Annotated in this window: 56 protein-coding genes and 1 pseudogene (2 of these 57 only partly in view); 30 read left to right on the top strand and 27 right to left on the bottom strand. The window is 74.2% G+C overall.

From position 1 onward, the window contains the following. Window positions 1–607 carry the 3' portion of a GDSL-type esterase/lipase family protein gene (locus ACIP5O_RS15495; RefSeq protein WP_401293222.1) on the top strand. 86 nt of this gene lie to the left of the window's left edge, so the window shows 607 of its 693 coding nt (coding positions 87–693); its start codon lies off the left edge, out of view; its stop codon occupies window positions 605–607. Window positions 608–710: 103 nt separating this feature from the next. Here the strand turns inward: ACIP5O_RS15495 and ACIP5O_RS15490 are convergent, their stop codons facing one another. Then, the gene (locus tag ACIP5O_RS15490) at window positions 711–1,700 is read right to left on the bottom strand and encodes an aldo/keto reductase (protein ID WP_401293220.1); all 990 of its coding nucleotides are present in this window, start codon (window positions 1,698–1,700) and stop codon (window positions 711–713) included. A 114-nt stretch (window positions 1,701–1,814) separates the two neighbouring features. On the opposite strand from ACIP5O_RS15490, the pseudogene ACIP5O_RS15485 reads away from it, so the two are divergent. Continuing rightward, window positions 1,815–2,109: pseudogene (locus tag ACIP5O_RS15485) on the top strand (N-acetyltransferase); the annotation flags it as partial. Between the two features lie 145 nt (window positions 2,110–2,254). Here ACIP5O_RS15485 and thpR read toward each other — a convergent pair. Continuing rightward, window positions 2,255–2,827 carry an RNA 2',3'-cyclic phosphodiesterase gene (gene thpR / locus ACIP5O_RS15480; protein WP_401293217.1) on the bottom strand — a complete coding sequence of 191 codons (573 nt, stop codon included), beginning with the start codon at window positions 2,825–2,827 and terminating at the stop codon, window positions 2,255–2,257. Window positions 2,828–2,875: 48 nt separating this feature from the next. Here thpR and ACIP5O_RS15475 point away from each other — a divergent pair, with 48 nt between their 5' ends. After that, window positions 2,876–3,376 (top strand): GNAT family N-acetyltransferase, encoded by a 501-nt coding sequence (locus ACIP5O_RS15475; RefSeq protein ID WP_401293213.1) that lies wholly within the window; start codon window positions 2,876–2,878, stop codon window positions 3,374–3,376. Between the two features lie 185 nt (window positions 3,377–3,561). On the opposite strand, the gene ACIP5O_RS15470 is transcribed toward ACIP5O_RS15475, so the two are convergent. Both ACIP5O_RS15470 and ACIP5O_RS15465 read right to left on the bottom strand, forming a co-directional pair. Beyond that, window positions 3,562–4,899, bottom strand: a complete 1,338-nt coding sequence (locus ACIP5O_RS15470) for an MFS transporter (RefSeq protein ID WP_401293211.1) — start codon at window positions 4,897–4,899, stop codon at window positions 3,562–3,564. Between the two features lie 26 nt (window positions 4,900–4,925). Further along, entirely contained in the window at window positions 4,926–5,369 is a 444-nt protein-coding gene (locus ACIP5O_RS15465; protein WP_356543218.1) for a MarR family transcriptional regulator, read from the bottom strand. A gap of 295 nt (window positions 5,370–5,664) precedes the next feature. Here ACIP5O_RS15465 and ACIP5O_RS15460 point away from each other — a divergent pair, with 295 nt between their 5' ends. Further along, the gene (locus ACIP5O_RS15460) at window positions 5,665–5,919 is read left to right on the top strand and encodes a hypothetical protein (RefSeq protein ID WP_401293208.1); all 255 of its coding nucleotides are present in this window, start codon (window positions 5,665–5,667) and stop codon (window positions 5,917–5,919) included. On the opposite strand, the gene ACIP5O_RS15455 is transcribed toward ACIP5O_RS15460, so the two are convergent. Beyond that, on the bottom strand, window positions 5,889–7,340 hold the full coding sequence (locus ACIP5O_RS15455; protein WP_388661808.1) for an NCS2 family permease: 1,452 nt from the start codon (window positions 7,338–7,340) through the stop codon (window positions 5,889–5,891). The two genes, ACIP5O_RS15460 and ACIP5O_RS15455, sit on opposite strands and share 31 nt — an antisense overlap. A 155-nt stretch (window positions 7,341–7,495) precedes the next feature. Here ACIP5O_RS15455 and ACIP5O_RS15450 point away from each other — a divergent pair, with 155 nt between their 5' ends. The 6 genes from ACIP5O_RS15450 to ACIP5O_RS15425 all read left to right on the top strand — a co-directional run bounded on the left by ACIP5O_RS15450 (window position 7,496) and on the right by ACIP5O_RS15425 (window position 13,467). After that, window positions 7,496–7,774 (top strand): DUF2530 domain-containing protein, encoded by a 279-nt coding sequence (locus ACIP5O_RS15450; protein WP_401293205.1) that lies wholly within the window; start codon window positions 7,496–7,498, stop codon window positions 7,772–7,774. A gap of 50 nt (window positions 7,775–7,824) precedes the next feature. Beyond that, window positions 7,825–10,236, top strand: coding sequence for an HAD-IC family P-type ATPase (locus ACIP5O_RS15445; protein ID WP_401293202.1), 2,412 nt, complete (start codon window positions 7,825–7,827; stop codon window positions 10,234–10,236). Window positions 10,237–10,447: 211 nt separating this feature from the next. Further along, a complete protein-coding gene (locus tag ACIP5O_RS15440; protein WP_401293199.1) occupies window positions 10,448–10,705 on the top strand; it encodes a hypothetical protein in 258 nt (85 codons plus the stop codon). A 10-nt stretch (window positions 10,706–10,715) separates the two neighbouring features. Next, the gene (locus ACIP5O_RS15435; RefSeq protein WP_401293196.1) at window positions 10,716–11,522 is read left to right on the top strand and encodes an ATP-binding cassette domain-containing protein; all 807 of its coding nucleotides are present in this window, start codon (window positions 10,716–10,718) and stop codon (window positions 11,520–11,522) included. Then, entirely contained in the window at window positions 11,519–12,862 is a 1,344-nt protein-coding gene (locus tag ACIP5O_RS15430) for a hypothetical protein (RefSeq protein ID WP_401293193.1), read from the top strand. The genes ACIP5O_RS15435 and ACIP5O_RS15430 overlap by 4 nt, the downstream gene beginning before the upstream one ends. Then, window positions 12,859–13,467: a hypothetical protein gene (locus ACIP5O_RS15425; protein ID WP_401293191.1), complete on the top strand. Its 609-nt coding sequence runs from the start codon at window positions 12,859–12,861 to the stop codon at window positions 13,465–13,467. The genes ACIP5O_RS15430 and ACIP5O_RS15425 overlap by 4 nt, the downstream gene beginning before the upstream one ends. Window positions 13,468–13,535: 68 nt before the next feature. Here the strand turns inward: ACIP5O_RS15425 and ACIP5O_RS15420 are convergent, their stop codons facing one another. Both ACIP5O_RS15420 and ACIP5O_RS15415 read right to left on the bottom strand, forming a co-directional pair. Next, window positions 13,536–16,727: a sacsin N-terminal ATP-binding-like domain-containing protein gene (locus ACIP5O_RS15420; protein WP_401293188.1), complete on the bottom strand. Its 3,192-nt coding sequence runs from the start codon at window positions 16,725–16,727 to the stop codon at window positions 13,536–13,538. A 107-nt stretch (window positions 16,728–16,834) separates the two neighbouring features. Beyond that, window positions 16,835–17,764, bottom strand: a complete 930-nt coding sequence (locus ACIP5O_RS15415; protein ID WP_401293186.1) for a DUF3027 domain-containing protein — start codon at window positions 17,762–17,764, stop codon at window positions 16,835–16,837. A gap of 449 nt (window positions 17,765–18,213) precedes the next feature. Between ACIP5O_RS15415 and ACIP5O_RS15410 the strand changes: the two genes are divergently transcribed. The 4 genes from ACIP5O_RS15410 (at window position 18,214) to ACIP5O_RS15395 (ending at window position 21,943) form a co-directional block, all read left to right on the top strand. After that, on the top strand, window positions 18,214–19,593 hold the full coding sequence (locus tag ACIP5O_RS15410; protein WP_401293184.1) for an MFS transporter: 1,380 nt from the start codon (window positions 18,214–18,216) through the stop codon (window positions 19,591–19,593). Between the two features lie 184 nt (window positions 19,594–19,777). Further along, entirely contained in the window at window positions 19,778–20,260 is a 483-nt protein-coding gene (locus tag ACIP5O_RS15405; RefSeq protein WP_401293181.1) for a DUF2771 domain-containing protein, read from the top strand. A 7-nt stretch (window positions 20,261–20,267) separates the two neighbouring features. Beyond that, the gene (locus ACIP5O_RS15400; protein WP_401293179.1) at window positions 20,268–21,101 is read left to right on the top strand and encodes a futalosine hydrolase; all 834 of its coding nucleotides are present in this window, start codon (window positions 20,268–20,270) and stop codon (window positions 21,099–21,101) included. Beyond that, window positions 21,092–21,943: a 1,4-dihydroxy-6-naphthoate synthase gene (locus ACIP5O_RS15395; protein ID WP_356543200.1), complete on the top strand. Its 852-nt coding sequence runs from the start codon at window positions 21,092–21,094 to the stop codon at window positions 21,941–21,943. Before ACIP5O_RS15400 ends, ACIP5O_RS15395 begins: the two co-directional genes overlap by 10 nt. Before the next feature lie 18 nt (window positions 21,944–21,961). On the opposite strand, the gene ACIP5O_RS15390 is transcribed toward ACIP5O_RS15395, so the two are convergent. After that, a complete protein-coding gene (locus ACIP5O_RS15390) occupies window positions 21,962–22,345 on the bottom strand; it encodes a cold-shock protein (RefSeq protein WP_356543198.1) in 384 nt (127 codons plus the stop codon). Between the two features lie 135 nt (window positions 22,346–22,480). Here ACIP5O_RS15390 and ACIP5O_RS15385 point away from each other — a divergent pair, with 135 nt between their 5' ends. Further along, window positions 22,481–22,759, top strand: coding sequence for a hypothetical protein (locus tag ACIP5O_RS15385; protein ID WP_401293175.1), 279 nt, complete (start codon window positions 22,481–22,483; stop codon window positions 22,757–22,759). On the opposite strand, the gene ACIP5O_RS15380 is transcribed toward ACIP5O_RS15385, so the two are convergent. Further along, entirely contained in the window at window positions 22,747–23,367 is a 621-nt protein-coding gene (locus ACIP5O_RS15380) for an HAD family hydrolase (RefSeq protein ID WP_401293173.1), read from the bottom strand. The two genes, ACIP5O_RS15385 and ACIP5O_RS15380, sit on opposite strands and share 13 nt — an antisense overlap. A gap of 99 nt (window positions 23,368–23,466) precedes the next feature. After that, window positions 23,467–24,756, bottom strand: coding sequence for a hypothetical protein (locus ACIP5O_RS15375; protein ID WP_401293171.1), 1,290 nt, complete (start codon window positions 24,754–24,756; stop codon window positions 23,467–23,469). Between the two features lie 72 nt (window positions 24,757–24,828). On the opposite strand from ACIP5O_RS15375, the gene ACIP5O_RS15370 reads away from it, so the two are divergent. Continuing rightward, the gene (locus ACIP5O_RS15370; RefSeq protein WP_401293169.1) at window positions 24,829–27,384 is read left to right on the top strand and encodes a helicase-associated domain-containing protein; all 2,556 of its coding nucleotides are present in this window, start codon (window positions 24,829–24,831) and stop codon (window positions 27,382–27,384) included. 9 nt (window positions 27,385–27,393) lie between these two features. On the opposite strand, the gene ACIP5O_RS15365 is transcribed toward ACIP5O_RS15370, so the two are convergent. Beyond that, entirely contained in the window at window positions 27,394–27,762 is a 369-nt protein-coding gene (locus tag ACIP5O_RS15365; RefSeq protein ID WP_401293167.1) for a hypothetical protein, read from the bottom strand. Between the two features lie 184 nt (window positions 27,763–27,946). On the opposite strand from ACIP5O_RS15365, the gene ACIP5O_RS15360 reads away from it, so the two are divergent. Next, window positions 27,947–29,587, top strand: coding sequence for a DNA repair helicase XPB (locus tag ACIP5O_RS15360; protein WP_125661304.1), 1,641 nt, complete (start codon window positions 27,947–27,949; stop codon window positions 29,585–29,587). A gap of 50 nt (window positions 29,588–29,637) precedes the next feature. Here the strand turns inward: ACIP5O_RS15360 and ACIP5O_RS15355 are convergent, their stop codons facing one another. Continuing rightward, window positions 29,638–30,297 (bottom strand): TetR/AcrR family transcriptional regulator, encoded by a 660-nt coding sequence (locus tag ACIP5O_RS15355; RefSeq protein WP_401293164.1) that lies wholly within the window; start codon window positions 30,295–30,297, stop codon window positions 29,638–29,640. A gap of 174 nt (window positions 30,298–30,471) precedes the next feature. On the opposite strand from ACIP5O_RS15355, the gene ACIP5O_RS15350 reads away from it, so the two are divergent. Continuing rightward, window positions 30,472–31,617 (top strand): FAD-dependent oxidoreductase, encoded by a 1,146-nt coding sequence (locus tag ACIP5O_RS15350; protein ID WP_401293161.1) that lies wholly within the window; start codon window positions 30,472–30,474, stop codon window positions 31,615–31,617. On the opposite strand, the gene ACIP5O_RS15345 is transcribed toward ACIP5O_RS15350, so the two are convergent. Then, the gene (locus ACIP5O_RS15345; RefSeq protein WP_401293159.1) at window positions 31,614–31,931 is read right to left on the bottom strand and encodes a hypothetical protein; all 318 of its coding nucleotides are present in this window, start codon (window positions 31,929–31,931) and stop codon (window positions 31,614–31,616) included. The two genes, ACIP5O_RS15350 and ACIP5O_RS15345, sit on opposite strands and share 4 nt — an antisense overlap. Before the next feature lie 107 nt (window positions 31,932–32,038). Beyond that, on the bottom strand, window positions 32,039–32,227 hold the full coding sequence (locus ACIP5O_RS15340) for a hypothetical protein (protein ID WP_401293157.1): 189 nt from the start codon (window positions 32,225–32,227) through the stop codon (window positions 32,039–32,041). 274 nt (window positions 32,228–32,501) lie between these two features. Between ACIP5O_RS15340 and ACIP5O_RS15335 the strand changes: the two genes are divergently transcribed. Next, entirely contained in the window at window positions 32,502–34,565 is a 2,064-nt protein-coding gene (locus ACIP5O_RS15335) for a HelD family protein (protein WP_401293154.1), read from the top strand. Window positions 34,566–34,572: 7 nt separating this feature from the next. On the opposite strand, the gene ACIP5O_RS15330 is transcribed toward ACIP5O_RS15335, so the two are convergent. The 3 genes from ACIP5O_RS15330 to ACIP5O_RS15320 all read right to left on the bottom strand — a co-directional run bounded on the left by ACIP5O_RS15330 (window position 34,573) and on the right by ACIP5O_RS15320 (window position 37,229). Further along, window positions 34,573–35,466, bottom strand: coding sequence for an aminoglycoside phosphotransferase family protein (locus ACIP5O_RS15330; protein ID WP_401293152.1), 894 nt, complete (start codon window positions 35,464–35,466; stop codon window positions 34,573–34,575). Window positions 35,467–35,536: 70 nt separating this feature from the next. Further along, window positions 35,537–36,244: a copper homeostasis protein CutC gene (locus ACIP5O_RS15325; protein WP_365542842.1), complete on the bottom strand. Its 708-nt coding sequence runs from the start codon at window positions 36,242–36,244 to the stop codon at window positions 35,537–35,539. 52 nt (window positions 36,245–36,296) lie between these two features. Beyond that, entirely contained in the window at window positions 36,297–37,229 is a 933-nt protein-coding gene (locus tag ACIP5O_RS15320; RefSeq protein ID WP_401293149.1) for a hypothetical protein, read from the bottom strand. Between the two features lie 274 nt (window positions 37,230–37,503). On the opposite strand from ACIP5O_RS15320, the gene ACIP5O_RS15315 reads away from it, so the two are divergent. Beyond that, a complete protein-coding gene (locus tag ACIP5O_RS15315; protein WP_401293147.1) occupies window positions 37,504–39,771 on the top strand; it encodes a heavy metal translocating P-type ATPase in 2,268 nt (755 codons plus the stop codon). A gap of 82 nt (window positions 39,772–39,853) precedes the next feature. Here the strand turns inward: ACIP5O_RS15315 and ACIP5O_RS15310 are convergent, their stop codons facing one another. Continuing rightward, window positions 39,854–41,374, bottom strand: coding sequence for a chitinase (locus tag ACIP5O_RS15310; protein WP_401293145.1), 1,521 nt, complete (start codon window positions 41,372–41,374; stop codon window positions 39,854–39,856). A 262-nt stretch (window positions 41,375–41,636) separates the two neighbouring features. On the opposite strand from ACIP5O_RS15310, the gene ACIP5O_RS15305 reads away from it, so the two are divergent. After that, a complete protein-coding gene (locus tag ACIP5O_RS15305) occupies window positions 41,637–42,641 on the top strand; it encodes a helix-turn-helix domain-containing protein (RefSeq protein ID WP_401293143.1) in 1,005 nt (334 codons plus the stop codon). A 17-nt stretch (window positions 42,642–42,658) separates the two neighbouring features. On the opposite strand, the gene ACIP5O_RS15300 is transcribed toward ACIP5O_RS15305, so the two are convergent. Continuing rightward, window positions 42,659–44,266, bottom strand: coding sequence for a phosphodiester glycosidase family protein (locus ACIP5O_RS15300; RefSeq protein ID WP_356543161.1), 1,608 nt, complete (start codon window positions 44,264–44,266; stop codon window positions 42,659–42,661). Between the two features lie 258 nt (window positions 44,267–44,524). On the opposite strand from ACIP5O_RS15300, the gene ACIP5O_RS15295 reads away from it, so the two are divergent. Continuing rightward, the gene (locus tag ACIP5O_RS15295) at window positions 44,525–44,923 is read left to right on the top strand and encodes a hypothetical protein (RefSeq protein ID WP_401293140.1); all 399 of its coding nucleotides are present in this window, start codon (window positions 44,525–44,527) and stop codon (window positions 44,921–44,923) included. 27 nt (window positions 44,924–44,950) lie between these two features. Here ACIP5O_RS15295 and ACIP5O_RS15290 read toward each other — a convergent pair whose 3' ends face one another. Together ACIP5O_RS15290 and ACIP5O_RS15285 are read right to left on the bottom strand one after the other, a co-directional pair. Further along, entirely contained in the window at window positions 44,951–45,562 is a 612-nt protein-coding gene (locus tag ACIP5O_RS15290; protein ID WP_401293138.1) for a LysE family transporter, read from the bottom strand. Continuing rightward, complete coding sequence (locus ACIP5O_RS15285) at window positions 45,559–45,870, bottom strand: DUF2087 domain-containing protein (protein ID WP_401293136.1); 312 nt, start codon at window positions 45,868–45,870, stop codon at window positions 45,559–45,561. Before ACIP5O_RS15285 ends, ACIP5O_RS15290 begins: the two co-directional genes overlap by 4 nt. Before the next feature lie 124 nt (window positions 45,871–45,994). Between ACIP5O_RS15285 and ACIP5O_RS15280 the strand changes: the two genes are divergently transcribed. Then, the gene (locus tag ACIP5O_RS15280; RefSeq protein ID WP_401293134.1) at window positions 45,995–46,519 is read left to right on the top strand and encodes a DUF6328 family protein; all 525 of its coding nucleotides are present in this window, start codon (window positions 45,995–45,997) and stop codon (window positions 46,517–46,519) included. Window positions 46,520–46,572: 53 nt separating this feature from the next. Here the strand turns inward: ACIP5O_RS15280 and ACIP5O_RS15275 are convergent, their stop codons facing one another. The 4 genes from ACIP5O_RS15275 to ACIP5O_RS15260 all read right to left on the bottom strand — a co-directional run bounded on the left by ACIP5O_RS15275 (window position 46,573) and on the right by ACIP5O_RS15260 (window position 48,335). Further along, complete coding sequence (locus ACIP5O_RS15275; RefSeq protein ID WP_401293132.1) at window positions 46,573–46,986, bottom strand: PIN domain-containing protein; 414 nt, start codon at window positions 46,984–46,986, stop codon at window positions 46,573–46,575. Beyond that, window positions 46,968–47,252, bottom strand: a complete 285-nt coding sequence (locus ACIP5O_RS15270) for a hypothetical protein (protein ID WP_401293130.1) — start codon at window positions 47,250–47,252, stop codon at window positions 46,968–46,970. The genes ACIP5O_RS15275 and ACIP5O_RS15270 overlap by 19 nt, the downstream gene beginning before the upstream one ends. A gap of 98 nt (window positions 47,253–47,350) precedes the next feature. Further along, window positions 47,351–47,533, bottom strand: a complete 183-nt coding sequence (locus ACIP5O_RS15265) for a DUF397 domain-containing protein (RefSeq protein WP_401293128.1) — start codon at window positions 47,531–47,533, stop codon at window positions 47,351–47,353. Beyond that, entirely contained in the window at window positions 47,526–48,335 is an 810-nt protein-coding gene (locus ACIP5O_RS15260; protein WP_401293125.1) for a Scr1 family TA system antitoxin-like transcriptional regulator, read from the bottom strand. Before ACIP5O_RS15260 ends, ACIP5O_RS15265 begins: the two co-directional genes overlap by 8 nt. 108 nt (window positions 48,336–48,443) lie before the next feature. Here ACIP5O_RS15260 and ACIP5O_RS15255 point away from each other — a divergent pair, with 108 nt between their 5' ends. From ACIP5O_RS15255 to ACIP5O_RS15230, 6 genes are all read left to right on the top strand, one after another. Continuing rightward, window positions 48,444–48,683 (top strand): hypothetical protein, encoded by a 240-nt coding sequence (locus ACIP5O_RS15255; RefSeq protein ID WP_401293123.1) that lies wholly within the window; start codon window positions 48,444–48,446, stop codon window positions 48,681–48,683. 20 nt (window positions 48,684–48,703) lie between these two features. Then, window positions 48,704–48,913 carry a hypothetical protein gene (locus ACIP5O_RS15250; RefSeq protein WP_401293120.1) on the top strand — a complete coding sequence of 70 codons (210 nt, stop codon included), beginning with the start codon at window positions 48,704–48,706 and terminating at the stop codon, window positions 48,911–48,913. 154 nt (window positions 48,914–49,067) lie between these two features. Further along, window positions 49,068–50,051 carry a hypothetical protein gene (locus ACIP5O_RS15245; protein WP_401293118.1) on the top strand — a complete coding sequence of 328 codons (984 nt, stop codon included), beginning with the start codon at window positions 49,068–49,070 and terminating at the stop codon, window positions 50,049–50,051. Window positions 50,052–50,087: 36 nt separating this feature from the next. Next, window positions 50,088–50,762: a hypothetical protein gene (locus tag ACIP5O_RS15240; protein WP_401293115.1), complete on the top strand. Its 675-nt coding sequence runs from the start codon at window positions 50,088–50,090 to the stop codon at window positions 50,760–50,762. Between the two features lie 43 nt (window positions 50,763–50,805). Continuing rightward, complete coding sequence (locus ACIP5O_RS15235; RefSeq protein WP_401293113.1) at window positions 50,806–51,348, top strand: hypothetical protein; 543 nt, start codon at window positions 50,806–50,808, stop codon at window positions 51,346–51,348. Window positions 51,349–51,580: 232 nt separating this feature from the next. Then, the gene (locus ACIP5O_RS15230; protein ID WP_401293521.1) at window positions 51,581–52,807 is read left to right on the top strand and encodes a Cmx/CmrA family chloramphenicol efflux MFS transporter; all 1,227 of its coding nucleotides are present in this window, start codon (window positions 51,581–51,583) and stop codon (window positions 52,805–52,807) included. A gap of 111 nt (window positions 52,808–52,918) precedes the next feature. Here the strand turns inward: ACIP5O_RS15230 and ACIP5O_RS15225 are convergent, their stop codons facing one another. Both ACIP5O_RS15225 and ACIP5O_RS15220 read right to left on the bottom strand, forming a co-directional pair. Continuing rightward, on the bottom strand, window positions 52,919–53,188 hold the full coding sequence (locus ACIP5O_RS15225; RefSeq protein ID WP_401293110.1) for a DUF4031 domain-containing protein: 270 nt from the start codon (window positions 53,186–53,188) through the stop codon (window positions 52,919–52,921). Between the two features lie 34 nt (window positions 53,189–53,222). After that, window positions 53,223–53,579 carry a hypothetical protein gene (locus ACIP5O_RS15220; RefSeq protein ID WP_401293108.1) on the bottom strand — a complete coding sequence of 119 codons (357 nt, stop codon included), beginning with the start codon at window positions 53,577–53,579 and terminating at the stop codon, window positions 53,223–53,225. Window positions 53,580–53,700: 121 nt separating this feature from the next. On the opposite strand from ACIP5O_RS15220, the gene ACIP5O_RS15215 reads away from it, so the two are divergent. Further along, window positions 53,701–54,308: the 5' portion of a MurR/RpiR family transcriptional regulator gene (locus ACIP5O_RS15215; RefSeq protein WP_125658047.1), read on the top strand. 310 nt of this gene lie beyond the right edge of the window; only the first 608 of its 918 coding nucleotides appear in the window; it begins with the start codon at window positions 53,701–53,703; the stop codon falls past the right edge of the window.

Raw genomic sequence — 54,308 nt, 5'->3', positions numbered from 1 at the left:
GGCCACGCTTCCGGGCGGGTACGAGATCGTCGGCCCCCGCACGGGCCTGTACGACCCGGAGGCCCCGGACGGCCCCCACGACGGCGAGGCGTACGCGGCGCCGGACTTCCCCGCGCCCGCCCGCCGTCACCTGGCCGGCTGGGGCGAGGGCTGGCTGCACATGGCGCCGGTGATCGGGGAGGCGGTCGCGGCGACCGGAGCGGACGTGCTCCTCGTCTCCCTCGGCCTGATCGACCTGGGCTTCTACACGAACAGCGACCAGACGGACGAGAACGTCCGGGCCTTCGTCGGGGCCGCCCGCGCGGCGAACCCGCGCGTCCGGGCGGTCCTCCTCCCGGTCATCCCGAACGTCCGGGCCACGTACGACGCCCCCTTCGCCGCCGAGTGCGCCCGCTTCAACGACCTCCTCGCGAAGGCCGTGGCCGACCTGGACACCCCCGCCTCCCCGCTGCTCCTGGGGACGGTCCCGGAGTCGTACGCCCTCCCCGCCGACACCTACGACGGCACCCACCCGGGCCCCACCGGCGAACACAAGCTGGCGGCGGCCTTCGCGGACGCGATGCACCAGGCGTGGACCCTGGGCGGCCCGTACACGCCGGGCCCCTGACGCCCGCCCGCACGAGGTGACCGGCACGATCACCGCCACCGCGCGGCCCCGGGGCGTCGACCCCGGGACCGCGCGGTGGGAGTGAGCCCGGTCCCCTACGGGATCACCAGGCGAAGGCCTCCGGGGAGGGCCCGGGGCCGGGGAAGATCTCGTCGAGCGCGGACAGGAGCTCCTCGCCCAGCTCGACCTCCAGGGCGCGCAGGGCGCCCGCGAGCTGCTCGGGCGTGCGCGGGCCGACAATCGGGCCGGTCACGCCCGGGCGGGTGAGCAGCCAGGCCAGACCCACCTCGCCCGGCTCCAGACCGTGCTTGTCGAGCAGGTCCTCGTAGGCCTGGAGCTGCGCCCGGGAGGCGGGGTCGGCGAGCGTGGCCGCCGCGCGTCCCTCCGTACGCCGCTTGCCCTCGGCCTCCTTCTTCAGGACCCCGCCGAGCAGACCGCCGTGCAGCGGCGACCAGGGGATGACCCCGAGTCCGTACTCCTGCGCGGCCGGGATCACCTCCATCTCGGCACGCCGCTCGAAGAGGTTGTAGAGGCACTGCTCACTGACCAGCCCGACCGCTCCCCGCCGGGCGGCGATCTCATTGGCCTGGGCGATCTTGTAGCCGGGGAAGTTGGAGGACCCCGCGTACAGGATCTTCCCCTGCTGGATGAGCACGTCGACGGCCTGCCAGATCTCCTCGAAGGGAGTGGCGCGGTCGACGTGGTGGAACTGGTAGAGATCGATGTAGTCGGTCCCGAGCCGCTTGAGGCTGCCCTCGACCGCCCGCCGGATGTTGAGGGCGGACAGCTTGTCGTGGTTGGGCCACGCCTCGCCGTCGGCGCCCATGTTCCCGTACACCTTGGTGGCGAGGACGGTGCGGTCACGGCGACCGCCGCCCTTGGCGAACCAGGAGCCGACGATCTCCTCCGTCCGCCCCTTGTTCTCACCCCACCCGTACACATTCGCGGTGTCGAAGAAATTGAGCCCCGCGTCCAGCGCCGCGTCCATGATCGTGTGACTGGTGGCTTCGTCGGTCTGAGGTCCGAAGTTCATCGTGCCGAGGACGAGTCGGCTGACCTTGAGTCCGGTGCGTCCGAGCTGCGTGTACTCCATGGGTCACCAGCCAACTGCTTCGAGTGCGCTCGAAGCAAGAGCGGCCCGCACGAGCGGATCCGGATCGAGTGCCCGTGCGAGGACCGCACCGTGAACGACCTGCGCTTCCGCCCCGCCGAGGCCGGCGGCCGCGCGGTCGGGGCGTGGGAACTGTGATGGCCGGCTACGTCCACCGCCTGATGGTGGACCGCACCCACGCCCGGCCGGGGACGGGACGGCTCCTGCTGAGCGCCGCACGACCACGACGGGACGGACGCTCGTACGCCTGGACTGCCCGGCTGGCAACACACGCCTGGACGCCGGTTACCGGCCCGTCGGCCACAAGACGGGCAAACCGCAGCCGGGCGGCCCACCCAAGTCGTTCACCCTCCTGGAGAAGACCTGCGGGCCGGCCGCAGAGGCGCAATGACCTTCAGGACGAGCTCGCCCCCTGTCACTCCCCATGTGACTGCGGACTACTGACCGACCACCGACGCCACCGCGACAATGGCGAACATCAGTACGAGCACACCGGCCATGATCCGGTTACGAGTCTTCGGGTCCACCCTTCGAGGTTAACCCGCCCGGCCCCCGCCCAGGGGCCACCCCCCGACCCGCTCGTACCGGGGCCGCTCCCCCCGCACCCCGCTCATCGGCAGGTGCGACCGCACGAGCGCCAGCTCGGTCACCTCCCACCGGCCGCCCTCGAACCCGTCGAGCACCTCCAGGAAGGGCCCCGCGTCCACCCCGTCCCCCCGGCCGACGGTCAGGTGGGCCCGGTACCGGCGGTGTTCCTCCCCCGCGATCCCGGCCCGGCGCGCGGCCGCGTCGGACCGCTCGGCGAGGAGCCGCAGCGCGTCCAGGTCCCCGGCGACCCCGGCCCACAGCGCCCGCCGCCCGAAGTGCCCGCCCCCGCGGAGCCGCAGGGGGAACGGGGAGGTACGGGACGCGGCCCGTTCGAGCCGCACGCGCAGCTCGGGCAGCAACGCCTCCTCCACCTCCCCCATGAAGGCGAGCGTGAGGTGCCACCCGGGCCGCGAGGTCCAGCGCATCCCGCCGGCCCCCGGGAGCCGGTGCAGCCGGTCCACGACCTGCCCGAGCTCGTCCAACCGCTCCGGGGGCGGCAGAACGGCGGCGAAGAGCCTCATGAGAAGAGTCTGACAGGCCACGAAAACCGTACGACTACTCTCAACCCCATGAAGATCCGTAAGGGCGGGCCCGAAGACATACCCGCGGCACTCGCCATCCTGGACAGCGCCGTCGAGTGGCTCAACGCCAAGGGGATCACCGCCCAGTGGGGCACGGAACCCTTCACCACACGCCCCGCCGCCGTACGCCAGGTCGAAGAGACGGTGGCCGAGGGCGACCTCTGGATGGCGGAGATCGACGACGTACCGGCGGGCACGATGACCCTGACCCCCCACCCGGGCAAGCACGTACCCCCGGCAGACGAACCGGAGGTCTACGTACGCCTCCTGGCAACCGACGCCCGCTTCCACCACCACAACGTAGGAGCGGCCCTCCTCGCCCACGCCACGGCAGAAACCCGCCGCAAGAACGTCCCCCTCCTCCGGGTGGACTGCTTCGCGGGCAGCGAGGGCCGCCTGATCGCGTACTACGAGAAGCAGGGCTTCACCCGCACGGACACCTTCGCGGTGGGCGACTGGCAGGGCCAGATCCTGGAGCAGCGGGTCTGACGACGACGTACGGGAGGGGCCGGGGCCGGAGCGGGGGAGGTGGTGTCCGGGCGTAAAAGCGTCTTGAACCCGCGAAGCGTGGTGAGACGCAGCCCGGACACCACCTCCCCCGCGGAGGCCCCGGCCCCGTCACCCACACCCCCCGCCCGAGGCCCCGGCCCCGTCACCCGCACTCCCCACGAGAACTACGCCGCAGTGGTCAGACGCTCCCGCGCCACGAACCGAACCTGCGGATGCCCCCGCCGCCACCCGACGGCGACCTTGAGCCCCCCGACCCGAGCGAGCACAAGCCCGACCACAACGGCAGCGGCAAGCGAGATCAACCCACCCACGGCGAACCCGACCCGAGCGCCATGGACATCGGTGACCCACCCGAGCAGCGGAGCACCGATCGGCGTCCCCCCGGCGAAGACCATCATGTAGAGGCTCATCACCCGCCCCCGCATCGCGGGATCCGTGGCCATCTGCACGGCGGAGTTGGCGGTGACGTTGACCGTGAGCCCGATCATGCCGATCGGCACGAGCAGCAGCGCGAACAGCCAGAACGCCGGCGACAGGGCCGCGACGACCTCCAGCACGCCGAAGACGCCCGCCGCGATCACGAGCATCCGCAGCCGGGTGGACCCGCGCCGGGCCGCAGCGAGGGCGCCCACGAGCGACCCGGCGGCCATCAAGGTGTTGAGGAACCCGTACGTACCGGCCCCCACATGGAAAACCCCATCGGCAAAGGCGGTGAGCCAGATCGGAAAGTTGAACCCGAACGTCCCGATGAAGCCGACCAGCACGATGGGCCACACCAGATCGGGCCGCCCGGCCACGTACCGCAGCCCCTCCCGGAGCTGCCCCTTCCCCCGCGGAACGCGCTCCACCTTGTGGAGCTCACCGGTCCGCATGAGCGACAGACTCACGATCGGCGCGACGAAGGAAAGACCGTTCAGCAGAAAGGCCCACCCGCTCCCGACCCCGGCGATGAGGACACCGGCGACGGCGGGCCCGACGAGCCGGGCGGACTGGAAGTTGGCGGAGTTCAGGGAGACGGCGTTACGGAGCTGCTCGGGCCCGACCATCTCGGACACGAAGGACTGCCGCGCCGGATTGTCGACGACGGTGACCATGCCCAGCAGAAAAGCGATCAGGTACACGTGCCAGACCTGAACGTGCCCGGAAAGGGTGAGCGCAGCGAGCGCGACCCCGCACAGCCCGAGGGCCGCCTGGCTGACGAGAAGGAGCTGCCGCTTCGGGTACCGGTCGGCGACGACGCCGCCGTACAGGCCGAAGAGCAGCATCGGCAGGAACTGGAGGGCCGTCGTGACGCCGACGGCGGCGGCCGAGCCGGTGAGGCTCAGGACCAGCCAGTCCTGGGTGATCCGGGCCATCCACGTACCGGTGTTGGAGACGATCGCTCCGGTGAAGAACAGCCGGTAGTTCCGGATCCTGAGCGAGGAGAAGGTCCCCCCGCCCCGACGGGTGTAGGTATCGGGTTTGTGGACGGGTGCGGAGTCTGCTCCGGGTCCCGTACTCAAAGTGCGTCGCCTCCTCGGCTCGGGGTCTACAGGTGCGCGAGCTTCTCCAGGACGGGGGCGGCCGCGCGCAGCTTGGCCCACTCGTCCTCGTCCAGACCCTCGGCGAGCGCGGCCAGCCAGGCGTTCCGCTTGCGGCGGGACTCCTCGAGCATGGCCTCGGCCTGCTCGGTCTGGCTGACCACCTTCTGCCGGCGGTCGTCGGGGTGCGGCTCCAGCCGGACCAGTCCCTTGGCTTCGAGCAGCGCGACGATGCGGGTCATCGAGGGCGGCTGGACGTGCTCCTTGCGGGCCAGCTCGCCGGGGGTCGCGGAGCCGCAGAGCGACAGGGTGCCGAGCACCGACATCTCGGTGGGGCTCAGCGACTCGTCGACGCGCTGGTGCTTGAGGCGTCGGCCCAGCCGCATGACGGAGGAGCGGAGCGCGTTCACGGCCGCGGTGTCGTCGGCGGTGCCGTGGGACAGGTCAGGCATGTTCGTTAGCATAACTCATTACTCTCCCTAAATACCACCGGAAACCCACGGACGTCGCACGCATCACACGCCGCACTCCCGCGCGTACCCCTGCACACCCACCCACGCACGCACGCACGCCCACCCACGCACGCACGCCCGCCCACTCACGCACACCCGCCCGCGCGCACGCGCACCCGCACGCGACAACACACACCGACACAGATCACGCTTCGGCATCCATGTATCACCCAAACGAGTGAGTCAGATCCAGAAAGTGACGCAAAGAAGCACCGGCTGCCCCGACCCTGACGGCATGGGATCGACAGTGCTCAGCCTGCGCATCGACGGTGAGCTGCTCGACCGGCTCAGGAGTCACGCCGCGAAAAGAGGAATGAGCGTCCAGGACTACGTGGCCCGGACGCTCATTCGCGAGGATTTCGACGAGCGGTTCAAGACCGCCGTCGACGAGACGGAGAAGTTCTACGGCGCGGAGGGGGCGGAGGGGGAATCACCGCAGGCCCCCGCCCCGCCCCGGGATCACGTGAGGCCGAGCGCCGGCATCGCGTAGTAGAAGACGAAGACCGCCGACACGACGTACATGGCCACCGGGACCTCACGGCCCCGGCCGGCCGCGAGGCGCAGCACGCTGAAGGCGATGAAGCCGATGCCGATGCCGTTCGTGATCGAGTACGTGAAGGGCATCATCACCATGGCCAGGAACGCCGGCACCGCGATGGTGAAGTCGCTCCAGTCGATGTCCCTGACCGAACCGGCCATGATCAGGAAGCCGACCGCGAGCAGCGCGGGGGTGGCGGCCTGGGACGGGACCATCGTGGCCAGCGGCGTGAGGAACAGCGCCACGGAGAAGAGGCCGCCGGTGACGACCGAGGCGAGGCCGGTCCTGGCCCCCTCGCCGACGCCCGCCGTGGACTCCACGAAGCAGGTGGTGGCGGAGGAGGAGGTCGCGCCGCCGGAGGCGACGGCCAGGCCGTCGACGAGGAGGACCTTGTTGATGCCGGGGAAGTTGCCGTCCTTGTCCGTCAGCTTGGCCTCGTCGCCGACGCCGAGGATCGTGCCCATGGCGTCGAAGAAGCAGGACAGCAGCACGGTGAAGACGAAGAGGACGCCGGTCAGGACGCCGACCTTGTGGAAGCCGCCGAAGAGGCTGAACTGCCCGAAGAGGCCGAAGTCGGGCGAGGCGACCGGGTTGCCGGGCCACTCCGGGGTGGTCAGGCCCCAGGACGGGACGTCGGCGACCGCGTTGATCACCATGGCGACGATCGTCATGACGACGATCGAGATGAGGATGGCGCCGGGGACCTTGCGGACGATCAGCGCGAGGGTGAGCAGCACGCCCAGGGCGAAGACGAGGACCGGCCAGCCGGTGAGGTGACCGTCGCCGCCGAGCTGGAGCGGGACGGTGGTGTGGGCGGCGTCGGGGATGCGGGAGACGAAGCCCGAGTCGACGAGGCCGATCAGCAGGATGAAGAGGCCGATGCCGATCGCGATGCCCTTGCGGAGACCGGCCGGGACGGCGCTCATCACGCGCTCGCGCAGTCCGGTCGCGACGAGCAGCATCACGACGATGCCGGCGAGGACGACCATGCCCATGGCGTCGGGCCAGGACATCCGGGGCGCGAGCTGGAGCGCGACGACTGTGTTGACGCCGAGGCCGGCGGCGAGGGCGATCGGCACGTTGCCGACGACGCCCATGAGGAGGGTCGTGAACGCCGCCGTGAGGACGGTGGCGGTGACGAGCTGGCCGCTGTCGAGCTGGTGCCCGTACATGTCCTTGGCGCTGCCGAGGATGATCGGGTTCAGCACGATGATGTAGGCCATCGCGAAGAAGGTGGCGAAGCCGCCCCGGACCTCGCGGGCGACGGTCGAGCCGCGCTCGGAGATCTTGAAGTAGCGGTCGAGTCCGGAGGTCGGTTCGGGGGAACCGGACGGCTCGGGGGAAGGGGCCTTGGCGGTGGCCGTGGTGCTCATGGGAATCCTCGTAGGAGAGTGTCCGTTTTGGCGGTTCATACGAAGGAAACCCGCCACAGGCAAACCGTTTCAGTATGAACACATGAACGAGCGGGAGTCCATCTCCGCGCGTAGACATGAATTTCGGCCATTCGGACGCCACCTAGACTGAGCCCATGGCGAAGTGGACACCGAAGCACGAGGCACCCGAGCCCCTGGAAGGGCCCGTCGTCGCCACCATCACCGGCGGAACGATCCTCTGGTTCGTCCTCTTCCTCGTCCAGCTCCCCTTCTACGGCTGGTTCGACGACCGGGACCTGACCTGGTGGGTGTGGACCTGCCTGGCCGGTGCGGGCCTCGGACTGATCGGCATCTGGTACGTGCGGAAGCGCGACGCTGCGCTCGAGCGGCACGCGGCGGCGACGCGGGAGGCCGGGGAGCGACAGGCGCCGTAGCGGCGCTCCCCGGCAGGTGAACGCCCGGTTCCGGTCGTACCGTCGAGAGCATGACGCAGCGGGCGAAGATCGACACGGACAGCGGCGGGACGGCGGGGGACGGCCCGCCCGTCGAGCACCGCCCGGCCGGGCTCACCTCCGCCGAGGTCGCGGAGCGGGTCGCGCGCGGGGAGGTCAACGACGTCCCCGTACGGAACTCCCGCTCGGCCGCCGACATCGTCCGGGCCAACGTCTTCACCCGCTTCAACGCGATCATCGGCGTGCTGTGGGTGGTCATGCTCTTCGTCGCGCCGATCCAGGACAGCCTCTTCGGGTTCGTGATCGTCGCGAACACCGGCATCGGCATCGTCCAGGAGCTCCGCGCCAAGAAGACCCTCGACGGGCTCGCCGTCATCGGCGAGGCCAAGCCGACGGTCCGGCGCGACGGGACCGCCGCCGAGCTGTCCACCTCCGAGATCGTCCTCGGGGACCTGATCGAGCTGGGGCCCGGGGACAAGGTGGTCGTCGACGGGGTGGTGGCGGAGGCCGAGAGCCTGGAGGTCGACGAGTCGCTGCTGACCGGCGAGGCGGACCCGGTGGTGAAGAAGCCGGGCGACCCGATGATGTCGGGCTCCTTCGTGGTGGCGGGCGGCGGCGCGTTCACGGCCACGAAGGTCGGCCGCGAGGCGTACGCGGCGCAGCTCGCGGAGGAGGCGTCCCGCTTCACGCTCGTCCAGTCCGAGCTGCGGACCGGCATCTCCACGATCCTCAAGTACGTGACGTGGATGATGGTCCCGACCGCGACCGGTCTGATCATCAGCCAGCTGGTCGTGAAGGACACCAACCTCAAGGACTCGATCGCCCGGACCGTCGGCGGCATCGTCCCGATGATCCCCGAGGGGCTCGTCCTCCTCACCTCCGTGGCCTTCGCGATCGGCGTGGTCCGCCTCGGCCGCAAGCAGTGCCTCGTGCAGGAGCTGCCGGCCATCGAGGGCCTGGCGCGGGTGGACGTCGTCTGCCTGGACAAGACGGGCACGCTGACCGAGGGCGGCATGGACGTGACGGACCTGCGCCCGCTCGGCACCGACACGGACGAGGCGTACGTACGGAAGGTCCTGGGCGCGCTCGGCGCGTCCGACCCGCACCCGAACGCCTCCCTCCGGGCGATCATCGAGGCGTATCCGGAACCGGACGGGTGGCGCTGCGCGGAGGCGCTGCCGTTCTCCTCGGCCCGCAAGTACAGCGGCGCGACGTTCGACGAGGACGGCGGCGGGGAGTCGTCGTGGCTGCTCGGCGCGCCGGACGTGCTCCTGGCGGAGGGGGATCCGGCGCTCGCCGAGACCGACCACCTGAACGAGCAGGGCCTGCGGGTCCTCCTCCTGGCCCGTACGGACCGGGAGCCCGGCGCCCCCGGGGCGGCGGAGGCGGCCCGCCCGGCCGCGCTCGTGGTCCTGGAGCAGCGGCTGCGCCCGGACGCGTCCGACACGCTCGCGTACTTCGCCGACCAGAACGTCGCCGCCAAGGTCATCTCCGGCGACAACGCGGTCTCGGTGGGGGCGGTGGCCGGGAAGCTGGACCTGCCGGGGGCGGAGAACACGGTGGACGCCCGCACGCTCCCCGAGGACCGGGAGAAGATGGCGGAGGTGCTGGACGAGAACGCGGTCTTCGGCCGGGTCACCCCGCAGCAGAAGCGGGACATGGTGGCGGCGCTCCAGTCGAAGGGGCACACGGTCGCGATGACCGGGGACGGCGTGAACGACGTCCTGGCCCTGAAGGACGCCGACATCGGGGTCTCGATGGGCTCGGGCTCGGAGGCGACGCGGGCGGTCGCGCAGATCGTCCTCCTGAACAACTCCTTCGCCACCCTGCCGTCGGTGGTGGCGGAGGGGCGCCGGGTCATCGGCAACATCACGCGCGTGGCGACGCTCTTCCTGACGAAGACGGTCTACTCGGTGCTCCTGGCGGTCCTGGTGGTCTGCTCCCAGGTGGAGTACCCCTTCCTGCCCCGCCACCTGACCCTGCTGTCCACCCTGACGATCGGCGTCCCGGCCTTCTTCCTGGCCCTGGCCCCGAACAAGGAGCGGGCGAAGCCGCACTTCGTGCGCCGGGTGATGCGGTACGCGGTCCCGGGCGGGGTCATCGCCGGGGCGGCCACCTTCACCACGTACCTCCTGGCCCGCCACCACTACAGCGGCGCGGACGCCCTGGGCGCCGAGACCAGCGCGGCGACCCTGACCCTCTTCCTGGTCTCCCTCTGGGTCCTCGCGATCATCGCCCGCCCCTACACCTGGTGGCGCCTCGCCCTGGTCGCCACCATGGCCGGCGCCTTCCTCCTCGTCCTCGCCGTCCCCTGGCTCCAGGACTTCTTCGCCCTGAAACTGGTCGGCACGACGATGCCGTGGGCGGCGGTCGCGATCGCGGCGACGGGCGCGGCACTCCTGGAACTGGTCTGGCGCTGGGTGGACCGGAGGTTCCCGGCGTAGGGGGCGGGGCGGCTTTCGCGCCATTCGGCCCCCCTTCCAACGATGCCACAAGGGCGAACGGCGGTTCGAACGTCGCTTTTCGGCCCACTCGTCGCGGTTGTGGCCTCTGTCACATCATTCCTGATCAAGTGCGGGCTACTGTCGCGGCACATCGCCTTCGCGAAGACCACGCGAAGACATGCGACAGCCATGAGCAAGCGGGAACTTGATCATGATCACTCGTACTCGTACGGCACCGGCGCTTCCCGCCGGAGTCGCCGTCGCCGTCGCCGTCGCCGTCGCCGTCGCCGGGGAGATCGGCAACAGCCGGCTTCCGTTCTCCCTCGCGTCCCCCTCCAGGAACTACTCCTCGGCCTACGGCTGCGGCTCCTACGGCGGTACGACGACGGGCGGCAAGTACTACACGAAGGTCACCTGGGCCGGAGTGCCCGGCAGCCGTGGCGTCGGCTTCGCGGCCGCCGAGAACTGATCAGGAAGACGTGTCCGCACAGAACGACGACCCGGCCGGCGCCCCCGTGGCGCCGGCCGCAGCGGTCGAGGGGGCCACGGTCCGGTACCGGTCCGTGGTCGCCCTCGACGGGGTGAGCGCGGAGTTCCGCTCCGGCGTCACCGCGCTGCTCGGTCCCAACGGAGCCGGGAAGACCACCCTGCTCTCGCTCCTCAGCACCGCCCGCGGGCCCGACGCGGGCACGGTACGGGTCCTCGGGGAGACCGTGCGCGGAAGGGCGGGCACCCTGCGCGTGCGGGAACGCGTCGGGGTGCTGCCGCAGGCCTTCGGGTACTACCCGCGCTTCACCGTCCGGGAGTTCGTCGAGTACGCGGCCTGGCTGCGCAAGGTGCCCGGCCGGGAGCGGCGGCAGCGCACCCTGGAGGCGCTGCGCCTCGTGGACCTGGAGCGGCAGGCGGACCAGCGCATGGGGGCGCTGTCCGGCGGCATGCTCCGGCGGGCCGGCATCGCGCAGGCCATGGTCAACCGGCCCGCGCTCGTCCTCCTCGACGAACCGACCGTCGGCCTTGACCCCGCCCAGCGCGTCGGCTTCCGGACCCTCCTGCGGAACGTGGGGGAGCGCACCTCCGTCGTCATGAGCACCCACCTCGCCGAGGACGTCGCCCAGGTCTGCGACCGCGTCCACGTCCTCCTCGACGGGCGGACGCGGTTCACGGGCACCGCCGCCGAACTGTGCGCACAGGCTCCCGGGCACGCGGGGACCGCGGTCGACGGCCCCGCCCTGGAGGCCGGTTACCTGGCGGTGGTGGAGCGGGACGCGGACGGAGTACGGACGTGACGCGGGTGCTGTGGCACGAGATGCGGCGCGGCGAGGCGGGCAAGGTGGCCGTGCTCTCCGCGGCGGTCGGCGTCTGGTACCTGGCCTCCGCCGACCCGGCGACCAGCGACTGGATCGGCTGGTGGAACCAGGCCGCCCTCAAGGTCCAGGTCTTCGGCGTCATCGTCCTGGGTTCGCTGATGAGCGCCGCCGCGGCCTGGAGCGCCGGGCGCGCCCGCCGCACCCGCACCGCCGACTGGGCGGACACCACCCCGCGCGGCGGCCTGCCGCAGGCCCTGCTGCTGTGGGGCGCGGCGTGGCTGTGGTCCCTCCTCGCGTACGCCGTCCTGACCGCCGTCGCCCTCACCCGGACCGCGGGCGTCAGCGAGGTCGTCCAGCCCGTGTGGAGCCCGCTGGTCGTGGGGGTCGCGCTGACCGGTCTGCAGATCGCCGCCGGGATCACGGCCGGGACCCTGCTGCCGTCGCGGATCGTCGCGCCCGCCATGGGCGTCTTCTGGTACGGGTCCTTCGTGGTCGCCGCGTTCGCGCCCGGCCTGCCCGCGGCCCGGCTGCTGCCCTCGCTCGACGAGCACTGGGACGCCGCCTTCCGCCCCCACACCACCCGTCTCCTCGTCGCCGCCGTCTGGTGCGCGGGTGCCGCGCTCACCCTGCTCGCGGTGCCCGCGCTGGTGCGCCGCACGGTCGTCGCACCGGGGTGGGCCGCCGCCGTGCCCGCCGTGGCGGCGGTGGCCGCGGGCGGGGCGCTGCTCGCCTTCCCGGCCGCGGACCCCGACCCGTTCTGGGCGGTCCGCACGCCGCGGCCCGCCGCGCCCCTCTGCGCCACCGCGGGCCGGACCACCGCCTGCCTGTGGCCGGACGACCGGCACCTGCTGCCGGCGGCGACCGCCGCGGCCCGCACGGTGGACCGGGCGGTGGGCGGGCTGCCCGGTTTCCGCCGCGACTTCTACGAGACGGGGCTGCGGCCCGACGGCCCGGACGGCGCGGAACTGCCCGTGTACCGGCCGGTCGTCGACCGCCGCACGCTCACCGAGTCGATGCTCGACGCCTCGATTCCCGCGCCGCCCCCGGGCTGCGGCCCGCACGTGCTCGCGGAGTCCGGCGGCTACCCCGACCTCTTCCTCGTCCAGGCCGTGCTGCGGGCCCGTGCCGGACTGGCCGTCCCGTTCTACGGGGAGCAGTTCTCGGCCGCGGTCGAACGCGTTCTGGAGGCCCCGGCGGCCGATCGGGACCGGTGGCTGTCCGGCGCCGCCGAGGCGGCCGGCGCCTGCCGTCCCGTGCCCGCGCCGCCGTCCGCCGCTCCGGGCGGCCGCCCCGCCGCGCGGGAGGTCCCCGGCCCGTGAACCCCGCCCTCGCCTTCGCGCGCAGCCGCGGTCTGCCCGGTGCCGCGGCGACCGCCCTGGTGGCGGCCGTCGCCACCACCCTGGCCGCCGGCTCGCGGGTGGACCTGCCCGACTTCCGGTACCTGGTGGACTTCAGCGTCCCCGTGGCGGCGGTCGCGCCCGTCGCGTACGCCGTCGTCCTGGCCACCACGCTGCACACGCCACAGGCCGACCTGGAGCACCTCTCGGCCCGCCCCGTGCACCTCTACCGGCGTCTGTACCTGGTCGTCCTGACCCTGTTCGCGGTCGCGCTCGCGGCCCTGCCGCTGCTGTCCGGGGCGCCGGGAGGGCTGGTCGCCGCGTCCGTCCGCAACGCCGTCGGGCACCTCGGTCTCGCGGCGCTCAGCGCGCGTCTCTTCGGCACGGGCCTGGGCTGGCTGCTGCCGCTGGGCGCCCTCGGTCCGACCCTGCTGATGGGCGTGGCCGAGGACAACACCCCCGAATGGTGGGCCTGGCCCATCCAGGGCCCGTCGTCGGCCGGTGCGGCGGTCGTCGCGGGCCTGCTCTGGCTGGCCGGGACGCTGGTCCCCGAGGCGCCCGTGCGGAAGGCGGAGGCGGCGCGTTAGGACCGCCCGGCCGCCGTCCGCCGCGTCACGACCCTCCCGTCGCCACCCTCCGCGTCACCACTCCCGTCTCAGTCGAACCACCGGTCCCGCGACAGTTCCTCCGTGCGGGTCGGGTCCTCCAGGAGGGCCGCCACCTCGAAGCGGCGGGGCCACTGGCCGGCGGACCAGGCGAGGCCGGCGGCGACGCCTTCGAGGGTGGCGGCGTGGACGGTGCCGTCGGGGGTGCGGCGCCAGTCGAGTTCGACGCCGCCCGCGCGGAGCTCCTCGTGCTCGACGTAGAAGCCGGGGGTGGCGGGCCCGAGGAGGGCCGTGACCGCGTCCGGGACGCCGTGCTCCTCGCCGGTCGTCGTGACCTCCGCCTCCACCGTCTCGCTCAGGCGGCGCACCTGGAACAGGTCGGCCAGGTCCACCGCGCGGGACGGGGAGACCGGGAGGAGGGGGAGCCCGGCCGCCAGGGGCAGGAGGTCCGGGGCGTCCGCCACCACCGCCTCCGTCGCGTCGACCACGGTCACGGCCCCGTCGACGACCGCCCGCAGCTCGTCCGGGAGGGTCACCTGCTCCGGGTCCAGGTCCGCGAGGGCCGTGTAGAGGGCGTGGAGCTGCGGGGCCGACACCGTGCGGTCCGGGTCCGCCAGGCGGGCCAGGAGCTCCGCCGCGCCGCCCGGCTCGTCCAGGAGCGCCGGGACCGAGGTGCGGACGCCGAGGGCCCGCAGGACCTGCTCGTCCTCGAAGCCGGTCGCGTCGGCGGAGTCGTACAGGCCCATCAGGAGGGGGTCGGTGCCGGCCGCGCGCAGTCCGGCCGGGCGGCGGCCGTCCAGGACGGGGTGGTCCCGGAGCCACCAGGCCGTGTACGAGCGGACGGTCTCCGTCGTGCCGTCCGGCAGGAGGACCCGTACGGGCTCGATCAGGGCGTCCCTCAGGGGCGGTTCGGCGAGCAGGGCGAGCGCCTGCGGCCAGGCGTCGTCGTCGACCAGGTCCAGGTCCCGCACGGCGACGATCTCCGTCGCCACCGGCGGCACCGGGGTCTCCGGGAGGCGGTCGAGGACGTCCTCGCACCACACGTCGACCGCGTCGAGGAGCCCGGCGTCGTCCGGCTCCGGGTAGTCGCCCTCGCGGGGCTCGACCTCGTCCGGGTCGAGGACGAGATCACTCGTACGGACGAGGGCGAAGGTCGCGAGCACCCCGCACGCGGTGAGGGGCTGCTCGCCCCAGCGGGCGGCCAGGTCGGCGTCCACGAGGGCGATCTCGTCCTCGCGGACGACGGCGGCGAAGGGCGAGCCGGGCAGGACGAGTTCGGCGGCCGGGGCGAGCTCGCCGTCCTCGTCGGGGAGGGCGAGCGCGCCCAGCCACGGCTCCTCGCCCGGGGCGAGCTCCGCGTCCCTGACCAGGCCGAGGACGGTCTCCGCCAGCTCCTCCGCGTCCAGGGCGTCGACGTCCTCGTCCCAGATCTCGCCCACGTCGAGGGAGGCCGCGACCGCGAGCCGCACCTGGTGGGTCGTCAGGATCGCGCGGGGCGTGGCGGGCAGGGCGCCCAGCTTCTCCAGGAGCGGGTGGGCCGCCTCCGGGTGCGCCACCTTCAGGCCGAGCCGGGCCAGCTCGGGCGGGGTGCCCTCCTGCGGCAGGAGGACCTGGCGGGGGCCGATCGCCGTGCGGGACCGGGAGCCGTCGACCTCCTCCGCCAGCGGCACCGGCAGGCCGGTGAGCCGGTCCGGGTCGACGCCCGCGAGGGAGTCGTACAGCCGCCACCACCAGGCGGCGGGCCGGTCGACCCCGGCCAGGCGGTCGACCGCCTCGGTCAGCGGCACCCGGCCGACGCCGAGCGTGCGCAGCTCCGGGCGGCGCTCCAGACCGGCCGGCAGGAGCGTCGGGAAGACCTCCGCGAGCACGTTCACGGTCTCCGCGCCCGCGCCCTCCACGACCTCCGCCTCGATCGGGCGGAGCGCGGGCAGCTCCTCGGTCGGGACGGCGGGCGCCAGGAACCCGACGCGCGGCAGCCGGTCGAGGATCGCCTCGCGCAGCGCCCCGTCGAGCGGCCCCTTGCCGAACGGGCCGGGCACGAGGTCGAGCGCGGAGGTCGTCACCGGCCGCCAGTCCGCGAGGAGTTCGGCGTACGCGTCGGCCGCCCGCTGCACCAGGAAGTCGGTGAGCGGCCCGGGCGCCGGGTGGCGGCGGGCGGTGTCGAGCGGCAGGGAGGCGATGAGGAGGGCGGGGATGCCCAGGGGTTCGTCCGTAGGGGTCGGGGCGTGCACGACGGGGGTGGTCCGCGGGTAGCGCGGGGCCCCCTCGTCGTCCACGGGCACGGCCCAGGTGACCGACCAGTGGGGGCGCAGCCGCTCCTCGACCGGGCGGCCCCTGAGGAGCTCGGGGTCGAGCGGACCGCCGTGGCTGACGGTCCGCCAGCGGTGCGCGCCGCTCACGGAGCCGGCCGTGGACCCGCCCGCGGAGCCGCTCGTGGAGTCCTCGATGCGGACGTAGCCGTCGGCCTCGGAGCGGCGGAGCGTTCGTACACCTTCGGGTGTCTCCACGACGACCTCGGACAGACCCGGAAGAGTGAGCAGCAGGGCGTCGTCGATCGACGACAGGAGCCGCTCGGTGAGGTCGTGGGCGGCCGCGTCGCGCAGCGGGAGGACCACGACGGTGTCGTACCCCTCGGGCGCGGTGCCCTCGGCGGGCAGCGGCAGGCGCAGCAGGGGTACGTGGCCGTCGCGGCGGCGCAGCTCGTCGCCGAGGCCCGGGCTGTGGCGGGCGGACTCGGCGGCCAGTTCGCGGGCCTCCGCGAGGGACCAGCGGACGCCGCCGTGGCGGCCGAGGACGGCGGGCTCGTCGGTGACGGCGAGAACGGCGGCGAAGCCGACGCCGAAGCGGCCCACGGCCCCCGCGCCCTCCTCCCCGCCCTGCTCGCGCTTGGCGGAGGCGCGGAGGGTGGACAGCGACTCGACGCCCCCGGCGTCCAGGGGGGCGCCGGTGTTGGCGGCGGCCAGGGCGGCGGGGCCCTCGCGGTCCGCCGGGTGCAGGGTGAGGCGGAGCCGGCCGGGGACGCCGGCGCGGCGGGCGGCGTCGGCGGCGTTCTGGGCCAGCTCGACGACCAGCCGGTCGCGGTAGCCGCCGAGCGCGAGGTCCTCTTCGGCGTTGGCGTCCTCCCGGAATCTGGCGGGTGAGGCCCCCCAGGCGTCGAGGACGCCGCGGCGCAGCCGTGCGGTGCCGAAGGGGTCGGTTCCGTCGGTCGTCGTCCGGACGCTGACGCTCACGTCTGACTCCACTCTGCGGGGCGGTGGTTCGGGGCGGGACCGGTGCGGTGCCGCTCCGGGGCCCGGGGCCCGAAGGTACCGCGCCGCACAGGGCCGTTCTCCCCGGAGGGGGTGCTCCCCTACGAGTGGCCCAGGTCCTCCAGGACCTCGTCCGGCTCCGTCGTGGAGCCGGAGTCCCGGTCGGGGCGCAGGGGGAAGGCGTCGACGGCCGTCGAGTCGTGGACCGGGGGCGCGGGGCGCGGCGGCTTCGGCATGACGGCGGCCTCCGAGTGCCCCCCGCAGCCGTACGCCAGGGAGACGACCCGGCCGTCCGCCGGGGAGAACTCGTTGGCGCAGACGCCGAACGCCTGCTTCAGGGAGCCCGCGATCGGCATCAGGAAGGCGCAGGACTCACAGGTCGCCGGGGCCGCCTGCGCCATCGGGGTCTTGGCGCCGAAGGCCTCGTCCCAGCGGTCCGCGGCCACGTGCAGGCCGTAGCGGGACAGGACCCGGGCACGGCGCATGCCGAGTTCCTCGGCGACCGCGGCGATCGTCCCCCGCACGGGGGTACGGGGCACGATCTCGGCGTCCTCGGCGTCGAGGTGGTCCGCCAGCTCCTCCGAGACGGGGGAGTTCGGCGGCGGCACGTCCTCGCCGGTGTAGCCGGGCTCCAGGCGCGGGTCGTCCTGCTCGGTCGGCAGCAGGTCGCCCGGGCCCATGTCGCCGGGGCGCAGCCGCTCGCTCCACGGCACCCACTCGGGGGCGAGGAGGGAGTCGGGGCCGGGCAGCAGGACGGTTTCGTCGAGCGTGACGTTCTTGGCGCGGGAGGCGCGCGTGACCGTCACCGCCCAGCGCCAGCCCCGGTAGCCGGGCTCCTTGCACTCGAAGAAGTGGGTGACGACGCGGTCGCCCTCCGCGACGACCTCCACGTGGGCGCCGACGATCCCCGGCGCGGCCGCCTCCTCGGCGGCCTCCCGGGCGAGGTCCACCGCCTCGGCGCACAGGCGGTCGGGGGTACGCGTGGCTCGCGGGGCACGCGGGGTACCGCTTCGCGTCGTCGCAGCACTCACAGGTATCGCTTCTCTCCTACGCCGTCTCACAGGTGCGCCGGCCGGGAGGCGGGAGCGAGGCAACGGGCGGCGGGCGGAGCGGACCGGGGGGCCGCATCGACGTCCGCGCCCGACGTGTCTCGCGCGTCTCGGGCACACCTAACGCCATCCATTCTGCGGGATGCCGAAGAGGCGCGCGGCCGAGAGCTTCCGCCGGTGACGCGCTACGCACGCTACCCCGTTCGCGGGCCTCCGCCCACCTGCCCGCCCCAAGAGGCCCGCATCACGGACGGCCGGGCCGGTCGGGGAGGCCCGGGGACGGGGGGCGACACGCCCGGCGCGCCGGGGCGGTCGCGCGTCCCGCCGAGGCGGCTCCGGGTCCTCTGCCGGGCCGTACGGGACGCGGACGGTCCGGGTGTATCCCGCGTCACGCCACGGTTCACACCTCGACCTTGGGGCACTATGACGGGGTGGCAGCCGCACGGTCCCCCGCACGATCCGAGGATCACGCCGGGCCGCTCCGGAGAGCGGGCCGGGCGGTCGGGCGTGCCCTGCACCTGCCGTTCACCGGCACCGCGAAGGGCATCCGGAAGGCCACCCACGCGCACGGCGCGGGCGAGTCGGGGCTCGGCAAGCTGATCGAGCTGCACGCCGTGAACGGCGCCGGGGACGTCATGATCACCGTCGCCCTCGCCTCCACCGTCTTCTTCTCCGTGCCCACCGACGAGGCGCGCGGCCGCGTCGCCCTCTACCTCGCCATCACCATGGCCCCCTTCACCCTGCTCGCCCCCGTGATCGGCCCGCTCCTGGACCGCATCCCGCACGGCCGGCGCGCGGCGATGGCGGGCGCGATGGGGACCCGCGCGGTCCTGGCGATCATGATGTCCGGCGCCGTCGCCACCGGCGGCATCGAGCTGTACCCGGCCGCGCTCGGCGTGCTCGTCGCCTCCAAGGCGTACGGAGTGGTCCGCAGCGCGGTCGTGCCCCGGCTCCTCCCACCGGACTTCTCGCTGGTGAAGGCGAACTCCAGAGTCACCCTGGCGGGGCTGCTCGCCACCGGGATCGCCGCGCCCGTCGGCGCGGGCCTCCAGATGATCGGGCCGGGCTGGCCGCTGTACGGCGCGTGCGCGCTGTTCCTGCTCGGCGCGTTCTGGGCGCTGCGGATGCCGCCCAAGGTGGACTCCGCCAAGGGCGAGCGCCGGGCGCACCTGCTGACCCACGGCGAGAAGAAGCCGAGCCTGCGGACGGTCGGCCCGGCCGTCCTGCACGGCCTGGCGGCCAACGCGGCCCAGCGCATGCTGTCCGGCTTCCTGATCTTCTTCCTGGCGTTCCTGCTGCGCGAGCACCCGCTCTCCGGGCAGAGCGCCGCCGTCTCCCTCGGCATCGTGGGCGTGGCGGCGGGCGTCGGCAACGCCTGCGGCACGGCGGTCGGCTCGCTGCTCCGGGACCGGGGCCACGGCCCCGAGGTGATCATCGCCACGATGATCAGCGTGGTCCTCGGGACCGCGATCTGCACGGCGGTCTTCTTCGGCGGCGTCATGGTCGCCGTCCTCGGCGCGGTCGCGGGCCTCACCCAGGCCCTGTCGAAGCTGTCCCTGGACGCGCTGATCCAGCGGGACGTCCCCGAAGTGGTGCGCACCTCGGCGTTCGCCCGCTCCGAGACCGCCCTCCAGATGGCGTGGGTGGTGGGCGGCGCGATCGGCATCGCGCTCCCCCTGAACGGCACGCTCGGCATGTCCGTCGCCGCGGCCATCCTGGCCCTGGGCGCCCTCCTGGCCGTCCGCGGCCTGCTCTCGGCCGCCCGCCGCCGCCCGGGCCCGAAGGACCGCCCGAAGACGCGGGTGGCGTGAGGGAGCGGTGCGGACGGGCGCCCCGGGCGGTACGGAGGGCCCGTCCCGTACGGACGGCCGGCCCGGCCCGTCCCGTACGGATACCCGGCCCGGCCCGTACGGATACCCGGCCCGGCCCGTACCGGCAGGCGGCACGCCGTACCCCCGCGTGGCGCGGAAGCGACGGCCCGATAGCCTTCGGCTCATGACCGTTGCGTTCTTCTCCGGCTCGCGCCGCCGGACCGCCGTCGCCCTCGGGGCCGTCTCCGCCGGGCTCCTCGTCCTCTCCGCCTGCGACAAGCCGACTCCACTCGCGACCCTGACGGTCGGAACCGACTCGGTCCACGCCGAGGCCGCCTGCTACAACGGCGGCGACGCCATCAAGGAGTCGGAGGTCCAGGGCTGCCTCAACAAGAAGGCCGAGAAGACCCTGACCGTCGCGCCGGACGACAAGATCCGCTTCGGCGTCGACCCGGGGATCGCCGACAACGGCTGGACGATCTTCCTCGGCGGCCAGCAGGCCGAGCCCGAGCCGTACAAGAAGACCTACCGGACCATTCCGGCCAGCGCCTTCTTCACCTCCAGCCAGACCGGCGAGCCCGTGAACGACACGCAGGTGACCATCGTCGAGAACACCGGCAAGAAGCTGACCGGCGTCTGGCACTTCCAGCTGAAGAAGGAATCCTGATCCGCCGGTGGTCCACCGGATCCTGATCGTGACGGCCGTGGCGGCGGAGGCGGACTCCGTCTCCGCCGGCCTCGCGTCCGCCACCCCGGAGGCCCCCGACACGCCGGGCGCCCCGGTCGTCCCCGGCGCCCCCGCCAGCTCTGCCACCTCCGTCGCCCCGGAGCGCGTCCCGCTGCCCGGGGGGCTCGCCCTGCGCCGCCACGCCGTGGACGGCGACCGGGCGCGCGTCGACGTCCTCGTCGGCGGGGTCGGCCCCGCGGCCGTCGCCGCCGCGACGGGAACGGCCCTCGCGCACGCCGCGCTGACGGGCGCGGACCGCCGGGAGCGGCCCTACGACCTCGTCGTCTCCGCCGGGATCGCCGGCGGGTTCCGGCCGGCCGCCCCGCCCGGGTCCCTCGTCGTCTCCTCCGCGATCGTCGCCGCCGACCTCGGGGCGGAGACCCCCGACGGGTACCTCGCCGTCGAGGAGCTCGGCTTCGGGCGGTCCGTCCACCCCGTGCCCGGGGCGCTGACCGGCCGCGTCGCCGCCGCCCTGGCCGCCGGAGGCGTGCCGTGCGCCGTCGCGCCCGTCCTCACCGTCTCCACCGTCACCGGCAGCGCCCGGCGCGCCGCCGAACTGGCGGAGCGCCACCCCGGGGCCGCCGCCGAGGCGATGGAGGGCTTCGGCGTCGCCGAGGCCGCCGCCGCGTACGGCGTGCCCGTCGTCGAACTCCGTGCCGTGTCCAACGCCGTCGGCCCCCGCGACCGCGCCGCCTGGCGCATCGGGGACGCCCTGGGCGCGCTCCGGCACGCCGTCCAGCTCCTCGGCCGAACCGTCTTCGTGGAGGCACCGTGCACCTGAAGATCGCCTACTCGCCCTGCCCGAACGACACCTTCGTCTTCGACGCCTGGGCCCACGGGCGCGTCCCCGGCGCCCCCCGGCTCGACGTGACCTTCGCGGACATCGACGTCACCAACGGCTGGGCCGAGGGCGGCACCGACGCGCACGACGTCCTGAAGGTGTCGTACGCCGTGCTGCCCTGGATCCTCGACGAGTACGCCCTGCTGCCCTGCGGCGGCGCCCTGGGCCGGGGCTGCGGGCCGCTCGTCCTGACCCGCGGCGGGGCGACCGGGGCGGACCTGGCCGGGAAGACCGTCGCCGTGCCGAGCGAGCGCTCGACCGCGTACCTGCTGTTCCGGCTGTGGGCGGCCGAGGCCGTGCCCGGCGGGGTCGGCGAGGTGGTCGTGATGCCGTTCCACGAGATCATGCCCGCCGTCCGCGACGGCAAGGTCGACGCGGGGCTCGTCATCCACGAGGCCCGCTTCACGTACCAGGAGTACGGGCTGCACCGGCTCGCCGACATGGGCGAGCACTGGGAGACGACGACGGGCCTGCCGATCCCGCTCGGCGCGATCGTCGCCCGCCGCTCGCTGGGCGCGGAGACCCTCCGGCTGCTCGCCGAGTCGGCCCGCGCGTCCGTGCGGATGGCCTGGGACGACCCGGTCGCGTCCCGGCCGTACGTCATGGAGCACGCGCAGGAGATGGACCCGAAGGTGGCGGACCAGCACATCGGCCTGTACGTGAACGAGTTCACGGCCGACCTCGGCGAGCACGGCTACGCGGCGGTCCGCGGGCTGCTCACCCGCGCCGCGGCCGAGGGACTCGTACCGCCCCTCGGCCCGGACGCGCTGGCGTTCCCCTAGGGGATCCGGACAGGGGATTCAGACGTCGAGCTGGTCCGCGACCGCCCGCAGCAGGCCGGCGATCTTCTTGCCCGCCGTCTTCTCCGGGTAGCGGCCGCGCTCCAGCATCGGCGTGATGTTCTCCAGGAGCGTCGTCAGGTCCTGCACGATGGACGCGAGTTCGTCGGGCTTGCGGCGCTGGGCCGCGGCGACGGACGGGGTGGGGTCGAGGATCGTGACGGACAGCGCCTGGTCGCCGCGCTGACCGGCGACGACTCCGAACTCCACCCGCTGGCCCGGCTTCAGCGCCTCGACTCCGGCGGGGAGCACCGACGAGTGGACGAAGACGTCGCCGCCGTCGTCACGGGAGAGGAAGCCGAAGCCCTTCTCGCCGTTGAACCATTTCACCTTACCGGTAGGCACGTCCGTCCTCGTCCTCGTCGATGGGGATGGCAAACAGCGGGTCGACCGACCCGCCGGCACCAAGGCTAATGGTCCGGAAGCCGGTGACAAGACGTCGCCGATGTGTTCCTACGGCCTGGGAACTACCCTGGCCGGATGCACAGTGAAACCCCTGCCGCGCCGGTGGACGACAGCGCCCCGGGCGACGGCCTCGTCAAGGCCGGTGTGGTCGTCTTCGCGATCGGCGCGGTCGCGACGCTGGTCACCGTGGCTCCGCTGTTCCTCGGGACGGACCCGTTCCCCACCGTCGCGTACACCGTCTCCATGCTGATGGGGGTCGGGTTCCTCGTCGCCGCCGCCGGTGTGATGCGCTCGATCGCGGCCCAGCGGCGCCAGGCCAGGACCGGCGCGGGCGCCTCCGCTCAGGCCAGGTAGCCCTCCCACCAGGCACGGAAGTCCGTCAGGTCCGTCAGGACCACGTCCGCGCCCGCCTCCCGCAGCTCCTCGGCGGGGCAGGGGCCGGTCGCCACGGCCACCGAGAGGGCGTCCGCCGCCGCGGCGCCCCGGACGTCGCCGGTGTGGTCCCCCACGTACACCCGGGCGCCGTGGGCGCGCAGCGCCTCCGCCTTGCCCTCGGCCCACAGGCCGCCGACGACCGCGTCGGGCTCGATGCCGAGGTGCTCGAAGTGCAGTTCGGCGTGCGGGCCGTTCTTGGCGGTGACGACGAGCGTCCGGCCGCCCGCCTCGCGCACGGCCCGGAGCGCGTCCTCGGCGCCCGGCATCGGGACGGTGGGCGCGATCGCGTACTCCGGGTAGAGCGCGCGGTAGCGGGACACCATCTCGGGGACGCGCTCCTGGGGGAACCAGTACGCCATCTCGTGTTCGAGCGGCGGCCCGAGGCGGGTCACGACGAGGTCGGCGTCGATCACGACACCGGTCTCGGCGGCGAACGCCTCCCAGGTGGCCTTGATGCCGGGGCGGGTGTCGAGGAGGGTCAGATCGAGGTCGAACCCGACGGTGAGGGGCGTGTGCGCAGAGGTCATGCCCTCATTCTGGGCCAGGCGTTCGAGGGCCGGGGGCGGGGTCCCGGAGCGGGGTCCCGGGGGCGTGGGGCCGGTGCTCCGGGGCCCGGGGCGAGCCCCTCAGCGTCTGCGGGAGCGCCAGAGCAGGAACAGGGCCGACGCGACCGCCGCGCCCCGCAGGACCCACGGCCAGGTCTCCGCGACCGCCGCGCCCATCGCCTCGCCGCCCGGGGTCACCGGGTCGCCCCAGCGGCCCTGGACACGGCCCCACAGCCAGAGCATCCCGGCACCGGCGGCGAGGCCCGGGATCACCAGGACCGCGCCCTTGACCTCGGCGGGGGTCAGCCGACGGGAGGCGTACGCGAGGAGCCAGCCCGCGGCGAGGGCGAGGAGCGAGCCGAAGACGGCGCCGCCGAGCAGGAGCAGCGCGGCGAGCAGGACGAAGGGGTTGGCGGGGCGGGGGCGGGGCGGGGCCTCCGCCACCGGCGCCTCGGGGGCCGGGGCGGGTGCGGTCCTGCGCGGGCGCAGGACCCGGGCGAGCAGCCGGCGCTTCCCGGACGCGGGGGCCCCGGCCTCCTCGTCCTCGCCGTCCTCCTCGGGGGCGGGCGGCACGAAGAGGTCCGGGCGCTCGATCCCGCCGACGAAGCCGGGCACGGCGGCGGCGTCCTCCGTCCGCCACCAGTCGGGCTCCCCCGGACCCTCCGGACCGTCGAAGGCGCCCTTCTCCGTCCCGCCCTGGAACAGCGGCCGGTCCGGGGCCGACACGCCGGGGCGCGGGGCCGGGATTCCGGATCCGTCGGAGGCAGAACGGGGGCGGGGCGACCGGGCGTCGGAGCCGGTGGCGCCGTCGCGGGGCGAGCGGGCGCCGGAGCCCGTTCGGCCGCCGGAGGCCGTCCGGCTGCCGGGACCCGTTCGGCCGTCTGAGCCCGACCGGCCGTCACGGCTTGTCTGGCCATCGCGACCCGACCGGCCGTCACGACCCGACCGGCTGTCACTACCCGCCCGGCCATCACGGTCCGCCCGGCCGTCACGACCTGCCCGGCCGCCCGCCGAGGCCTCCCCCGTCCTCCCCGCACGGCCCTTCCTCCCCGTACGGGAAGGGCTTCCCGGCTCCGGGTCGCCGGACCGCCCTCCCCCGCGCGGCCACGGCACCGGACCCCGGTCGGGGTTCTCGGCGCCCCCCGGCGCCCCCGCGCGGTCCACGACCTCGTCCGGGGTGCCCAGGGCGCCGAGGATGCCCCGTACCGCCGCGGGGGTCTCCTCGCCGTGGGTGGCGCGCCGGCGGTCGATCTCGTTCCGGAGCGTCGACACGAGCCGCGCGCGGTCGCCCGCCGGCAGGTGGCGCTGCTGGGCCAGATCGCCGACCCGGCTCAGGTAGTCGTAGACCAACTGGTCGCTCTCGATGCCCACGGTGCCCCTCCACGGCCGGTTCGCCCGGTACGGCCCGACGTTAGCGCCTGCGCAGCGGTTAACGTGGTCCGGATGGGGATCGGCGAGCTCGACCGGGAGGCGCACGTGGCCGAGGGGACTGGCGCCGGCGCGGCGCCCCGCACGCTCGCGGAGGCGCTCCGCGCGCGGGGCGACGAGGGGCTCGCCGCGCTGCTGCGCGCCCGCCCGGACCTGCTGAACCCCGTGCCGAACGACCTGACGCAGCTCGCGACCCGCGCCGGGACGCGGGGCTCGGTGGTGCGGGCCCTGGAGCGGCTCGACCGGTTCGCGCTCCAGACGGCCGAGGCGCTCGCCGTCGCCCCGGACCCGGCCCCGTACCCCGTGCTCCGCGCCCTGCTCACCGGCGACGAGGGCGATCCGGCGATCGAGGCGGCGCTGCCGGGCGCGGTGGCGCTGCTGCGCGAGCAGGCGCTGGTGTGGGGCGAGGACGACCGGCTGCGGCTCGTGCGGACCGCGCGCGAGCTGCTCTCGCCGTCGCCGCAGCACCCCTCGCCCACCGGGCTCGGGCCGACGGTCGCCGAGGCGACGTCCGGGATGTCGCCGGGCCGGGTGCAGGAGATCATCGCGGCGGCCGGGCTCGCCGCGACGCACGACCCGGTGTCGGCGGTGGCGGCCCTGACCGGTCTCTTCACCGACCGGGCCCGGATGGGCGCGTTCCTCGACGGGGCGCCGCCGGAGGCGCTGGCGGTCCTGGACCGGCTCGTGTGGGGGCCGCCGTACGGCGAGGTGACGGCGAACCCGGCCCCGCCGGTGCGCTGGCTGCGCGACCGGGGCCTGCTGCTCCCGGTGTCGGCGCGGACGATGGTGCTGCCGCGCGAGGTGGCGCTGCACCTGCGGGGCGGGCGGGCGCACCGGGCGCCGGAGCCGGTGGCGCCGGAGGTCGGCGTCCTGCGCGACCACCGTCCCCAGGTGGTGGACGGCGCGGCGGCCGGACAGGCGTACACGGCGCTGGCGACCGTCGAGGAGCTGCTGAAGTCCTGGGACAAGGGGGGCCCGCAGGTGCTGCGGGCGGGCGGGCTCTCCGTACGGGACCTGCGGCGGACCGCCGTCGCCCTGGACGTGACGGAGCAGGTCGCCGCCTTCTGGCTGGAGCTCTGCCACGGGGCGGGGCTGCTCGCCTCGGACGGGGAGGCGGACGAGCGGTACGCGCCGACGCCCGCCTACGACGACTGGCTGGACCTGCCGCCCGCCGAGCGCTGGGCCCGGCTCGTCACGCCCTGGCTGGCCTCGACCCGTACGCCGGGCCTGGTCGGCGGCCAGGACGCGAAGGGGCGCGCGCTCTCGGCGCTCGGCCCGGACCTGGACCGGGCGGCCGCGCCCGAGGTGCGGCACCGGGTGCTCGGCCTCCTGGCGACGCTTCCGCCGGGCGCGGCGGCGGAACCGGAGACGCTGTTCGCGCGGCTGCGGTGGGAGCGGCCGTTGCGGGGTTCCGCCGTCGGTACCGCGGGCTCCGGCGACGACGGTCCCGGTCCCGCCCGCCCCGACGACCTGCGGTCCCGGCTCGCGCGCTGGACGCTCGCGGAGGCCGAGCTGCTCGGGCTCACCGGCCGGGGCGCCCTGTCGGCCCCGGCGCGGGCGCTGCTCAACCTGCCGCTGGCCGAGGCCGCGTCGCCCGCCGACGAGGGCGGCGGGGTCGAGGAGTCGGTGGCCGCCGAGCGGGCGGCGACGCTGCTCGCGCCGCTGCTGCCGGAGGCCGTCGACCACGTCCTGCTCCAGGCCGACCTGACGGCGGTCGCGCCCGGTCCGCTGCGGCGGCCCCTGGCGGACGCGCTCGCCGTCCTCGCGGACGTGGAGTCGAAGGGTGGCGCGACGGTCTACCGGTTCACGCCCGGTTCCGTACGGCGGGCGCTCGACTCCGGTCTGGCCGCGTCCGACGTGCACGAGTTCCTCGCCGCGCACTCCCGCACGCCGGTGCCGCAGCCGCTCGCGTACCTGGTGGACGACGTGGCCCGGCGCCACGGGCACCTGCGGGTGGGGGCGGCGTCCGCGTACGTGCGCTGCGACGACGACACCGTCCTCGGCGAGATCCTGGCCGACCGGCGCTCCGCCCCCCTGGGCCTGCGGCGCCTGGCGCCGACGGTCCTCGCCGCGCAGGCGGACCCGGCGTCGCTGCTCGACGGGCTGCGGGCGATGGGGTACGCGCCGGCGGCCGAGTCGGCGGAGGGGGACGTCCTGGTCACGCGCGCCGACGCGTACCGCACGCCCGCGCGTACGGCCCCCGTTCCCGTCCCGGACGGGCCGCCCGCCCCCGACGCCACCCTCCTGGGCGCGGCGGTGAAGGCGATCCGGGCCGGCGACCGGGCGGCGACGGCGGTCCGCAGGGAGCCGGCGGCCCCGGCCCCGGCCGGTTCGCTCCCGCGCACCTCGTCCGCCGAGACCCTGGCGACCGTCCAGGCGGCCGCGATGACCGGCTCGGCGGTCTGGATCGGCTACGTGAACGCGGACGGCGCGGCGAGCCAGCGCGTGATCGCCCCGGTCCGCGTGGAGGGCGGCTTCGTGACGGGCTACGACCACACGGCGGACGAGGTGCGCACGTATCCGCTGCACCGGATCACGGGGGTGGCGGAGCTGGCGGACGACCAGGTGTGACGGGGGCCCTCACGAGTGGCCGAGGCCGGTGAGGAGCATGACGAGGAAGACCGTCATGGCGATGGTCTCGATCAGCCACGCGTAGACCACGGCCAGGAGACACCCCATGATGGCGAGGCCGTTCCTCGCCTGCCGTTCCCGCACGGTCCGGGGGCGGCACCAGGCGGGCAAGATCGCCGCGAAGGGCAGGACGAAGCAGCCGACCAGGAAGACGGGCAGGGCGTCGGTGAACAGGTCCGTCCTCACCGCCGTCACGAGCGACAGCAGGGGCGCCAGCACGGTCGCGACCAGCGGGACGACCCACCAGCGCGCGTCGGGCACGTCCACGACCGGTGCGGTCGGTTTGGTCGGTGCGGTCGGTGCGGTCTTCGAGGCCATGTCCCCATCCCACCGCCCCCGCCGGCCCGGTCCCAGCGCGCGCGTACTCATCCGGGACGCCCCGGGTACTCAGGGACGCGCCCGGTGCCGTACGGGCGTCCCGGGCCCTGCCCGTACCCGCGACCATGCTGCACACTGGAGGATTGGCCGTCGTCGGAGCGGCCCGGGAAGGATCTGATCGCGCGTGAACGGACCACTGATCGTCCAGAGCGACAAGACGCTGCTCCTGGAGGTCGACCACGAGCTGGCCGAGGCGTGTCGGCGGGCCATCGCGCCCTTCGCGGAGCTGGAGCGGGCGCCGGAGCACATCCACACGTACCGGGTGACGCCGCTCGGGCTGTGGAACGCGCGGGCCGCCGGGCACGACGCCGAGCAGGTCGTGGACGCGCTCGTGGAGTACTCGCGCTACCCCGTGCCGCACGCGCTGCTCGTGGACGTCGCCGAGACGATGGACCGGTACGGGCGGCTCACGCTCTCCAAGCACCCCGTGCACGGGCTCGTGCTCACCACCACCGACCGGCCCGTCCTGGAGGAGATCCTCCGGTCGAAGAAGGTGCAGCCGCTCGTCGGGGAGCGGATCGACCCGGACACCGTGGCCGTGCACCCCTCCGAGCGCGGGCAGATCAAGCAGACCCTGCTGAAGCTGGGCTGGCCGGCCGAGGACCTCGCCGGGTACGTGGACGGGGAGGCGCACCGGATCGACCTCGCCGAGGACGGCTGGAGCCTGCGGCCGTACCAGAAGCAGGCCGTGGAGGGCTTCTGGCACGGCGGCTCCGGCGTCGTCGTGCTGCCCTGCGGCGCGGGCAAGACGCTGGTCGGCGCCGGGGCGATGGCCGAGGCGAAGGCGACCACGCTGATCCTGGTGACCAACACCGTCTCCGCCCGTCAGTGGAAGCACGAGCTGGTGAAGCGGACCTCGCTGACCGAGGACGAGATCGGCGAGTACAGCGGGACGAAGAAGGAGATCCGGCCGGTCACCATCGCCACCTACCAGGTGCTGACCACCCGGCGGAAGGGCGTCTACCCGCACCTGGAGCTGTTCGACTCCCGCGACTGGGGCCTCATCGTCTACGACGAGGTGCACCTGCTGCCCGCGCCCGTCTTCAAGTTCACCGCCGACCTCCAGGCCCGCCGCCGCCTCGGCCTCACCGCGACCCTCGTGCGCGAGGACGGGCGCGAGTCGGACGTGTTCTCGCTGATCGGACCGAAGCGGTTCGACGCGCCGTGGAAGGAGATCGAGGCGCAGGGGTACATCGCGCCCGCCGACTGCGTCGAGGTCCGGGTGAACCTCACCGACTCGGAGCGGCTCGCGTACGCGACGGCCGAGCCGGAGGAGAAGTACCGCTTCTGCGCGACGACGGCGACGAAGCGGAAGGTGACGGAGGCGCTGGTGAAGAAGTTCGCCGGGCAGCAGATCCTCGTCATCGGGCAGTACATCGACCAGCTCGACGAGCTGGGCGAGCACCTCGACGCGCCGGTCATCAAGGGCGAGACGTCGAACAAGGAGCGGGAGCGGCTCTTCGACGCGTTCCGCACCGGCGAGATCAGCGTGCTCGTCGTCTCGAAGGTCGCGAACTTCTCGATCGACCTGCCCGAGGCCACGGTCGCCATCCAGGTCTCCGGCACCTTCGGCTCCCGGCAGGAGGAGGCCCAGCGCCTGGGCCGCGTGCTGCGGCCGAAGGCCGACGGGCACCAGGCGCACTTCTACTCGGTGGTCGCCCGGGACACCATCGACCAGGACTTCGCGGCGCACCGGCAGCGGTTCCTGGCGGAGCAGGGGTACGCGTACCGGATCGTGGACGCGGACGAGTTGCTGGCCCCGTAAGCCGTAGGGCCTTGAGGCCTTGAGGCCTTACGGGGTCGTTTTCCGGTCCCTCAAGGGCGTGCGGTGATCGTCTGCCAGCCCGCGTCCAGCAGGTCGAAGGTCCGGATCAGGGCCTCCCGGGTGTCGCCGTGGACGTCACCGTGTGCCTGGGCCGCCCGGGGGGCTTCGAGGGCGAAGTGGGCCAGGGCGGTGCACGCCGGGTCGTCCGCGGCGAGGCCGCTCTCCTCGGCGACGGCCCGGGCGAGGGCGGCGGTGTGCCGCAGCCACATGGCCTGGTGGTAGTCGCGCAGGGCGGGGGTGGAGTCCACCAGGCCGAGGAAGGCCGTGAAGCGGGGGTCCCCGCCGTCGGCGGCCCTGCGGTGGCGCAGGGCGTGCTCGCGCAGGGCCGCCGGGACGCTCCGTCCCGGGGGCCGCTCGCGCACGGCGGCGATCAGGTGCGCCTCCAGGTCGGCCTCCTCGTCGAAGACGAGGGCCTCCTTGACCGGGAAGTGCTTGAACAGCGTGGTGGTCGACACGTCCGCTGCCTCCGCGATCTCGCGGATGCCCACGTCGTCGTAGCCGCGCTCCAGGAACAGGCGCAGCGCGGCGTCGGCGATGGCCCGGCGGGTGGCGGCCTTCTTGCGTTCCCGGCGGCCCGGTGGGGCCGGTGCCGGTGCCGGAGGGGCGCCGTCGGGGGCCGGTGCTGTGCTGCGGGGTTCCGTGTCGGGCATACGGGCAGCCTACCGCTTCGGTTCACTCGATACAAAAGTTGAGCTGTTGCACTTTTGGTTCCGGCGTGCTCTTCTGGAGTCGGGGACGACGGACGATCCCGGCCCCACCACCACTCACCCCTCCCGGCGGCGCGGCACCGCCATGCCCGTACGCCCCACGAAGGGAGCACCACCATGACCTCCCCCACCCCCCGCATCGCCGTCATCGGCGCCGGCCCCGCCGGCCTGACCTGCGCCCGCGTCCTGCAACGGCACGGCATCGCCGTCACCGTGTACGACCACGAGACCGGCCCCGACGCCCGCGACCAGGGCGGCACCCTCGACCTGCACGAGGACAACGGCCAGATCGCCCTGCGCGAGGCCGGGCTCCTCGACGACTTCCTCCGCCTCTCCCGTCCCGAGGGGCAGGAGATGCGCCAGCTGGACGCGAAGACGGCGGCGATCGGCTTCCACCACGTCCCCGAGGACGGCGAACGCTTCAAGCCCGAGATCGACCGCGGCCTGTTGCGCGGCCTCCTCCTGGACTCGCTCGCGCCGGGCACCGTGCGCTGGGGCCGCACCCTGCGCTCCGTCGAGGGCCCCGCCGGGGGTCCCCGCCTGCTGCGCTTCGCCGACGGCACCACCGTCGAGGCGGACCTCGTCGTCGGCGCCGACGGAGCCTGGTCCCGGGTCCGCCGCGCCGTCTCCCCGGCCACCCCCCGGTACACCGGTGTCGCCTTCCTCGAAGCCTGGTTCCACGACGTCGACGAACGGCACCCCGAGGTCGCCGCGCTCGTCGGCCCGGGCAGCGCCGCCGCGGCCGACGGCGAGCGCGGCCTGTTCGCCCAGCGCAACGGCGGCGACCACATCCGCGTGTACGTCGTCCAGCGCGTCCCCGCCGACTGGATCGCCGCCGCCGGCCTGACCGTCCGGGACACCGACGCCCTCCGCGCCCTCCTCCTGGACCGCTTCCGCGACTGGTCGCCCCGGCTGCGGCGGCTGGTCTCCGACAACGACGGCCCCTACGTCGACCGGCCCCTCCACGCGCTGCCCGTCCCCCACGCCTGGGAGCACGACCCGTCCGTCACGCTGCTGGGGGACGCCGCGCACCTTATGCCCCCGCTCGGCGTCGGCGTCAACCTCGCCATGCTCGACGCCTGCGAACTCGCCCTCGCCCTCGCGCACCACGACACCGCGGGCGACGCCGTCCGCGCGTACGAGGAGACGATGCTGCCCCGTTCGGCCGACATGCAGCGCCTCCTCGACGGGGCCGCCGAAGGACTGCTGTCCGACGAGCAGCACGAGCCGTACGAGCCGGACGACCGCACCGCCGCGTCCTAGTCCAGGGCCGCGAGCACCGGGCCGGCGAGCGCCGGGGCGTACTGGGCGGCGACGAGCACGCCACGGGGTACGGCGAGGGCCGCCGCGCCCGTGACGGCCCCGAGGGCCAGGGCCCAGAAGCCGGCCACGAGGAACCCGCCGCCCGCTCCGTCGCCCTCGGCGGCGTCGACGAGCCCGAAGGCGGCGGTGAGCACCAGGCACCCGGCGAGGAGGAGGAACCCGCAGAGTGCGAGGACGCGCGGGGCGCGGGTGTCCGGGGCGGTGGGGTCGGCGGGGGCGGCGGGGGCGGTGGTGGTGTGCGTCGGCGTCGTCATGCCCCGATCCCATCAAGGGGGGCGGGGCAGCGTCAGGCGTCGCCGCACTCAGCCGGGCGGGGGCCTGTACTCAAGGACGGGACGCGCACGCACGACGGGGCGCGTACTCAGGCGGACGTGCGTTCGGGCACGTACCTCGGGCGAGGGTCCCTCACGCCCGCCTCCGGCGGACCGTAGTCGCCGAGGAGGACGACGCCGGCCGCGGCGCCGCCGAAGGCGCGTATCGCGCGGAGGGCGAGGCCCACGCGGTGGAGGCGGGGGGCGGTGGTCACGAGGGTGAAGGTCGTCGCGGACATGCTTCCATCATGGAATCCGGACATTACGAACACATCGGCCTGAGGTCCCATCCGGGACGGACCGGGGGTCCGACGTGAGGGCGACCTCGTCCCCTACGGGACGGACCTTTTCCCGTACGGGGTGGATTCCGGTGAAATCCGTTCGCACCGCGCCCCGCCCAGGGTCTACACTCGCCAGCTTCCCCGCCTCCCCCGTGGAGAGCCGCCGCCCGGTCGGAAACCGGCGGCCACTTCGACGTGTCCGCGTATCCGTCCCGGAGGCTCCGCCGTGTCCGTGTCCGTACCCGCAGTCGATCCCGACCAGCCGCCGCCGTCCGCCGGCGATCCGCTCGCGCGCGAACGCGCCCACCTGACCGCCTCCCGCGCCGCCCTGCGCGCGATGCGCGAGGACGTGCAGGCGCTGGACATCAAGGACGTCACCGCGAACTGGGTGAACGCGGCCGTCCTGGAGCGGCAGATCGAGGACCGGATCAAGGCGCTGGCCGACCTGGCCGGGACCCCGCTGTTCTTCGGGCGGCTCGACTACCTGCACACCACGCAGGAGGGGCAGCGGTTCTACATCGGGCGGCGGCACGTCCACGACGCCGACGGCGATCCGATGGTGATCGACTGGCGCGCCCCGGTGTCGCAGCCGTTCTACCGGGCGTCGCGCAAGGACCCGCAGGACGTGGGGCTGCGGCGCCGCTTCGGCTACACGGGCGGCGAGCTCACCGCGTACGAGGACGAGCACCTGTCCGACCCCGGGGAGCTGGAGCGGACCAGCCGGCTGCTCCAGGCGGAGATCGAGCGGCCGCGCGTGGGCCCCATGCGGGACATCGTGGCGACGATCCAGCCCGAGCAGGACGAGATCGTCCGCTCCGACCTGTCGGGGTCGGTGTGCGTGCAGGGAGGGCCCGGGACCGGCAAGACGGCCGTGGGCCTGCACCGTGTCGCGTACCTCCTCTACGCGCACCGGGAGCGGCTCGCCCGCACGGGCACGCTGGTCATCGGGCCGAACCGGTCCTTCCTCCACTACATCGAGCAAGTGCTCCCCGCGCTCGGCGAGTTGGAGGTGAGGCAGGCGACGGTCGACGACCTCGTGGCGCACGTCGAGGTGCGCGGGACGGACGCGGCGGCGACGGCGGTCGTGAAGGGCGACGCCCGGATGGCGGAGGTGCTGCGGCGGGCGGTCCGCTCGCACGTGAAGCTGCCGGAGGAGTCCCTGATGGTGGTGCGCGGTTCGCGGCGCTGGCGGGTCCCGGCGTACGAGATCGAGGAGATGGTGCGGGAGCTGCTCGACCGCGACATCCGGTACGGGGCGGCCCGCGAGGCCCTTCCGCAGCGGATCGCGCACGCCGTGCTCGTACGGATGGAGCAGGCGGGCGAGGCGCCGGACGACCGGGTGCAGAACGCGGTCGCGCGGAACGCGGCGGTGAAGGCGGTCGTGAAGGAGTGCTGGCCGCCGGTGGACCCGGCGAAGCTGGTGCTGCGGCTGCTGGGCGACGCGGAGTTCCTGGCGGAGCACGCCGAGGGGGTGCTGACGGAGGACGAGCAGAAGCTGCTGCTGTGGGAGAGGCCGGGCCGGAGCGTGAGGACGGCGAAGTGGTCGGCGGCGGACGCGGTGCTCGTGGACGAGGCGACGGACCTGGTGGAGCGGACGCATTCGCTCGGGCACGTGGTCCTCGACGAGGCGCAGGACCTGTCCCCCATGCAGTACCGGGCGGTGGGCCGCCGCTGCACGACCGGTTCGGCCACCGTCCTGGGCGACCTGGCGCAGGGGACGACGCCGTGGGCGACGGAGAGCTGGGCGCAGGCGCTCGGGCACCTGGGGAAGCCGGAGGCGGTGGTCGAGGAGCTGACGGCCGGCTTCCGCGTGCCGCGCGAGGTCATCGCGTACGCCTCGCGGCTGCTTCCGCACATGTCGCCGGGGCTCGCGGCGGTGGAGTCGGTCCGGGAGAACCCGGGGTCGCTGGAGGTCCGGCACACGCGCGCGGAGGACCTGGACGCGGCCGTGGTCGCGGCCTGCGTCGAGGCGCTGGGGCACGAGGGCTCGATCGGCCTGATCGCCGCCGACGCGCGGATCGGGCCGCTCGCGGAGGCGCTGGCGGCGGCGGGCCTGCCGCACCTCTCGCCGGGCGAGGAGACGACGGCCGAGTCCCGGCTGACCCTGGTCCCGGCGTCGCTCGCGAAGGGCCTGGAGTACGACTACGTGGTCCTGGACGAGCCGGCGGCGGTCGTCGACGGCGAACCCGACGAGCGGACGGGGCTGCGGCGCCTGTACGTGGCGCTGACGCGAGCGGTGTCGGGCCTGACGGTCGTTCACTCCGCTTCCCTGCCGGCCCAGTTGGGGGAGGTGTGACCGCCCCCTAGGGGAAGTCCGCCAGGGCCTCGGTCCAGGTGCGGTGGGCGACGGACGCCAGGACCGGGTTCTTCCCCCGGTAGTACGCCTCGGTGACGACGCCCCAGCACAGGGCCCAGCCCCGGCCGCGGGCCCAGGTGGCGTCGTCGACGCGGGAGGCCTCGCGGAAGAGGGGGCGGGTGCCGGCGGTGAGGAGGGACCAGGCGGCCATCATGTCGCAGGCCGGGTCGCCCGTGCCGAGGCCGCCGAAGTCGATGACGGCGTGCAGGCGTCCGGCGCGGGTGAGGAGGTTGCCGGGGAGCAGGTCGGCGTGGACCCAGACCGGGTCGCCCCGCCACGGCGGGAGGCGGAGGACCGCCTCCCAGGCCCCGGTGACGGCGGCGGCGTCGAGCGTGCCGTCCGCGCCGAGGGCCTCGATCGCCGGCGCCATGGCGCCTTCCTCCCAGTCGGTGACCGGGCCGCCCCGGAAGGAGGCCGGGCCGCCGGTCGCGTCCGCCGCGCGCAGGGAGACGCCGAAGCGGCCCAACTCGACGGCGGCGTGGGCGAGATCGGCGATCGGGGCGTTGTACGCGTCGTCCCCGTCGAGCCACCGGTACACCGTCCAGGGCCGGTCGAACCCCTCCCCCGGCGCGCCGTGCCCGACGGGCACGGGGACGGGCAGCGTCAGGCGCGGGGCGAGGCGCGGCAGCCAGTACCGCTCCTTCTCGGCCTGCCCGTCCGTCCACTCCGCCTTCGGCAGCCGCACGGCGAGCTCGTCCCCGAGCCGGAACATGGTGTTGTCCGTACCCGCCGAGTCCACGGCCCGCACGGGCAGACGGGCCCACGCGGGGAACTGCGCGGCGATCAGGCGCTCGACGAGGGCGGCGTCAGGGATGTGCGGGGTGGTGTGGGGGACGGGCATGCGGGCGAGGCTAGTCGCCGGCGTACGGGGGGACCACGCGTTTTCCCGTACGCCGGCGGACCGCCGGTGCTCAGGAGAGCGGCGCGTCCACCGCCTCGCGCCACGTGCGGACCGCGTCCGCCGAGACCGGGGCCGTCCAGCCCTGCGGGCGGGCCGCGCCGCCGATGTGGAAGGCGTCGAGGCCGGCCGCGCGCAGTTCGGGGAGGTGGTCGAGGCGGAGGCCGCCGCCGACGAGGATGCGGGCCTCGTAGCCCGGCTCGCCCGCGCGGGCGGCCTCGGCCTTGAGGGTGGCGAGGCCGTCGTCGACGCCGGTGGCGGAGCCGGCCGTGAGGTAGGTGTCCAGGCCCGGCAGGTCGGCGAGGCCCTTGCGCAGCCCGTCGCGGTCGGCGGCGCGGTCGATCGCCCGGTGGAAGGTCCAGCGGCAGCCGTCGAGGACGGCGATCAGACGCTCGACGGCGACCAGGTCCGGTGCGCCGTCGGGGGTGAGGAAGCCGAGGACGAACTCGTCCGCACCGGCCTCCCGGAGATCGGCGGCGCGGGTGACGAGGGCCTCGACGCCCTCGGGGCCGCCGGCCGAGAAGCCGTCGGCGAGCCGCAGCATCACGCGCAGCGGGATGTCGACGGCGGCGCGGATCGCGGCGAAGCCGGCCCCGGACGGGGTGAGCCCGTCCGCCGCCATGTCGGTGACGAGTTCCAGCCGGTCGGCGCCGCCGGTCTGGGCGGCGACCGCGTCTTCCTCGTCGAGGGCGATCACCTCAAGGACTGCACGGTTGCTCATCGAAGCCCATTCCTCCATGAATGACGGCTATAGGTCTAGTCCAATGACCAGCCTAGCCGTGCTCGTGGCCGCCCGCACCGTGCTCGGCCTCACCATCTGCGGAAACGTCTGCCCCGGAACCGCCCGCCCGTACCGTGAAGGCCGCCGTCCGCACCTCGCCCTCGTGCCGGAAGTCCAGGAAGAGACGGTACGCGCCCGCGCTGGGCGCCGTCGCCGTGAAGGAGACGTCCGGGCCGGGACCCCCCTCGTTCGGGTGGACGTGGAGGTACGCGAGGTCCCCGGCGCGCAGGGCGACGAGGTGTCCGTACGCCCCGAGGTACGGCTCCAGGTCGGTGACCGGCTTCCCGCCCCTGGAGACGGTGAACCGCAGCTCACCGGGCTCGCCCGGGTCCAGGGTCCCGCCGACGCGGACCTCGTAGCCGTCCACCCGCGCGGTCGGCGCGGGGGCGGGCAGCGGCTTCGGCGCGTACTCCCCCGGTACGGAGACGTCGGCGCCGAGCGTGAGGGCCCGGGACCCGGGGGCGGCGGGCGTGAAGTCCGCGAAGGCCTTGTAGGGGCCGGCGGCCGGCAGGTCCGCCCCGGCCGTCCAGGTGCCGTCGGCCGCCTTCACCGGGTGCAGGTGGCGGTAGACGGTGAGGTCGCGCGAGGCGACGACGAGGTGCAGCTCCTTGCCGTGCTCGGGCGTGAAGGCGGTGACCTTCTTCCCGGCCGCGTCCTCGACGGAGAACTTCAGGACGTCGCCGCCGGCGGCGAGGGTTGGGGTCTCCAGGGCGAGGGTGTGGCCGCCGTCGGAGAGCTGGAGGCCGCCGGGCGCGTTCGCGGCGGAAGGCGCTTCCTCGTGGAGCTCCGCCTCGTGGCGGTCCGTGTGCTCCTCGACCGCCGGGGGCTTCGCGGAGGGGCCGACGGCCGCGCCGACCCCGTACGCGGTCCCGAAGGTCGCGGCGAGCGCGGCGGCAAAGGCGGTGATCTTCGCACCGGTGTTCATGGCTGCTCTCCCGTAGTCGTCCGTGAGTCGTGCGCGGGTCGTACGTGCGTCGTACGCGGGTCATACGCGGGTCATACGCGGAGGGGGCGTGGGTGGCCGTGCACCGGCCCCTTCGTCCCGCCCCTTCCTCACACTTCACGATACCCCCAGGGGGTATCAAGTCAAGCCGCCGCCCCCTTGCTTCCGGTACGGGCCGGGGGTATACCTGGAGACGTGAATACATACCCCCCTAGGGTATCCTCATGAGAGAATCGACCGACGAGGAGCAGAGGCCATGGCAACGACGACATCCGGCACGGCCCAGGTCGAGCTCGCCATCGGCGGCATGACCTGCGCCTCGTGCGCGGCCCGCATCGAGAAGAAGCTCAACCGCATGGACGGGGTCGAGGCCACCGTCAACTACGCCACCGAGAAGGCGAAGGTCAGCTTCGACGCGGAGGCGGGCGTCGGCGTCGCCGACCTCATCGCCACCGTCGAGGCCACCGGCTACACCGCCGCCGAGCCCGAACCCCCGAGGGACGAGGCGGCCGGCGCGGGCCCCACCGACGAGGAGAGGGCGGACGAGGAGCTGCGGCCCCTCCGGCAGCGGCTCGTCACCGCCGTCGTGCTCGCCGTCCCCGTCGTCGCCATGGCCATGGTCCCGGCCCTCCAGTTCGCGTACTGGCAGTGGCTGAGCCTCACGCTCGCCGCGCCGGTCGTCGTCTACGCCGCCTGGCCCTTCCACCGGGCCGCCTGGACCAACGCCAAGCACGGCGCGGCCACCATGGACACCCTGATCTCGGTCGGCACGGGCGCCGCGTTCCTGTGGTCGCTGTGGGCGCTGTTCTTCGGCACCGCCGGCACGCCCGGCATGACGCACCCCTTCGCGTTCACCATCGCCCGCACCGACGGCGCCGGGAACATCTACCTGGAGGCCGCCGCCGGCGTCACCGCCTTCCTCCTGGCCGGCCGGTACTTCGAGGCCCGCTCCAAGCGGAAGGCGGGCGCGGCCCTGAAGGCCCTGATGCAGCTGGGCGCCAAGGAGGTCACCGTCCTGGAGGACGGCCGGGAGGTCACCGTACCGACCGCCGACCTCCGCGTCGGGGACCGCTTCCTGGTCCGCCCCGGCGAGAAGATCGCCACCGACGGCACCGTGGTCGAGGGCTCGTCCGCCGTGGACGCCTCCATGCTCACCGGCGAGTCCGTCCCGGTCGAGGTCGGCGTCGGGGACGCCGTCACCGGCGCCACCCTGAACGCCGGGGGCCGGCTCGTCGTCGAGGCCGCCCGCGTCGGCTCCGACACCCAGCTCGCCCGGATGGCGAAGCTGGTGGAGGACGCGCAGAACGGCAAGGCCGCCGCCCAGCGCCTCGCCGACCGGATCTCGGCCGTCTTCGTGCCGGTCGTCATCGCGCTCGCCCTCGGCACCCTCGGCTTCTGGCTCGGCAGCGGACAGGGCCTCACCGCCGCGTTCACCGCCGCCGTCGCCGTCCTGATCATCGCCTGCCCCTGCGCCCTGGGCCTCGCGACCCCGACCGCCCTCATGGTCGGCACCGGGCGCGGCGCGCAGCTCGGCATCCTCATCAAGGGCCCCGAGGTCCTGGAGACCACCCGCCGGGTCGACACGATCGTCCTGGACAAGACCGGCACCGTCACCACCGGCCGGATGACCCTCCTCGCCGTCCACACCGCCGGGGACGTGGAGGAGAAGGACGTCCTGCGGCTCGCGGGCGCCCTGGAGCACTCCTCCGAGCACCCGATCGCGCGGGCCGTCGCCACCGGCGCGGCCGAGCGGGTGGGGACGCTCCCGGCCCCCGAGGACTTCGCGAACGTCCCCGGTCTCGGCGTACAGGGCGTGGTCGAGGGCCACGCGGTCCTCGTCGGCCGCGAGAAGCTCCTGGAGGAGTGGGCCATGGCCCTCCCGGCGGAGCTCAGGGCCGCGAAGGACGCGGCCGAGGCGGCGGGGCGGACCGTCGTCGCGGTCGCCTGGGACGGCGAGGCGCGCGCGGTCCTGGAGGTCGCGGACGCCGTCAAGGACACCAGCGCCGAGGCCATCACCCGGCTGCGCGCCTTGGGCCTGACGCCGATCCTGCTCACCGGCGACAACAAGGCGGTCGCGGAGGCCGTCGCCGCCGAGGTCGGCATCGACGAGGTGATCGCGGAGGTCATGCCGCAGGACAAGGTCGACGTCGTCAGGCGCCTCCAGGGCGAGGGACGTTCGGTCGCCATGGTCGGCGACGGCGTGAACGACGCCGCCGCGCTCGCGCAGGCCGACCTGGGCCTGGCCATGGGCACGGGCACGGACGCCGCCATCGAGGCCGGCGACCTGACCCTCGTACGGGGGGACCTGCGGGCTGCCGCCGACGCGATCCGGCTCTCCCGCCGGACCCTCGGCACGATCCGCTCGAACCTCTTCTGGGCCTTCGCCTACAACGTGGCGGCGCTGCCGCTCGCCGCGGCCGGGCTGCTCAACCCGATGATCGCGGGCGCGGCCATGGCCTTCTCCTCGGTCTTCGTGGTGGGCAACAGCCTGCGGCTGCGGGGCTTCAAGGCGGTCGACGGCTGACGGCCGAGCGGACCGGCACACGGGGCCGGGGCCCGTCCGACAACGGACGGGCCCCGGCCCTCGCTCGTGCGACGGATACGGCTCAGCAGGCGCCGAGGTCCTGCCACACCCCCCACTCGCCGGTGGTGCCGGGCTCCTCGCCCGTCGTCCACCACTTGGCCTTCCAGGTGTGGCCCTTGTGGGAGACCTGCTGGCCGCCGGTGTAGACGGTGGCCTTGGCCCACGGGGCGGCCGTGCACGAGGTGGCGCCGCCGGTGACGGTCAGGGAGAGGACGGCGGCGTGGGCGGCGGACGGGCTCGCCCCGTTGACCACGATCTGGTACGTGCCGGAGACCGCGGCCGTCGTGGTGTTCAGGGTGAGGGTGGAGGAGCCGCCGGCGGTGACGGAGGCGGGGCTGAGGGAGGCGGTGACGCCGGCGGGCAGGCCGCCGACCGTGAGGTTCACCGCCTGGGCCGTACCGGCGGTGACGGCGGTCTTCACCGTGGCGGTGGTGGAGGAGCCGGCGGCGACGGTGGCGGAGGCCGGGGTGGTGGTCACCGAGAAGTCGTCGGCCGGGGCGGTCGTCCCGCTGGTGAAGGGGGCGAAGATGTGGGAGAAGTCCCAGGTGTTCTGCTGGATGCCCGAGCAGTTGTCGGCGGCGGCGCCGCCGGGGCAGCCGCCGTTGTCGCGCTGGAGCGCCCAGAAGGAGAGGGTGTTGATGCCCTTGGAGACGGCCCAGTCGTAGACGGTGCGGGCGTTGGCGAGGGTGAAGGTCTCGGCGGGGCCGAAGTCGTCGACGCCGATCATCTCGGTGATGCCGACCATGCCCCAGAGCTGGGCGGGGGTCTTGGCCGGGTAGAGCTTGGCGAGCTGGTCGTAGAGCCCCTGGGCGGCCGTCTTGGTGTCGGCGGCCATGTCGTGGGCGGCGTTGTCGTAGTAGTCGAAGGTCATCATGTTGACGACGTCGACGCGGGCGCCGTTGGCGACGGCGTTCTTGAGGACGGCGAGGCCGCTGGAGGCGAGGCCGCGGGTGGTCGTCGGCAGGGTGTACGAGATCTCGATCTGGCGCCCGTTGGCGGCGGCCCAGTCCTGGAGGACCTTGATGGCCTTGTTGCGGCGGTCGATGCCGGCCGCGTTGTCGAGGGAGTCGACCTCGATGTCCATGTCGAGCCGGGTGACGTCGTAGGTGGTGATCACCTTCTGGTACACGGCGGCGATCTGGTTGACGTCGGTGCAGCTGTCGGCGATCTCGGTGCCGGTGGTGTCGGCCGTGTAGCCGCCGAAGGAGGGGATGACGTCGCCGCCGCGGGACTGGATGGTCTTGATGTCGGCGCCGAAGGAGGACGCGGCGACGGGCAGGGAGCCGTCGCCGTTCCAGTACGCGGTGCAGGAGCCCTTGGCGGCGGTCTGGAGGAAGGCCATCGTCAGGTGCTTGGCGCCCGACTGGGCGCTGAGGGCGGCGGGGCTCTCGCCGGTCCAGGCCTCGAAGTAGGGGGCGAAGACGTGCGCGGGGAGGGGGGTGGCCGCCTGGGCGGGCGCGGTGCCGACGGCGGCGAGGCCGAGGGCGGCGACGGCGGTCACCGCGGCGGTGAGGGCCGAGCGGAGCGAGCGTACGCGTCTCATGACAGTCCCGTGGGTGTGGGGGCGGGGTGCGCCAACGCCTTTGTTGCGCGCGTCTGTTGGCATACGGAGTTAGCCCTGCCGCGCCGGACGCGTCAATGGACTGGACCAAACTTGAAGGAGTCTTGGACTAGACCAATTCGGGGCTTCGTTGCGTGGTACACGCACGGGGACGGGGGCGGTGCTGGGACGATGCGGGCGGGCGGGGTCCGTGGTCCGAAAAGCCAGAGGGGGGAGGTCCGGGCGGCTCCGTACACTCCCCGGCATGACTTCTGTGGCGCTGGCGGTCCACGACGGGACGATGCTGTTCGAGACCGCGGCGGCCTGCGAGGTGTTCGGCGTCGACCGCGGGATCACCGACGGCTGGTACGACTTCAAGGTCTGCGCCGCGCGGGAGACCGCCGCCGCCCGGGTCGGCGGCTGGCTCCGGATCGACGCCCCGCACGGCCTGGACGACCTCGTCGGCGCGGACACCGTGATCGTCCCGTCCTGCACCGACGTCGACGCGGCTCCGCCCGCCGACCTCCTGGAGGCCGTGCGCGGGGCGCACGCGCGGGGCGCGCGGATCGTGTCGCTGTGCACGGGGGCGTTCGTCCTGGCGGCCGCGGGCGTCCTGGACGGCCGCCGCGCCACCACCCACTGGGCGCACACCGACGACCTGGCGGCCCGCCACCCCCGGGTCGAGGTCGACCCGGACATCCTCTACGTCGAGGACGGCAACGTCCTGACCTCGGCGGGCAAGGCCGCCGGGATGGACCTGTGCCTGCACCTGGTCGGCGCCGACCACGGCGCCGCCGTCGCCGCCGAACTGGCCCGCCGGCTCCTGGTCCCGGCCCGCCGCGCGGGCGGCCAGGCGCAGTACGTCGCCGCGCCGACGTCCGCCGACACCGCCGACGCCTTCGCGGACCTCCTCGCCTGGGCGGGCGCCCGGCTCGACGAACCCCTGACCGTCCCCGACCTCGCCCGCCGGATGAACATGAGCACCCGGAACCTGACCCGCCGCTTCACCGCCACCACCGGCACCACCCCGCTGCGCTGGCTGCACACCCAGCGCATCCACCGGGCCCAGGAACTCCTGGAGACCACGGACGACAGCGTCGAACTCATCGCCGCCCGCACGGGCATGGGCACGGCGACGACCCTGCGGCGGCACTTCCACAACGCGCTCGGGGTCCCGCCGGACACGTACCGGCGCACGTTCCGGAGCGCGCCCCGGCGCACGCTCCGGAGCGCGCTCGGGGACACGCTCCGGAGCACCGGGGATTCCTGACGGTACGGGCCGGCGGCTCAGCGGGAGCCGCGCGGGAGGACCAGCAGGCCGTTGCCGAGCGAGCGCTGGCCGGTGGTGTCCGAGGGGCGGTTGACGACGCCCGAGGCCGCGGTGGCGACGACGCTGGAGCCGCCGCCGTCGAGGTTCATCGCCTCGACGGCGCCCAGGTGCTGCATGAGCCGGGCCGCCCGGTCGATGCCCAGGCCCTCGCTGTAACCGGCCTGCCTCCCGTCCACCACGACCAGGAGCAGCCGGCCCTGCCGGTCCACGCCGATCATCGAGCGGGGGTTGGCGCGCACGGTCCAGTCGTACGTGAAGCTCTGGTCCGCGCCCTCCCGGACGACGCCGTCCCCCACGGCGTTGACGGCGATCCGGCCGTTCCGCACCAGCGACGGGCCGACCTGGAGGATCGTGGTGTCCCCGGTCAGCGGCACGTCGCGGCCCGAACCGTCCCGGACCCGCTGCTCGAAGACCGGCGCCTCGCCCACCCGGACGTTCCGCAGGAGCCAGTCCGCGCCGTCGCCGACGGCCTGGAGGGTCGAGCCGCCGGCGGGCACCGCGGCTCCGCGCGAGGAGTTGACGGCGGTCACCCTGCCGTTCGCGTCGAACACCGCTTCCGCGCCCGCGCCCTTCGGGACCGCGCCCCACTCGGGCGTGAACCGCACCAGCTCGCTCGGGTCGGTGCACTTCAGGTCGTGCTGCGGCTTCTGGGTCGGCAGGTCGCCGCCGACCCCGCCGCAGTTCCAGACCTCGCCGGGGATCCGGTTGACCCCGTCGACCTCGACGGACCCGCCGGCCGTCCGCAGCGTGACGTGCGCGGTGAACGTGTCCACCGAGAAGGAGCGGCCGCCGCGGGCGAACCTGATGGCCGTCCTGCCCTGGGTGGCGGAGCCCAGGAGCTTGCCGTCCCTCACGTACAGGCCGCCCGGGGCGCTGTTGTAGAACCACTGGCCGTTCACGCCGGCGATCGCGCCCGAGGCGCCGATCAGGTCGGTCAGCCTCTCCGTGCCGTTGAGCGTCCGCCCGTGGTCGACCGCCAGGTCGCCGCCGAAGGTCCGGAAGTCCAGCCGGAGCACGTGCACGCGCTCCGGCGCCCCGGCGTCGGTGCCGTCCTGCGCCGTGTACCGGGTGCGGCCGGCGAATCCGGCCGCCTTGACCCGGCCGAGGAGCTCCGTCGCCGCGGCCTCGCCCGCGTACCGGCCGAGGCGCACGGTCCAGCCGAGCGTCCCCGCCCGCAGGTCGGCGTACCCGGGCCGCCTCACCTCCTCGACGCGCGGCTCGAAGCCCTTCGCGCGCAGCGCCGACGCCACCCGCAGGGCGGTCGCGCGGGGACCGAGCGCCGTCGCCGCCGAGCCGAGCGGCCCCTCGGGCAGGGCCGGCAGGTTCACCTGGACGGTCCAGCGGTCACCGGAGTCCTGGCGTCCGTACGCCGTCGTGGACAGGGTCACGCCGGGCGCCAGGGTGGTCGTCGCGAGCCGGGAGGCGGGCAGGAGGTTCCACTCCGTGAAGCGGAGTCCGACCGTACGGAGTTCGGGGGGCGACGCCGGTGCGGCGCTCGCCGGGGGCACGGCGACCGCCAGGGCCGTCGCGGCCGTGGCCAGGAGGGAAAGGGTCTTGCGCCGCATGGGTGTCCTTCCGTCGTCGGAACGTCGGGTGGGGCGACGCCCAGTCAATTGCCCGCGGATTGCCCGCAGTACAACGGCGGGGGCGGTCCCGTGGAAGGCCGGGGTCCGCGCGGATGAACGCGCACGGGGGGCGGGAGGGAACGGGCCGGCGTCGTCGGGTGCGCCCGGGAGCGAGCCGTCCGCCCCGGAACCGTCCGCCCCGGAACCGGGCGTGCTCAGGGGGAGCGCGGTCGAAGGGCACGCCCTAGGATCGGCCGCATGACCTCTCGGCCGTCCGCACGTACGGGAAACCCGTCCCTCTCGCTCCGGTCCCGGGGCTCGTTCCTCTCCATCGGATCCGTGGGGTCCTTCCTCTCCGTCGGTTCCGTGGGATCGGCGCTCTCCGTCGGGTCGGTGGGGTCCTTCCTCTCCGTCGGCTCGGTCGGCTCCTCGCACTCGGTCGGCTCGGTCGGTTCGTTCCTGTCCGTCGGTTCGGTGGGTTCGGCGCTCTCCACCGGCTCGGTGGGCTCGTTCCGGTCCGCCGGTTCGGTCGGCTCGGGCCGCTCGAAGGACTCGCTCCTCTCCTGGCGCGCGCACCGGGGAACACTGGCTGTGGGCGCGCTCGTGGTGTTCGCGGGAACGGCGGCCTGGGCCGCGGGGACCCGACGGGCACGCTGACCCGCCGCCCCGGCCCGCACCCCGGCCTCAGACCACCACCCCCACCGCGAGGACCGCGATCAGCGCGCTCGACGCCAGGGCCGTCGCCAGGCGGGCGCGGGGGCCCGTGACGGTCCGGCCGAGGAGGGTGCCCGCGGCGGCCAGGAGGAGCTGCCAGCTCGCGGAGGCGGCGAAGGCCGCGAGGACGAAGGCGGTCGCCTCGGCCGGGCCCGTCGCCGGACGGCCGCCGAGGACGAGGGCGGTGAAGTAGAGCACGGTCAGGGGGTTGAGGACCGTGATCCCCAGGAAGGCGAGGAACGCGCGCCGGGGCGCGGGCGGCAGGTCCCGCGCCGGGTCCGCACCGTCGCGGTGGGCCCGTACGGCCTTCCGCGCGGAGTGCGCCGCCAGGGCGACGAGGACCAGGGCCGAGAGCAGGCGCAGCGGGACCGCCACGGGGGCGAGGAACGGGGCGAGGGCCGTGCCGCCGAGGGCGGCGAGCAGGGCGTACAGCCCGTCGGCGGTGGCGATGCCGAGCGCCGCGCCCGCTCCCGTACGCCACGGGGAGCGGGCCGCGACCGCCACCAGGTGGGCGCCGACGGCGCCGACCGGGATCGCGATGCCGTAGCCGGCCAGGAGGCCGGCCACCACCGCGCCCGTCACGCGACGGCGGTGGTCGCGCCTCCCGGGGCGGCGGTCCGCTGCTGTCGGCGGTAGGCGGAGCCGTCCTTCGTACGGGAGAGGAAGCCGCCGGTCACGAGGTGGCGGCGGAGGGCCGGGAAGTCCTCGTGGACGCCCTTCAGGGCCTCGTTGACCTCGGGTTCGCCGTAGGCCCGGCCGTCCTCGAAGAGGGTCGCGGCGAGGTGTGCGAGCAGCGCCTCGCGGCGGGCGGCGCGGCGCGGGACCGCCTTGAGGCGCCCGTCGGCGGAGAACAGGTCCGCGACGGGGGAGGAAGAAAGATGACTGGTCATGGACGAGGAGCCTGGCGCCCGCGCCCCGCCCGCCGCAAAGGGTTTTCGGCGGGCCCGGAGCGGTGGGAGACTTTCCCGTAGGGGGCCGGAGGACACCGTGGGGAACCACGGCGAGGAGCGCGCCATGGCACCGGAACCGGAAGGCCGCGAGGACGCCGCGCCCAGCCCTCCCGCCCCGCGCCGGGGGCGCGACGAGTCGGCCGAGGAGCGCGCGGACCGGATGTGGGCCGACCTGCTGCAGGAGCTGCGGGTGGCCCAGACCGGCGTGCAGATCCTCTTCGGCGTCCTGTTCATCGCCGTCTTCCAGCCCGCCTTCACCCACCTCGGCGACACCGACCGCGCCCTCTACACCTGCGCGGTCGTCCTGGGCGCCGCCAGCGCGGGATCCCTCATCGGGCCGGTGGCCCTGCACCGGATGGTCGCGGGCCGCCGCATCAAGCCGCAGACCGTGGTGATCGCCGCCCGGATGGCCCGGACGGGGCTGCTGCTGCTCGCGGTGACCACCGTCCTGACCCTGCTCATGCTGCTGCGGGTGGCCCTCGACGACGCGCTCGCCGCCTGGCTGACCGCCGGCGTCGGCGTCTGGCTGTTCACCCTGTGGTTCGCGCTCCCGCTCTGGGCGAGACGGCACTACACCAGCCGTGAGTAGTCCGGGCGCGGCACTCGCGCGGTCGCTCGTCGTCCCCCGGAGGTGCTACGGGATCACACCGCGACGAGCCGGACCCGGGCGCCGCACAGCCTGCTCATGTCGTCGATGTCCGAGGTCAGCATGACCACGGGCCGCTGCTGGCGGAGAGCGGCCTCCGCAACCGCCGCGTCGATGGCGTACTTGTGACCGTGAAGGCCCGTCTCCATCAGCAAGGCCGAAGCCGCCCTGGCTTCCTCGTCGCCCACGGGGACCACCCTCAGACCGGACGGCACCCAGTTCAGCCTGGCCCTGTTCGTCCGGGCATGGACGGCCTCGATGACGGTGAGGGCGCTGATCACGACCTCCATGCCACGGGTGCGCGCCTCCACGACCAGCGCCACCACGGTCTCGTCGTCGTCGAGCAGCTTGGAGAGAACCTCACTGTCGAGGACGAGCGTTCCTTCGTGCGTCAGCTTGCGGCGGGCCACTGGTCCTCGTCCGCGAACATCTCGTCGAAGACCTGGCGCGCCCCTTGCCTCGCCTGATCGGAGACCGGTCCTTTGCGGCTCTCGTAGTCCGCCAGGTACTCGTCCAGCACCTGCCCCCGCAGCTCCCGCTCGACAGCCGCCGCGATGAACGCGGAGAACTCGCGTTTACCGACTCGGGACCGGATCGCCTCCGCCGTCCCCTCCGGCAGGGAAAGGCTGACGCGCGTCGCCGGTCCTTCACCGATGTTGTAAGTCGTCTCGGGCATGCATCCAGCGTGTCAAACGAGTGGGAAAAGCGAAACGGGCGCTCCTCCACACGAAGGGCCCCGCCGCGTGGCGGGTCCCTGGAGTGCCGGGAGCGGAGTCAGACCGCGTACGTCCGCGCGAACGCGGTGAACGCGGACCAGGCGGCCGGGGTGGCGGTCAGCTCGCCCCGGGCGTGGTCCTTGGTGTCCCGGACGCGGACACGGGGGAGGTTGTGGGCGACCTCGACGCAGTTGTCGTTGTCACCGCTGTACGTGCTCTTGTGCCAGTCAGGCTCAGTCATCGTGCTTCCCCAGTGCTTCGCGGATGATCTCTTGCGACTCAACGATCCCGAGGGCGTCGGCGTGGAGCCGATCATAGATTCTCTGGTACCGGTCGACATCAGCCGGTTCGACCATGTAGCGGCCCGTCCCGAAACCCTCAGTATAGGCCGTGCGTTCGCCCGAGGGTGAGGTCAGGAGGCTCACGGAACCGGGGATGGAGGCGCGGTGCGCAGGCAGGATTTGCACGTTGATGTAGGGGAGTTCGACGGCTTCGAGCAGCCTTCCGATCTGCTCCCTCATGATGGCCTTCGTGCCCATGTCCTCCCGCAGCGCGTTCTCGTTCAGGACCACCCACAACCAGGGCGGTTGGGGGCCGTCGAAGACCGCCTGCCGCTCGATGCGTCGCCTCACGGCGGCCTCTATGTCCGTTCGGCCGCCGGGGTCCGCGAGCTGCATGATCGACCTGGCGTAACCGGGTGTCTGGAGCAGCCCCGGTACCACGAGTGAGAACTCGTGGATGGTCCGCGCCCGCGCCTGGTCCCGTAGAAAGCCCTGCGCGTAGTCGCGGAAGGCGACTCGATCCCGAATGGCCAGCAGGTTCGTCAGCTTCCCTCCCAGTTCGAGGACTTGGTCGATCTGCCGCCCGAGCTTCAGGTCCGGCGGATCGCCGTTCTCGATCTCGGAGATCCGGGTGGTACTGCTGAACACCTTCGCCGCGAGGTCCTGCTGTCGCCATCCGCACTGCTTGCGGGCGTCCCGGACCAGGCCGGCGATGAAGGTCTCCAAGCTCTCGCTCGGATCGATCTCGTTCTCGGCAGGCATATGCCACGTTCCCCGTTCCCCTTCGGAAACCCAACCCCTGGTGAGCGTAGGGCGGCACGCGCCATCGTGAAGGCGTCCGGAGAAGATCCACCAGAAAGAGAGCCCTCCGTGAGTACACTTCCTCCCCCTCCCCCCTCCCGCCCCGTCGGCGAGGCCGAAGCCACCCGGGTGTACCGGGAGCTCAAGGACGCCATGGACACCGCCGGGCTCCCCACGAGCGGGCTCTACCGGGACGTCACGCACGGCCCCGGCGGGGACACGCACCGGTACGGGCTCGGGACGGTCGGCATCGGCGGGGCCAAGCGGCTGACCGTGCTCCTGCGCACCGCGCGGGCGGCCGGCGCGTGAGGTACCGGATCGGCGACGTCGTGACCGACGCGCAACGGGCGCTCACCGGGCAGGTCCGTTCCGTGAACGGGAGCACGCTGGTCCTGGTCCGCCCCAGCGGCTACCTGTGGGAGGCGGCGGCCGACCAGTGCTGGACGGCGAGCCCGGCGGAGCGCGCGAGCCTGACTCCGCGCGGAGCCGTACGGGTCATCAGCACCTCGTCCCGGGAGCCGTCTCCGCTACCCGAATGATGATGTGACTGCCCGTCACTCGAACGGGCGGTCTTCACTCTTCGTGTCCGTCCGGGCATATGCCACTGCGGTACGTTCACGCAAAACGGCCCCCGCTGATGGCCTGAGACCCATCGGCGAGGGCCTGAACCCCAGCGGAAGGCACACTCCCACCGTGATCTACCGGCACTTTAACGCGCCCTCGCGCGGCTTCTCGCCGTTCTCGCACCACATCATCCGGCACCCCCGGCTGAACTCCCACGCCGTGCGGCTGCTGACCTGGCAGCTCTCCCTCCCCGAGGGCGCCCGCGAAAACCTGTCCCGTACCGCCGAAAGGGCCAGGATCGGGAGCGACGCGTTCACCAAGGCCAAGCGCGAACTCATGGCGGAGGGATTCGTCCACGAGCGCCGGACGCAGGTGGCCGGAGGGCGGTGGGTGACGCAACAGCTCATCTCCGCCGAGCCGTTGACCCGTGAACAGGCCGCCAAGATCTTCGCCCGGGACCCGCGCCTCCTCCACCGGGCGCCCGTCTCCCCGCAGGTCGTACCGGGTGACGGGAACCCGGTCGCCGGTGCTCCGGCGCCCTCGCCCACCGGCGGTCATCCAGAAGAAGACCTCCGGGAGAAGACCTCCCACCTTCCGGACGGGAGCGGGGGCGGAGGCGGAGGCGGGGAGCCCGCGCCCGAAGACCCCCGGCTCCCCGAAGACCCTCGGCCCCTCGAAGACCCCCCGCCCCCCGAAGACGCCCGCGCCCTCGTCGGCGCCCTCCCGCTCCTCTCCCCCGCCCTGCGCCACATCCCGCCCGGCATGCGCGACGAGCTCACCCGGCTCGCCGCCCGGTGGCTGGAGGCCGGGTACGCCTCCGCCGACGTCCACGCGCACGTCCTGCGCGGCCTCCCCGGCGCCGGAACGCCCGTACACCGGCCCGGCGGGCTGGTCCGGTACCTGCTGCGGGAGGTGCCACCCCGCGAAGTACCGCCCCGCGAACTGCCGCCCCCGGTGCCCGAGGGGCCCCGGCTCTCCGCGCGGCTCGCCGGGGCGCGGGAGTGCGCCGGGGAGCACGTGCAGCCGATGCTGTTCCGGCCCGTCGCGGACGAGACGCTCTGCCGGGAGTGCGCGCCCGGGACCGGGACGGGGACGGAACCGCCCGTCCGGTGACGGCCGCCGGGCGGTCCCGGCGGGCACAATGCCCCCATGACCGCAGACCAGGACCCCGCGCTCCTCCGGCGCTGGAACGCCACCCTGCTCGCCGCCCGCGCCGGACGCGAGGGCCCCGACCCCGCCCCGTACGGACGGAACCTGCTCGCCCGCTGGGCCGAGCCGCAGCGCCGGTACCACACGGTCGACCACCTGCGGGCGGTCCTCGACCGCATCGACGAACTGGCCGACCAGGGCGGCGAGGGCGGCGAACTGGAGCTCGTACGGCTCGCCGCCTGGTTCCACGACGCCGTCTACCGCCCCGACCGCTCCGAGAACGAGGAGCGCTCGGCGGTCCTGGCCGAGAAGGCACTCGCCGAGGCGGGCCTGACCCCGCACGAGGTGACCGAGGTCGCCCGCCTGGTGCGCCTGACCGTCACCCACGACCCGGCCGACGGCGACCTCAACGGCGAGGCGCTCTGCGACGCGGACCTCGCGGTCCTGGCGGGCGACCCCGCCACGTACGCGCGGTACGCGGCGGCGGTCCGCGAGGAGTACGGCTTCGTCCCCGACGACGCCTTCCGCGAGGGCCGCGCCGCCGTCCTGCGCCACCTCCTCGACCTGCCCCGGCTCTTCCGGACGCCGTACGGCGCGGCGGTGTGGGAGGAGCGGGCCCGGGAGAACGTGGAGCGGGAGCTCAAGGAGCTGAGGGGGGCGTCGGGCACGGGGTGAGGGCGGGGTCCGGGCCCGGAACGGCGGTGGCATGATGCCGGGCATGGACCGGGAGACGGCACGACTCTGGTACTCGGCCGCGTGGTTGGCGCGGTGGCGCGACGAGGTCACGGACGCGGTGCGCTCCGTGACGGCGTCGTTCGAGGAGATCCACGGCCGCGCGCCGGGCAGGAACGAGGTCCGGGCCGCCGGCGAGGAGGACCTCCGGGCCGCCCGCGCCTACGACCGGGAGCCCGTGAGGTGCGACGGGATGGTGACGTTCTACGAGTCGGTGGCGGAGGTCGCGCTGCCCGACGTGGGCCGCGGCTTCTTCATGCCCCCGGCGGGCGAGTGCCTGCGCCGGTACCTGGAGGAGGGGCCGGTCTTCGTCCCGTCGGCCCACGACCCCTTCGGACTGGTGATCGCCTCGAACGGCGACGGCCTCTTCTACGTCGCCGACTGGGGCGGCGTGGTCCACCGGTCCGGGTCGGCGTCCCTCGACGACGAGGACTTCGACAAGTACGCCGACAGCGTGCCCGAGTTCCTCTCCCACGTCCGCCGCCACGTCGTCGCCTTCGCCAGGACGGGTGTGGCGGGAGACCTGTAGCGCCGGTGGAGGTCGCCGCGCGGGGGCGCACGGATCCCGTGTCCGCCCGGGAGGAGGTGATCGCCGCCGTGATCGCCGCCGTGATTCCGGTGCGCGGGTGACCGTCTCGTAGCCCAAGACGGGTCGGCCCCGAGGAATGACAGCAATGAATCGCTCGTTGACACATGTCATGCCCTCTTTCTCCGCCGAGCCCGTGACGCCCGCCCCCGAGCCCGCCCCCGCCTCCACCCGCATGCCGACGGCCGTCTACATCCTCGGCCTCTCCGTCTTCGCGCTCGGGACGAGCGAGTTCATGCTCTCCGGGCTGCTCCCGGCCGTCGCGGAGGACATGGACGTCTCCATCCCGCGCGCCGGGCTGCTCATCTCGGCCTTCGCGATCGGCATGGTGGTGGGCGCCCCGCTGCTCGCCGTGACGACCCTGAGGCTCCCCCGCAAGACGACCCTGATCTCCCTGATCACCGTCTTCGGCCTGGGGCAGGTCGCGGGCGCCCTCGCGCCGGACTACGGGGTGCTCTTCGCCTCCCGGGTCGTGAGCGCGCTCGCCTGCGCCGGGTTCTGGGCGGTCGGCGCGGCCGTCGCCATCGCAATGGTGCCGGTGAACACGCGGGCCCGGGCCATGGCCGTCATGATCGGCGGGCTCTCCATAGCCAACGTCCTCGGCGTCCCCGCCGGCGCCTTCCTCGGCGAGCACCTCGGCTGGCGCTCCGCCTTCTGGGCGGTCGGCCTCGCCTCCGCGATCGCCCTCGTCGGCGTCCTCGTCCGCATCCCGCGCATCCCGGTCCCCGAGACCCGGCCCCGGCTCAGGCAGGAGCTGACGATCTACCGCGACCGCCAGGTCCTCCTCTCGGTCGTCGTCACCGCGCTCGCGGCGGGCGGCGTCTTCTGCGCCTTCTCGTACCTCGCCCCGCTCCTCACCGACGTCTCCGGCCTCGACGAGGGCTGGGTCTCGGTCGTCCTCGGACTCTTCGGCATCGGCGCCCTGGTCGGCACGACGATCGGCGGCCGGGTCGCGGACGCGCACCTCTTCGGGGTGATGCTCAGCGGCATCGCCGCCTCGACCGTCTTCCTGGCCGCCCTGGCGCTCTTCGCGTCCAGCCCGGTCGCCACGGTCCTGCTGGCCTTCCTCCTCGGCGTCTCCGCGTTCTACACGGCCCCGGCCCTCAACGCCCGCATGTTCAACGTGGCCGGCGCCGCCCCCACCCTCGCCGGCGCCACCACCACCGCCGCCTTCAACCTCGGCAACACCGGCGGCCCCTGGCTCGGCGGCGCCGTCATCGACGCGGGCCTCGGCTTCGCCTCCACGGCCTGGGCGGGCGCGGCGATGACGGCGGTGGGGCTGGGAACGGCCGCGGTGGCCCTGAAGCTCTCCCGGCGGACGCCGGGCGGCGGCCACGTCGTGACCGGGGGCGGGGTCGCCGCCCCCGCGAAGGACGGCCGGGAGTCGTCCCTGCCCGGCTGAGGCCGGGCCGCTGCTTGGGACTGGGCCGCTTCGCGTACGCCCGGTCCGGCGGGGCCGTGTACGCCCTCCGGTCCGGCGGGGCCGTGTACCCCCCCCGGTCCGGCGGGGCCGTCAGCCCGCCGTGCGGCCCTTCGGCCGCCGCAGGCCCGCCTGCGTGAGGCGGCGGAGGAGTTCCTTCGAGCCGACCTCGACCGCGCCGCCGGTCACCGCGGCCGCGTAGTAGTGGGACGGGATGTCGTAGTGGTCCCGCTCGAAGGCGCGGCGCGGGGCGCCGATCGTGGCCGCGAAGGCGTGCAGCTCCTCGAAGGAGACGTCGCTGACCAGGTGCGACCACATGCGGCCGTGCCCCGGCCAGGTCGGCGGGTCGATGTACAGCGTCATGCGCGGGCCCCTCCCGTCGCCCCGGCCCCGCCGCTCACGTCAGGCCGCCCACCGGCGCCACCACCACGCCCTGCTTGCCGCAGACCCAGTGCGGGTCCGGGCCCAGTTCCGGCTCCACGTCGAGGGCGTGCGGGTCGCCCGAGGCGCAGACGGGGCAGATCGGCCAGCGCCCGTACCGTTCGAGCAGGGCGTCCTGCACGTCCTGGGCGACGAGCCCCGCCACGTACGACACCCCCTCCGGCCACTGCTCGACCCACCAGCGCCGGTGGGTCACCGAGTCCTCCACCATCGACACCATCTCGGCGGCGGCGACCTGCCGGGCCGCGAGATCGGCCAGTACCAGCGCGCGGGCGGTGTGCAGCGCCTGCTCCACCGCGTCGATCTCGTCCATGCCCTCATTGTCACCCGGCCCGGAAGCCGCCGGAAAGGGCGAAGGTCCCTTCCGGTTCCGGACCGGAACCGGCCACCGGAAGGGGCTTGTCGCACCACCCTTCCGAAAGTATCTTTCAGGCGTGACCAATGACGTGAAGGAAAGTTTCACCAGCGACGCGCCCCCCGCCCCCGCCGCCCTCGCGGCCAAGGTGCGGACCCTGGCGCCCTCCATGACCCGCTCCATGCAGCGGGTCGCCGAGGCCGTCGCCGGAGACCCGGCCGGCTGCGCCGCCCTCACGGTCACCGGCCTCGCCGAGCTCACCGGCACCAGCGAGGCGACCGTCGTCCGCACCGCCCGCCTCCTCGGCTACCCCGGCTACCGCGACCTGCGCCTCGCCCTCGCCGGACTCGCCGCCCAGCAGCAGTCCGGCCGCGCACCCGCCGTCACCGCCGACATCGCCGTGGACGACCCCATCGCCGACGTCGTCGCCAAGCTGGCCTACGACGAGCAGCAGACCCTCGCCGACACCGCCGCCGGGCTCGACACCGTCCAGCTCGGCGCCGCCGTCGCCGCCCTCGCCACCGCCCGCCGCGTCGACATCTACGGCGTCGGCGCCTCCGGGCTCGTCGCCCAGGACCTCGGCCAGAAGCTGCTCCGGATCGGCCTGGTCGCCCACGCCCACAGCGACCCGCACCTCGCCGTCACCAACGCCGTGCAGCTCCGCTCCGGTGACGTCGCCCTCGCCAT

Origin of the sequence: Streptomyces sp. NPDC088915, assembly GCF_044749825.1 — a bacterium.
Lineage (GTDB): Bacteria > Actinomycetota > Actinomycetes > Streptomycetales > Streptomycetaceae > Streptomyces.
This window is presented reverse-complemented; position numbering and strand designations above follow the sequence as displayed.

Coding starts and splice junctions, on each gene's coding strand:
- ACIP5O_RS15490 (WP_401293220.1), bottom strand. CDS start 1,700: ATGGAGTACACGCAGCTCGGACGCACCGGACTCAAGGTCAGCCGACTC.
- thpR (WP_401293217.1), bottom strand. CDS start 2,827: ATGAGGCTCTTCGCCGCCGTTCTGCCGCCCCCGGAGCGGTTGGACGAG.
- ACIP5O_RS15475 (WP_401293213.1), top strand. CDS start 2,876: ATGAAGATCCGTAAGGGCGGGCCCGAAGACATACCCGCGGCACTCGCC.
- ACIP5O_RS15465 (WP_356543218.1), bottom strand. CDS start 5,369: ATGCCTGACCTGTCCCACGGCACCGCCGACGACACCGCGGCCGTGAAC.
- ACIP5O_RS15460 (WP_401293208.1), top strand. CDS start 5,665: ATGGGATCGACAGTGCTCAGCCTGCGCATCGACGGTGAGCTGCTCGAC.
- ACIP5O_RS15455 (WP_388661808.1), bottom strand. CDS start 7,340: ATGAGCACCACGGCCACCGCCAAGGCCCCTTCCCCCGAGCCGTCCGGT.
- ACIP5O_RS15450 (WP_401293205.1), top strand. CDS start 7,496: ATGGCGAAGTGGACACCGAAGCACGAGGCACCCGAGCCCCTGGAAGGG.
- ACIP5O_RS15445 (WP_401293202.1), top strand. CDS start 7,825: ATGACGCAGCGGGCGAAGATCGACACGGACAGCGGCGGGACGGCGGGG.
- ACIP5O_RS15440 (WP_401293199.1), top strand. CDS start 10,448: ATGATCACTCGTACTCGTACGGCACCGGCGCTTCCCGCCGGAGTCGCC.
- ACIP5O_RS15405 (WP_401293181.1), top strand. CDS start 19,778: ATGACCGTTGCGTTCTTCTCCGGCTCGCGCCGCCGGACCGCCGTCGCC.
- ACIP5O_RS15385 (WP_401293175.1), top strand. CDS start 22,481: ATGCACAGTGAAACCCCTGCCGCGCCGGTGGACGACAGCGCCCCGGGC.
- ACIP5O_RS15380 (WP_401293173.1), bottom strand. CDS start 23,367: ATGACCTCTGCGCACACGCCCCTCACCGTCGGGTTCGACCTCGATCTG.
- ACIP5O_RS15370 (WP_401293169.1), top strand. CDS start 24,829: ATGGGGATCGGCGAGCTCGACCGGGAGGCGCACGTGGCCGAGGGGACT.
- ACIP5O_RS15365 (WP_401293167.1), bottom strand. CDS start 27,762: ATGGCCTCGAAGACCGCACCGACCGCACCGACCAAACCGACCGCACCG.
- ACIP5O_RS15355 (WP_401293164.1), bottom strand. CDS start 30,297: ATGCCCGACACGGAACCCCGCAGCACAGCACCGGCCCCCGACGGCGCC.
- ACIP5O_RS15350 (WP_401293161.1), top strand. CDS start 30,472: ATGACCTCCCCCACCCCCCGCATCGCCGTCATCGGCGCCGGCCCCGCC.
- ACIP5O_RS15345 (WP_401293159.1), bottom strand. CDS start 31,931: ATGACGACGCCGACGCACACCACCACCGCCCCCGCCGCCCCCGCCGAC.
- ACIP5O_RS15340 (WP_401293157.1), bottom strand. CDS start 32,227: ATGTCCGCGACGACCTTCACCCTCGTGACCACCGCCCCCCGCCTCCAC.
- ACIP5O_RS15330 (WP_401293152.1), bottom strand. CDS start 35,466: ATGCCCGTCCCCCACACCACCCCGCACATCCCTGACGCCGCCCTCGTC.
- ACIP5O_RS15325 (WP_365542842.1), bottom strand. CDS start 36,244: ATGAGCAACCGTGCAGTCCTTGAGGTGATCGCCCTCGACGAGGAAGAC.
- ACIP5O_RS15320 (WP_401293149.1), bottom strand. CDS start 37,229: ATGAACACCGGTGCGAAGATCACCGCCTTTGCCGCCGCGCTCGCCGCG.
- ACIP5O_RS15315 (WP_401293147.1), top strand. CDS start 37,504: ATGGCAACGACGACATCCGGCACGGCCCAGGTCGAGCTCGCCATCGGC.
- ACIP5O_RS15310 (WP_401293145.1), bottom strand. CDS start 41,374: ATGAGACGCGTACGCTCGCTCCGCTCGGCCCTCACCGCCGCGGTGACC.
- ACIP5O_RS15305 (WP_401293143.1), top strand. CDS start 41,637: ATGACTTCTGTGGCGCTGGCGGTCCACGACGGGACGATGCTGTTCGAG.
- ACIP5O_RS15300 (WP_356543161.1), bottom strand. CDS start 44,266: ATGCGGCGCAAGACCCTTTCCCTCCTGGCCACGGCCGCGACGGCCCTG.
- ACIP5O_RS15295 (WP_401293140.1), top strand. CDS start 44,525: ATGACCTCTCGGCCGTCCGCACGTACGGGAAACCCGTCCCTCTCGCTC.
- ACIP5O_RS15285 (WP_401293136.1), bottom strand. CDS start 45,870: ATGACCAGTCATCTTTCTTCCTCCCCCGTCGCGGACCTGTTCTCCGCC.
- ACIP5O_RS15280 (WP_401293134.1), top strand. CDS start 45,995: ATGGCACCGGAACCGGAAGGCCGCGAGGACGCCGCGCCCAGCCCTCCC.
- ACIP5O_RS15270 (WP_401293130.1), bottom strand. CDS start 47,252: ATGCCCGAGACGACTTACAACATCGGTGAAGGACCGGCGACGCGCGTC.
- ACIP5O_RS15265 (WP_401293128.1), bottom strand. CDS start 47,533: ATGACTGAGCCTGACTGGCACAAGAGCACGTACAGCGGTGACAACGAC.
- ACIP5O_RS15260 (WP_401293125.1), bottom strand. CDS start 48,335: ATGCCTGCCGAGAACGAGATCGATCCGAGCGAGAGCTTGGAGACCTTC.
- ACIP5O_RS15240 (WP_401293115.1), top strand. CDS start 50,088: ATGACCGCAGACCAGGACCCCGCGCTCCTCCGGCGCTGGAACGCCACC.
- ACIP5O_RS15235 (WP_401293113.1), top strand. CDS start 50,806: ATGGACCGGGAGACGGCACGACTCTGGTACTCGGCCGCGTGGTTGGCG.
- ACIP5O_RS15230 (WP_401293521.1), top strand. CDS start 51,581: ATGCCGACGGCCGTCTACATCCTCGGCCTCTCCGTCTTCGCGCTCGGG.
- ACIP5O_RS15225 (WP_401293110.1), bottom strand. CDS start 53,188: ATGACGCTGTACATCGACCCGCCGACCTGGCCGGGGCACGGCCGCATG.
- ACIP5O_RS15220 (WP_401293108.1), bottom strand. CDS start 53,579: ATGGACGAGATCGACGCGGTGGAGCAGGCGCTGCACACCGCCCGCGCG.